Annotated in this window: 48 protein-coding genes, 4 tRNA genes and 2 pseudogenes (1 of these 54 running past the window's edge); 28 read left to right on the plus strand and 26 right to left on the minus strand. The window is 55.9% G+C overall.

Annotated elements, in window-relative coordinates:
* Positions 1-53 precede the first annotated feature (53 nt).
* From HMPREF1628_RS04010 to tig, 5 genes are all read right to left on the minus strand, one after another.
* Positions 54-359, minus strand: a complete 306-nt coding sequence (locus HMPREF1628_RS04010; RefSeq protein ID WP_052038855.1) for a chorismate mutase — start codon at positions 357-359, stop codon at positions 54-56.
* A gap of 23 nt (positions 360-382) precedes the next feature.
* Positions 383-1,642 carry an ATP-dependent Clp protease ATP-binding subunit ClpX gene (gene clpX / locus HMPREF1628_RS04015; protein ID WP_034508242.1) on the minus strand — a complete coding sequence of 420 codons (1,260 nt, stop codon included), beginning with the start codon at positions 1,640-1,642 and terminating at the stop codon, positions 383-385.
* A gap of 99 nt (positions 1,643-1,741) precedes the next feature.
* Complete coding sequence (locus tag HMPREF1628_RS04020) at positions 1,742-2,359, minus strand: ATP-dependent Clp protease proteolytic subunit (protein WP_034508245.1); 618 nt, start codon at positions 2,357-2,359, stop codon at positions 1,742-1,744.
* 32 nt (positions 2,360-2,391) lie between these two features.
* Complete coding sequence (locus HMPREF1628_RS04025) at positions 2,392-2,988, minus strand: ATP-dependent Clp protease proteolytic subunit (RefSeq protein ID WP_034508358.1); 597 nt, start codon at positions 2,986-2,988, stop codon at positions 2,392-2,394.
* A 175-nt stretch (positions 2,989-3,163) separates the two neighbouring features.
* Entirely contained in the window at positions 3,164-4,513 is a 1,350-nt protein-coding gene (gene tig / locus HMPREF1628_RS04030; RefSeq protein WP_034508249.1) for a trigger factor, read from the minus strand.
* Positions 4,514-4,717: 204 nt separating this feature from the next.
* Here tig and HMPREF1628_RS04035 point away from each other — a divergent pair, with 204 nt between their 5' ends.
* The gene (locus HMPREF1628_RS04035; RefSeq protein WP_052038857.1) at positions 4,718-5,131 is read left to right on the plus strand and encodes a hypothetical protein; all 414 of its coding nucleotides are present in this window, start codon (positions 4,718-4,720) and stop codon (positions 5,129-5,131) included.
* A gap of 133 nt (positions 5,132-5,264) precedes the next feature.
* Positions 5,265-6,218, plus strand: coding sequence for a ferrochelatase (hemH, locus tag HMPREF1628_RS04040; RefSeq protein ID WP_198030396.1), 954 nt, complete (start codon positions 5,265-5,267; stop codon positions 6,216-6,218).
* Positions 6,219-6,221: 3 nt separating this feature from the next.
* On the opposite strand, the gene HMPREF1628_RS04045 is transcribed toward hemH, so the two are convergent.
* From HMPREF1628_RS04045 to HMPREF1628_RS04055, 3 genes are all read right to left on the minus strand, one after another.
* Positions 6,222-6,959 (minus strand): trimeric intracellular cation channel family protein, encoded by a 738-nt coding sequence (locus HMPREF1628_RS04045; RefSeq protein WP_034508255.1) that lies wholly within the window; start codon positions 6,957-6,959, stop codon positions 6,222-6,224.
* 214 nt (positions 6,960-7,173) lie between these two features.
* Positions 7,174-8,526 (minus strand): peptidase U32 family protein, encoded by a 1,353-nt coding sequence (locus tag HMPREF1628_RS04050; RefSeq protein ID WP_034508365.1) that lies wholly within the window; start codon positions 8,524-8,526, stop codon positions 7,174-7,176.
* 106 nt (positions 8,527-8,632) lie between these two features.
* Complete coding sequence (locus tag HMPREF1628_RS04055; protein ID WP_198030397.1) at positions 8,633-9,823, minus strand: Fic family protein; 1,191 nt, start codon at positions 9,821-9,823, stop codon at positions 8,633-8,635.
* A 396-nt stretch (positions 9,824-10,219) separates the two neighbouring features.
* On the opposite strand from HMPREF1628_RS04055, the gene HMPREF1628_RS04060 reads away from it, so the two are divergent.
* Positions 10,220-11,599 (plus strand): L,D-transpeptidase family protein, encoded by a 1,380-nt coding sequence (locus HMPREF1628_RS04060; protein ID WP_232219375.1) that lies wholly within the window; start codon positions 10,220-10,222, stop codon positions 11,597-11,599.
* A 162-nt stretch (positions 11,600-11,761) separates the two neighbouring features.
* Here the strand turns inward: HMPREF1628_RS04060 and HMPREF1628_RS04065 are convergent, their stop codons facing one another.
* Positions 11,762-12,376 (minus strand): cation transporter, encoded by a 615-nt coding sequence (locus HMPREF1628_RS04065; protein WP_232219376.1) that lies wholly within the window; start codon positions 12,374-12,376, stop codon positions 11,762-11,764.
* A gap of 65 nt (positions 12,377-12,441) precedes the next feature.
* On the opposite strand from HMPREF1628_RS04065, the pseudogene HMPREF1628_RS04070 reads away from it, so the two are divergent.
* The 7 genes and pseudogenes from HMPREF1628_RS04070 to HMPREF1628_RS04095 all read left to right on the plus strand — a co-directional run.
* Positions 12,442-12,852: pseudogene (locus HMPREF1628_RS04070) on the plus strand (class I SAM-dependent methyltransferase); the annotation flags it as partial.
* A gap of 2 nt (positions 12,853-12,854) precedes the next feature.
* The gene (locus tag HMPREF1628_RS04075) at positions 12,855-13,208 is read left to right on the plus strand and encodes a cupin domain-containing protein (RefSeq protein WP_034508266.1); all 354 of its coding nucleotides are present in this window, start codon (positions 12,855-12,857) and stop codon (positions 13,206-13,208) included.
* 201 nt (positions 13,209-13,409) lie between these two features.
* Entirely contained in the window at positions 13,410-14,966 is a 1,557-nt protein-coding gene (locus tag HMPREF1628_RS04080; RefSeq protein ID WP_034508269.1) for a type I restriction-modification system subunit M, read from the plus strand.
* A complete protein-coding gene (locus tag HMPREF1628_RS04085; protein WP_034508272.1) occupies positions 14,963-16,195 on the plus strand; it encodes a restriction endonuclease subunit S in 1,233 nt (410 codons plus the stop codon). Before HMPREF1628_RS04080 ends, HMPREF1628_RS04085 begins: the two co-directional genes overlap by 4 nt.
* A gap of 2 nt (positions 16,196-16,197) precedes the next feature.
* Positions 16,198-19,227 (plus strand): type I restriction endonuclease subunit R, encoded by a 3,030-nt coding sequence (locus tag HMPREF1628_RS04090; RefSeq protein ID WP_034508274.1) that lies wholly within the window; start codon positions 16,198-16,200, stop codon positions 19,225-19,227.
* A 128-nt stretch (positions 19,228-19,355) separates the two neighbouring features.
* A pseudogene (locus HMPREF1628_RS09285) lies at positions 19,356-19,478 on the plus strand (type I restriction-modification system subunit M N-terminal domain-containing protein); the annotation flags it as partial.
* Positions 19,479-19,609: 131 nt separating this feature from the next.
* Positions 19,610-20,557 (plus strand): Abi family protein, encoded by a 948-nt coding sequence (locus HMPREF1628_RS04095; protein ID WP_034508276.1) that lies wholly within the window; start codon positions 19,610-19,612, stop codon positions 20,555-20,557.
* A 184-nt stretch (positions 20,558-20,741) separates the two neighbouring features.
* Here HMPREF1628_RS04095 and HMPREF1628_RS04100 read toward each other — a convergent pair whose 3' ends face one another.
* Positions 20,742-22,424 (minus strand): dihydroxyacetone kinase family protein, encoded by a 1,683-nt coding sequence (locus HMPREF1628_RS04100; RefSeq protein ID WP_034508278.1) that lies wholly within the window; start codon positions 22,422-22,424, stop codon positions 20,742-20,744.
* A gap of 83 nt (positions 22,425-22,507) precedes the next feature.
* On the opposite strand from HMPREF1628_RS04100, the gene HMPREF1628_RS04105 reads away from it, so the two are divergent.
* Together HMPREF1628_RS04105 and HMPREF1628_RS04110 are read left to right on the plus strand one after the other, a co-directional pair.
* A complete protein-coding gene (locus HMPREF1628_RS04105) occupies positions 22,508-23,551 on the plus strand; it encodes a zinc-binding dehydrogenase (protein WP_034508280.1) in 1,044 nt (347 codons plus the stop codon).
* 163 nt (positions 23,552-23,714) lie between these two features.
* A complete protein-coding gene (locus HMPREF1628_RS04110; RefSeq protein ID WP_034508283.1) occupies positions 23,715-25,244 on the plus strand; it encodes a S8 family peptidase in 1,530 nt (509 codons plus the stop codon).
* Positions 25,245-25,405: 161 nt separating this feature from the next.
* Here the strand turns inward: HMPREF1628_RS04110 and HMPREF1628_RS04115 are convergent, their stop codons facing one another.
* Both HMPREF1628_RS04115 and HMPREF1628_RS04120 read right to left on the minus strand, forming a co-directional pair.
* Positions 25,406-26,161, minus strand: coding sequence for a hypothetical protein (locus HMPREF1628_RS04115; protein ID WP_034508286.1), 756 nt, complete (start codon positions 26,159-26,161; stop codon positions 25,406-25,408).
* A 126-nt stretch (positions 26,162-26,287) separates the two neighbouring features.
* Positions 26,288-26,361: transfer RNA gene (locus HMPREF1628_RS04120), tRNA-Gly, on the minus strand.
* A 102-nt stretch (positions 26,362-26,463) separates the two neighbouring features.
* Between HMPREF1628_RS04120 and HMPREF1628_RS04125 the strand changes: the two genes are divergently transcribed.
* Positions 26,464-26,537, plus strand: a tRNA-Pro gene (locus tag HMPREF1628_RS04125).
* A 67-nt stretch (positions 26,538-26,604) separates the two neighbouring features.
* Here the strand turns inward: HMPREF1628_RS04125 and HMPREF1628_RS04130 are convergent.
* A complete protein-coding gene (locus HMPREF1628_RS04130; protein WP_034508289.1) occupies positions 26,605-27,360 on the minus strand; it encodes an SDR family oxidoreductase in 756 nt (251 codons plus the stop codon).
* 209 nt (positions 27,361-27,569) lie between these two features.
* Between HMPREF1628_RS04130 and HMPREF1628_RS04135 the strand changes: the two genes are divergently transcribed.
* The 4 genes from HMPREF1628_RS04135 (at position 27,570) to HMPREF1628_RS04150 (ending at position 33,144) form a co-directional block, all read left to right on the plus strand.
* Complete coding sequence (locus HMPREF1628_RS04135; RefSeq protein ID WP_034508291.1) at positions 27,570-29,570, plus strand: M13 family metallopeptidase; 2,001 nt, start codon at positions 27,570-27,572, stop codon at positions 29,568-29,570.
* Positions 29,571-29,755: 185 nt separating this feature from the next.
* Positions 29,756-32,305 (plus strand): aminopeptidase N, encoded by a 2,550-nt coding sequence (gene pepN / locus HMPREF1628_RS04140; RefSeq protein ID WP_034508296.1) that lies wholly within the window; start codon positions 29,756-29,758, stop codon positions 32,303-32,305.
* Positions 32,306-32,437: 132 nt separating this feature from the next.
* On the plus strand, positions 32,438-32,683 hold the full coding sequence (locus tag HMPREF1628_RS04145) for a glucose PTS transporter subunit EIIB (RefSeq protein WP_034508301.1): 246 nt from the start codon (positions 32,438-32,440) through the stop codon (positions 32,681-32,683).
* On the plus strand, positions 32,683-33,144 hold the full coding sequence (locus tag HMPREF1628_RS04150) for a PTS sugar transporter subunit IIA (protein WP_034508304.1): 462 nt from the start codon (positions 32,683-32,685) through the stop codon (positions 33,142-33,144). Before HMPREF1628_RS04145 ends, HMPREF1628_RS04150 begins: the two co-directional genes overlap by 1 nt.
* A 106-nt stretch (positions 33,145-33,250) precedes the next feature.
* Here the strand turns inward: HMPREF1628_RS04150 and malQ are convergent, their stop codons facing one another.
* Positions 33,251-35,398 (minus strand): 4-alpha-glucanotransferase, encoded by a 2,148-nt coding sequence (gene malQ / locus HMPREF1628_RS04155; protein WP_052038861.1) that lies wholly within the window; start codon positions 35,396-35,398, stop codon positions 33,251-33,253.
* A gap of 107 nt (positions 35,399-35,505) precedes the next feature.
* A complete protein-coding gene (locus HMPREF1628_RS04160; protein ID WP_052038867.1) occupies positions 35,506-35,754 on the minus strand; it encodes a PTS transporter subunit EIIB in 249 nt (82 codons plus the stop codon).
* Between the two features lie 118 nt (positions 35,755-35,872).
* Here HMPREF1628_RS04160 and HMPREF1628_RS04165 point away from each other — a divergent pair, with 118 nt between their 5' ends.
* Positions 35,873-36,808, plus strand: coding sequence for an acyl-CoA thioesterase (locus tag HMPREF1628_RS04165; RefSeq protein ID WP_034508308.1), 936 nt, complete (start codon positions 35,873-35,875; stop codon positions 36,806-36,808).
* A 129-nt stretch (positions 36,809-36,937) separates the two neighbouring features.
* Positions 36,938-39,424 (plus strand): bifunctional metallophosphatase/5'-nucleotidase, encoded by a 2,487-nt coding sequence (locus HMPREF1628_RS04170; RefSeq protein ID WP_052038862.1) that lies wholly within the window; start codon positions 36,938-36,940, stop codon positions 39,422-39,424.
* A gap of 112 nt (positions 39,425-39,536) precedes the next feature.
* Here the strand turns inward: HMPREF1628_RS04170 and ettA are convergent, their stop codons facing one another.
* The 4 genes from ettA to orn all read right to left on the minus strand — a co-directional run bounded on the left by ettA (position 39,537) and on the right by orn (position 43,675).
* Positions 39,537-41,219, minus strand: coding sequence for an energy-dependent translational throttle protein EttA (ettA, locus tag HMPREF1628_RS04175; protein WP_034508310.1), 1,683 nt, complete (start codon positions 41,217-41,219; stop codon positions 39,537-39,539).
* A 90-nt stretch (positions 41,220-41,309) separates the two neighbouring features.
* On the minus strand, positions 41,310-41,789 hold the full coding sequence (locus HMPREF1628_RS04180; RefSeq protein ID WP_052038863.1) for a single-stranded DNA-binding protein: 480 nt from the start codon (positions 41,787-41,789) through the stop codon (positions 41,310-41,312).
* A gap of 8 nt (positions 41,790-41,797) precedes the next feature.
* Positions 41,798-42,895 carry an LPXTG cell wall anchor domain-containing protein gene (locus tag HMPREF1628_RS04185; RefSeq protein WP_034508312.1) on the minus strand — a complete coding sequence of 366 codons (1,098 nt, stop codon included), beginning with the start codon at positions 42,893-42,895 and terminating at the stop codon, positions 41,798-41,800.
* A gap of 153 nt (positions 42,896-43,048) precedes the next feature.
* Positions 43,049-43,675 (minus strand): oligoribonuclease, encoded by a 627-nt coding sequence (gene orn, locus HMPREF1628_RS04190; protein ID WP_034508314.1) that lies wholly within the window; start codon positions 43,673-43,675, stop codon positions 43,049-43,051.
* A 136-nt stretch (positions 43,676-43,811) separates the two neighbouring features.
* Between orn and ilvA the strand changes: the two genes are divergently transcribed.
* Positions 43,812-45,068: a threonine ammonia-lyase IlvA gene (gene ilvA / locus HMPREF1628_RS04195; protein ID WP_034508384.1), complete on the plus strand. Its 1,257-nt coding sequence runs from the start codon at positions 43,812-43,814 to the stop codon at positions 45,066-45,068.
* Between the two features lie 65 nt (positions 45,069-45,133).
* Positions 45,134-45,206, plus strand: a tRNA-Arg gene (locus tag HMPREF1628_RS04200).
* 64 nt (positions 45,207-45,270) lie between these two features.
* Here the strand turns inward: HMPREF1628_RS04200 and rpmF are convergent.
* Positions 45,271-45,441, minus strand: coding sequence for a 50S ribosomal protein L32 (rpmF, locus tag HMPREF1628_RS04205; RefSeq protein ID WP_016443825.1), 171 nt, complete (start codon positions 45,439-45,441; stop codon positions 45,271-45,273).
* Positions 45,442-45,692: 251 nt separating this feature from the next.
* On the opposite strand from rpmF, the gene HMPREF1628_RS04210 reads away from it, so the two are divergent.
* The 4 genes from HMPREF1628_RS04210 (at position 45,693) to HMPREF1628_RS04225 (ending at position 48,635) form a co-directional block, all read left to right on the plus strand.
* Entirely contained in the window at positions 45,693-46,331 is a 639-nt protein-coding gene (locus HMPREF1628_RS04210; protein ID WP_034508318.1) for a YigZ family protein, read from the plus strand.
* Positions 46,332-46,507: 176 nt separating this feature from the next.
* Entirely contained in the window at positions 46,508-47,440 is a 933-nt protein-coding gene (gene cysK, locus HMPREF1628_RS04215) for a cysteine synthase A (RefSeq protein ID WP_034508320.1), read from the plus strand.
* A gap of 5 nt (positions 47,441-47,445) precedes the next feature.
* Positions 47,446-48,027, plus strand: a complete 582-nt coding sequence (epsC, locus tag HMPREF1628_RS04220; protein ID WP_034508322.1) for a serine O-acetyltransferase EpsC — start codon at positions 47,446-47,448, stop codon at positions 48,025-48,027.
* A 116-nt stretch (positions 48,028-48,143) separates the two neighbouring features.
* The gene (locus HMPREF1628_RS04225) at positions 48,144-48,635 is read left to right on the plus strand and encodes a GNAT family N-acetyltransferase (RefSeq protein WP_034508325.1); all 492 of its coding nucleotides are present in this window, start codon (positions 48,144-48,146) and stop codon (positions 48,633-48,635) included.
* 22 nt (positions 48,636-48,657) lie between these two features.
* Here HMPREF1628_RS04225 and HMPREF1628_RS04230 read toward each other — a convergent pair whose 3' ends face one another.
* The gene (locus HMPREF1628_RS04230) at positions 48,658-49,464 is read right to left on the minus strand and encodes an Fpg/Nei family DNA glycosylase (RefSeq protein WP_034508327.1); all 807 of its coding nucleotides are present in this window, start codon (positions 49,462-49,464) and stop codon (positions 48,658-48,660) included.
* 64 nt (positions 49,465-49,528) lie between these two features.
* Here HMPREF1628_RS04230 and HMPREF1628_RS04235 point away from each other — a divergent pair, with 64 nt between their 5' ends.
* Complete coding sequence (locus HMPREF1628_RS04235) at positions 49,529-50,872, plus strand: alpha-amylase family glycosyl hydrolase (RefSeq protein ID WP_034508330.1); 1,344 nt, start codon at positions 49,529-49,531, stop codon at positions 50,870-50,872.
* On the opposite strand, the gene HMPREF1628_RS04240 is transcribed toward HMPREF1628_RS04235, so the two are convergent.
* Positions 50,832-51,842, minus strand: a complete 1,011-nt coding sequence (locus HMPREF1628_RS04240; protein ID WP_034508333.1) for an aldose 1-epimerase — start codon at positions 51,840-51,842, stop codon at positions 50,832-50,834. The two genes, HMPREF1628_RS04235 and HMPREF1628_RS04240, sit on opposite strands and share 41 nt — an antisense overlap.
* A gap of 66 nt (positions 51,843-51,908) precedes the next feature.
* A complete protein-coding gene (locus tag HMPREF1628_RS04245; protein ID WP_034508335.1) occupies positions 51,909-54,800 on the minus strand; it encodes a leucine--tRNA ligase in 2,892 nt (963 codons plus the stop codon).
* Between the two features lie 114 nt (positions 54,801-54,914).
* Here HMPREF1628_RS04245 and HMPREF1628_RS04250 point away from each other — a divergent pair, with 114 nt between their 5' ends.
* Positions 54,915-55,358 carry an HIT family protein gene (locus tag HMPREF1628_RS04250; RefSeq protein ID WP_084703210.1) on the plus strand — a complete coding sequence of 148 codons (444 nt, stop codon included), beginning with the start codon at positions 54,915-54,917 and terminating at the stop codon, positions 55,356-55,358.
* A gap of 67 nt (positions 55,359-55,425) precedes the next feature.
* On the opposite strand, the gene HMPREF1628_RS04255 is transcribed toward HMPREF1628_RS04250, so the two are convergent.
* Both HMPREF1628_RS04255 and HMPREF1628_RS04260 read right to left on the minus strand, forming a co-directional pair.
* The gene (locus HMPREF1628_RS04255) at positions 55,426-56,112 is read right to left on the minus strand and encodes a metal-dependent transcriptional regulator (protein ID WP_034508341.1); all 687 of its coding nucleotides are present in this window, start codon (positions 56,110-56,112) and stop codon (positions 55,426-55,428) included.
* On the minus strand, positions 56,109-56,708 hold the full coding sequence (locus HMPREF1628_RS04260) for a vitamin K epoxide reductase family protein (protein ID WP_052038864.1): 600 nt from the start codon (positions 56,706-56,708) through the stop codon (positions 56,109-56,111). The genes HMPREF1628_RS04255 and HMPREF1628_RS04260 overlap by 4 nt, the downstream gene beginning before the upstream one ends.
* A gap of 143 nt (positions 56,709-56,851) precedes the next feature.
* Here HMPREF1628_RS04260 and HMPREF1628_RS04265 point away from each other — a divergent pair.
* Positions 56,852-56,927, plus strand: a tRNA-Lys gene (locus HMPREF1628_RS04265).
* Between the two features lie 117 nt (positions 56,928-57,044).
* On the opposite strand, the gene HMPREF1628_RS04270 is transcribed toward HMPREF1628_RS04265, so the two are convergent.
* Positions 57,045-57,671 carry the final stretch of a sugar porter family MFS transporter gene (locus tag HMPREF1628_RS04270; protein WP_034508343.1) on the minus strand. Its footprint extends 774 nt past the window's final position, so only the last 627 of its 1,401 coding nucleotides appear in the window; its start codon lies off the right edge, out of view; the stop codon is at positions 57,045-57,047.

Genomic DNA, 57,671 nt, shown 5'->3' on the forward strand with positions numbered 1-57,671 from the left:
AGCACTTCGGTGCTCGCCACTTCTTTATTTATTTCCCCTATGGGCAATGAGGTCTACTCGTTTCGAGCTTCGTATCCCTGTTTGATGTCCTCGTGGTGACGGATCACTTCGGTGACGATGAATTGCAGGAATTTCTCGGCAAATACGGGGTCTAGTCCCGACTCTTCAGCGAGGGAGCGCAGGCGCCTCACTTGTTCTTGTTCACGCGCGGGATCCGCGGGCGGAAGGTTATGTTGGGCTTTAATGTGTCCAACGACCTGGGTACAACGGAAGCGTTCGGCAAGTATGTGAACGAGGGCGGCATCGATGTTGTCGATAGTAGCGCGGGCTTGCGCGAGTTCTTCAGGGATGTCGCTCATGTTTGTCCTTCGCTGAGGTGCAATTAAGCGCTCTGGCTTTTATCGGAGTATTGGCGGGGCCCGTATTCGGGGTCTGCACCGTCGGTGACAACCGCGGAGGTGACGGTTACCTGGCCAACTTGGGACATGGATGGGACTTCAAACATGATGTCCGAAAGCGTTTTTTCGAGGATTGAGGAAAGCGCGCGAGCCCCTGTCCCCCGCTCGTTAGCTAGCTTCGCGATTTCGTGTAGCGCTTCGTTGGTGAACTCCAGCTTCACGTCGTCCAGGTCAAACAGGTGCTGGTATTGACGAACGAGGGAGTTCTTCGGTTCGGTTAGAACCTTGATGAGGTCAGCTTCATCCAGTTGCTTGGTAGAGGTAACAACGGGCAGGCGGCCAATGAATTCGGGAATCATGCCGAACTTGTGCAGGTCTTCCGGAGTTACTTGCTCGTACAGGTCACCGTATTCCGAAGCCGATTTGAGGTCGGATCCAAACCCCGTGGTGCGCTTGCCCAGGCGGGCTTTGACGATGTCGTCCAGGCCGGCAAAGGCACCCGCTGCGATGAATAGAATGCCGGAGGTGTCGATTTCCAAGAACTGCTGGTGCGGGTGTTTGCGCCCGCCCTGCGGTGGTACAGACGCAACGGTGCCTTCAATGATTTTAAGTAGGGCCTGCTGCACGCCCTCACCGGATACATCCCTGGTGATGGAGGCGTTCTCGGCTTTGCGTCCAATCTTGTCGATCTCATCAATGTAAATGATGCCGCGCTGGGCTTTTTCAACGTCCTCGCCCGCAGCTTGAATGAGCTTCAGAAGGATGTTTTCCACATCCTCGCCAACGTATCCGGCTTCGGTTAGTGCGGTTGCGTCAACAATGACGAACGGCACGGATAGTAGCTTTGCAAGAGATCGCGCCAGGTGGGTTTTACCTGTTCCCGTGGGACCTAACAGGAGGATGTTGGACTTGGTCATTTCCATGTCCAGCGGTTCGCCGGTGCGCATGGAGGCGTGTAGGCGCTTGTAGTGGTTGTACACGGCTACGGCTAGGGCCCGCTTAGCTTTGTCTTGAGAAATGACGTAGTCGTTGAGGAACTCGTAGATTTCCTGGGGGCGCGGCGGCTGGGTTAGTTCAGCCTGTTTGGTTTCTTGAACTTCTTCTTGGATTAGGTCGGCGCATAGGTCTACGCATTCGTTGCAGATGTATACGCCAGGTCCGCCAATGAGTTTGACAACCTGTTTTTGGCTCTTTCCACAGAATGAGCATTTGAGTAGTTCAGTTGAATCCGTGAACCGCGTCAAGGATGATCCCCCTTTTGTTGGCACTGTGTGCCTGAAAAAGCTACGCCCAACAGCTCTACTTTAGAAGAGGTTGGGCGTAGCTGCGAGCAGACGCGCAGGCTAGTTGCCTTTACGCGACGTCAGCACTTGGTCGATTAATCCGTATTCGAGGGCGTCTTGCGCTGTGAGGATCTTGTCGCGGTCAATGTCGCGGCGTACCTGTTCGGGCGTGCGACCAGAGTGCTTGGCCAGCGTGTCTTCCAGCCAGGTGCGCATACGGTCGATTTCTTCTGCCACGATTTCAATATCGGAGGCTTGTCCCTGCATGCCCTGCATTGCGGGCTGGTGGATTAGCACGCGCGCGTTGGGAAGAGCGAGACGCTTGCCGGGTGTTCCTCCGGCAAGGAGGACGGCTGCAGCTGAAGCAGCTTGGCCAAGGCACACGGTTTGAATCTGCGGTTTGATGTACTGCATCGTGTCGTAGATTGCGGTCATGGCCGTGAATGAACCGCCGGGGCTGTTGATGTACATGGTGATCAGCGAGTCCGGATCTTGCGATTCAAGCACCAGTAGCTGGGCCATGACATCGTCAGCGGAGGCATCATCTACCTGCACGCCGAGGAACACAATACGGTCTTCAAACAGTTTGCCGTATGGGTCTTGGCGCTTGAAGCCGTAGGGTGTGCGCTCTTCAAACTGGGGCAGGACGTAGCGGGCGCTAGGCATTTGATTGTTCATGGTTGATTCGAATGGTGTTCTCACGATTCCTCCTAGGCCCCTGCATTCTCAGTGCCGGACACGGTTGACGCGTTGGTGACGATGTGGTCAAAGAACCCGTATTCGCGGGCTTCTTCCGCGGTGTACCAGCGGTCACGGTCTGCGTCGAGGTTGATTTGCTCTACGCTCTTGCCGGTGCGTTCAGCCGTGATTTCGGCTAGTTCACGCTTCATCTTCAAGATGAGGTCGGCATTAATGCGGATGTCCGCTGCCGTACCGCCCACGCCACCGGAGGGCTGGTGCATGAGGATACGCGCGTGCGGGGTTGCAAAGCGTTTGCCAGGGGTGCCCGCGGTGAGGAGGAACTGGCCCATGGAGGCTGCGATGCCCATAGCGACGGTAACAACGTCAGGCTGGATGAACTGCATCGTGTCGTAGATAGCCATACCTGCAGTGACGGAGCCGCCGGGGCTATTGATGTACAGGTAGATGGGCTTTTCGGGGTCTTCAGCTGCTAGCAGCAACATTTGCGCGCAAATCTGGTTGGCGCTCTCGTCGGTGACCGGCCCGCCCAGCCAGATGATGCGTTCTTTTAGCAGCCGCCCGTATACGGCGTCTCCCATCGCGGCGGGCTTGGTGTCTAGGTCCATGCTGACGCCCGTTGAAGTGGTGGTCATTACTTCTCCTACTTCTTGTCTTAAGCTTTCTTCAGCTTAGTAGCACTCGCGCGCATTTTCTTCGCCGGAGCCTGTTTTTCGCTGATGGCGATTAATAAACAGTTTGAGGGCCTGGAACAACTGTTCCAAGCCCTCAAACTATGTGTGATTATTCTGCGGACTCAGCCGAAGCGGAGGAGGCAGAGGATGCCGACTCGTCTGCTTCGTCAGCGCCGGCCTCGGCGAATTCCTCGGCGGATGGGTCGCGCGTGAACTCGGAGAGGTCAACGGCCTCGCCTGCGGTGTCCTTTACAGTGACCTTGCCTAGCGTGAGGGCGAGCGCCTTCGTGCGGGTAAGTTCTGCAACCATGAACTGGATCTGACCCTGGTCAGAGAACATCTGGCTGGGGTCCATGCCGTTCATCTGGGCGGTCTGCATCATGAAGTCAAACAGTTCCTGCTGGCCGATGTTCGGCTTAACCTGAGCTGCGAGTTCTTCAAGCACAACCTGTTCGCTAATGCGGCGAATCGCGTTTTCCTTAGCTCCCTTCTTCTTCTTTGCGGAAGCGCCTTCTTCAAGGCCCTGCTTGGCCTGCTCTTCAACTACCGACTTCGGCAGCTCAAGCTTCACAGCGTCGATGATGTGATCGAGGAGGCGGTCGCGAGCCTGGAGGGCCTGGTCTGCGCGCTTGCGCGTGCTCGCCTGGGTCTTGAGGTCTTCGCGCAGCTCATCGATGGTGTCGAACTCGGAAACCATCTGGGCGAAGTCGTCGTCAGCCTTGGGCAGTTCGCGAGCCTTCATAGCGGTTACGTTAATCGTGACCTCGGCCTCTTCACCGGCGTGCTCACCACCGGCAAGCTTGGTGGTGAAGGTGGTTTCTTCATCAGCCTTCATCCCGGTTAGGGCCTTGTCCATACCATCGAGCATGGACTTGGAGCCGATCTCGTAAGATACGTCCGAGACGGAGTCGATCTCTTCCTCACCGATCTTGGCAACCATGTTGATGGTTGCAAAGTCGCCCTTCTTGGCCTTGCGCTTGATGGGCTTTAGGGTGGCGAAGCGGGTGCGCAGCTCTTCGAGTTCCTTCTCCACGTCCTCTTCGGTGACCTCAAGGGTGTCAACTTCAAGTTCGACGTCGTCAAGCGAGGGCAGTTCAAACGGGGCAATAACCGGAACCTCAGCTACGAACGTGAGCTGGCCTCCGGGGGTACCGGTGGCGTTCGGAATTTCGGTGACTTCAACGTCTGGCTGAGCCATGACGCGAAGCTCATTCTCGGCTACAACCTGGCCGTAGAAGCGGGGCAGGACCTCGTTGATTACCTGCTCGATGACGGCTACGCGTCCAAAACGCTGATCGATGACGCGCGCGGGTACCTTGCCGCGACGGAAGCCGGGGACGTCAACATTCTTCGCGATGTCACGGTAGGCCGCGTCCATATCCTGCTTGAGGTCTTCGTAGGGAACCTCAACGGTAACTTTCACCTTGGTGGGTTCAAGATTTTCGACAGTGCTCTTCACGTAAACGCACTCCAACGTATATCTAGACTCTGACGGCCTACTTGGCCGATTACAACATGTAAATACTACGTCAAGGCAATGGGTTTTGCGGAACCGCAATGAGTAAAAGGTGACTTACTGCATGTCTGGTATAGGTTTGGCCGAACATTTTCAGTTTTCCCATGTAAAGCTTGCAGGCCCAAAGCTTTGAAGTAGCATTTTTGTATGACCGTTGAAGATGATGCCTGCTTCTGCCTGCCTGACGATGAGCGCTTGTACGAGCCGGATTACGACTGGCTGTGGACGTACCCGCCTCACAATGATGGCTCGGAGGCGCGCCTGCGCATAACGTTGTGCCCTGCTGATGACGGAGCCACGAACTCCTCGCTCCCCGATCTGGTTCATAGCTGGCTGGACACGCTCCTAGTTTTTGAAGAATCAACTTGGGGCGCTGGCGGCTGGGCGGTGCGTTTGGTGTGCGAGAAACCAGATCGCGTGTTGTTGGAGCTGTGGTCCGCGGGCGAGGACGTGGCTGACGGGATCCAAGCAGGCACGGAGTCTCTTTTTGAGGGTGTTCTGCAGGATACGGACGTACAGGTAACCTACGAGCAGTTGCCACGCATATCAGAGGAATCTTAGTTCCTCATTAAGCCATACTCCTCCTCAAACTGGGCAATTGTTTCGGCGTGCACGTTAGACGCACTGGCAAAACTCGCACTCCCCCACTCATCCAGAGGCGTTGTAGCGGGAGTTTTCGGGTAGGATGTGGCGTGTGCGCGGACTTTTGATTGTGAATTTAGGCTCGCCGGACAGTCCGGCTCCGAGCGATGTTCGACCTTTCCTGGCGAAGTTTTTAAGCGACCCGCGGGTGGTTGATTTCCCGCGCGGGGTGTGGTTGCCGATTTTGCATGGCATTGTGTTGCGCGTGCGCCCGCGCAGGTCGGGCGCTATTTATGAAACGATTTGGACGCCAGAGGGCTCCCCTCTGGTGGTTTACACAAAGCGTCAACACCAGTTGTTAAAAGAGGCTTTGCCGGACTGGAATGTAAAGTACGCGATGACGTACACCAGGCCCTCGATAGATTCGGCTTTGCGCGCATTTGAAGATGAGGGTGTAGACGACGTTACCGTACTCCCCCTCTACGCGCAGACAACGCCGTCTTCAACGGGCGCTGTAGTGGATCAGGTGCTCGATTTTTATCGTAGCCAGGTCCGCCGCCCACATTTACGGATCGTGGGTAAGTGGCCTACTCAACCCGATTATGTGAACTGGCATGCGAAGCAGATTGCGGATCGGGTGCGCGGAGAAGGTCCTGCCCCGCAGATGATTTTGTTGTCTTATCACGGGGTGCCCCAGCGGGCGGCTCACAAGCCGGAGGGATACAGGCAAGAGTGTTTAGAGACCTCCTCGGCAATTGAGGCGCGGCTACGTCAGTTGGGCGTTGACGTGCCGGTTTTGACAACGTTCCAGTCTAAGTTCGGGCCGGGAAAGTGGCTTAGGCCGGCTACGATCGACACGATGGCCAGCCTGCCGGGCCGCGGAATCACTTCGGTTTTGATTGCGACCCCAGCGTTTATTTCAGACTGTATCGAGACGGTTGACGAGTTGGATGTGTTGAATCAGAACGCGTTTAAGGAAGCGGGCGGCAAGCACTACCAGCGGGTGGCTCCAATAAATGACGATCCGGTGATCGTGGACATTGTGAAGGACCTGCTGGGTGAGTAGCGCCTAGTCTTGCGCGGGTGCAGATCGAGGCGATTCGGGCGTATCCGCTGGCACTTGCGCGTCACGGGGCGCGCCCGCTGGGCGGCGGCGGAACAAGAGGGAGCGGAACCGAACGCTGCGCAGGCCAAGTGTGACCGCGCCGGGCAGGATCCATTTGAAGCGACGCGCTACCAGGCCAAACACGGTTGAGAAGATGATTGCGAGCGCCATCCCCAGGTTGTAGTGGCCGGAGGTCTGCATGATTACCATTAGCAGGCTGGCGACGATTGCCCAGGTGGCGTACAAGGGTGCACCACCGAAAATTAGGGGTTGGCGCCGAGCTAAGAGGTCTCGGATCACTCCCCCACCTGTTGCAGTGGTAACGCCAAGTAGGATTGCGGGCGCCCAATCCAGGCCTGCAAACAGTGCCTTGGACGCGCCGGTTGCAGACCAGCAGCCAAGGGCCAACACGTCAAATACTGCGATCGATGCTACGGCGAAGCGTGATTTGAACGGGAATATGTATGCAGCCACGGCAGCGAGTACAGCGAATGCGAGGTAGTACGGGTCTGTGAGAGCAACAGGGAATCCCTGTTGGAGCAGGACGTCTCGGATCATACCGCCTCCAAGGGCGGAGGATACGGCTAAGAAAAGGAAGCCGATGAGGTCATAATTTTTGGTGCGTGCAAGGACGCCCCCTAGGAGCCCGTTGCCGAGCACCCCAACGAGGTCAACAACGCGAAAAACGAGGTATGGATCCACACGCGCCCCTTAATAATGACAGCCTTGCTAGCCCGCCCAGTTTGTACATGGGCCATCCTAGTGCAAATTTTTCTTGAAGCCGCATGCGTCTATTAGTCGAAATTTGGACCGCTATCTTGAGCCTGCGCGGGCGCCTTAAATCAGGTGTGGCCTTTAATTCGGGGGCCAATCAAGCTTGCGCGCCTCCCGATTGCGGTTGGCGCGCAAGCCGTCCCTATCCCCCGTGGTATAGGCGGGCGTGCACGCGAATCATTGCTCCCTTGGGTATCTCGATGTCGCAGGGCATGGAGAATATGCGCGCCGGGTGGTTGATAGTTTCGACCGCGCGGCCCTTGTCATCTTGCAACCCTTGCGCGGGAACTTCCATGACTACGGGCGCGCGCCCGGGGAATAGAATCTCCATTTCTTTGCCGGGTGCAAGCTTGTTCTTGGAGTGCAGGTAAAGTCTGCGCTCGGCCGCGTCATAGTCGGTGACAATGCCGCCCAGCACCCACTCGTTGATGTAGCCGCCCCGGTTCACATCTTCACTAGCCGGGTTTTCCGGGTAGTAGAAGCCCGTGGAATAGGTGCGGTGAGTAACCTTGTAGGGCTCGTCCGCTAACCAACCCGGGTATTCAACAGGCACCACGGGCCGCGGGTTTTCGGGCAGGTGGATTTGGTCATGGAATGGCGTGAGGATATTACCGGCCAAGTCTTCGAAGCCGCGTTGGATCATGTATTCATTCACCGCTGTCTTATAGGCGTTAGTCATGGCGGCAACGTAGTAGGCGCTTTTGGCTCGCCCCTCGATTTTAAGAGAGGTAATGCCGGCGTCAAGGATGTCGTGCATGTGTTCGATGGTGTTCATGTCGTTAGAGTTGAACAGGAAGGTGCCTTGATCGGTGATTTCGACGGGAATGAAGTCACCGGGCCGACGCTCTTCCACAACGTGGTACTTGTAGCGGCATGATTGCGCGCAGTCACCGTGGTTAGCATCGCGGCCGGTGGTGTGTTGCGAAATGAGGCACCTGCCAGAAAATGCCATGCACATGGATCCGTGTACGAACGCTTCAATTTCGAGTTCATCTGGCGTGTGCTTGCGCAGTTCGCGAATGTCTTCGAGGGATAGTTCGCGAGCGAGCACAACACGGCTTGCGCCTAGCTGAGCAAGAGCGTTGGCAGCCTGGTAGTTGGTGACGCCGGCTTGGGTAGAAATGTGCACTTCGGTGTTGGGAGCAACTTCGCGGGCAGCCATGAGAACGCCTATGTCGGTGACGATGAGGGCGTCCACGCCGATGTCCCCCAGCTGCCCCATGTAGTTGTTCATAGCTTCAACTTCGCCGGAACTGGGCAGGATGTTGCAGGTGACAAACACGCGCCCCCCACGCTCGTGTGCGTAGCTCACGGCCTCTTCGATGTCTTCTAGAGCGAAGTTCTTGGGCGCGGAACGCATGCCGAAGTCCTTGCCGCCCAGGTAGACGGCGTCGGCTCCAAAATCGAACGCAGTTTTAAGGGTGGCGAGGTTTCCGGCTGGCGCGAGGACCTCTGGGCGGGTGCGGCGGCGTACGCCTTCAAACAGTTCAGTCACGTGGCCAAGTGTACCGATATCCGCAAGCGGGCGAAGAACGTAACAAGGCGACCCGTCTTGCGCGCTCCCCAATCCCAAGGCAAACGTGTTTGACAGCCGCATCAGATCAGTCGAGGGAAGGTTTTTCCAGTTCTAAGAACTCCTCACCTTTTGGTGTCAAGGCGAATACTAGCGGACGCCTACTGACTTCTTCGATCAATCCTGCTTCATTCAACTCTTTAAGCATCGGACGCACGGTGCTCTTCGATCTTTTGAGAAACTTGGATATCTCATCGAGGCTTCCACCACTTCTTGGACCGAACAGAAGAATCTGGCCGAGCATAAACAATGTTTGTAGGTGATATGGCGTAAGGCTCTTGAACTCCTTATCAATCACATCGATGCGTTGCGAAAGATTCTCAAGGCTCACCAGCCGTATGCGCAACGATTCCACCAACCGCATTTGAGCAGCTAGCAATATATCCATCATGTCTCTGATAAAGAACGTCACCTCGCCCATATTCATGGGATCTTCGACCTGGAGGAAGGCTTTGTAGTATTTCCTCTTTTGCCGCATGACCTCTGCAGAAAGAGATAAAGCCGTTGGCGCAGACAGGATGCTCCGCAAGTTCAACGCAAGCAAGAAGCGCCCAAACCGCCCGTTGCCGTCGTAAAACGGGTGAGCATGCTCGACCATAAAATGACCGACCAGGGCATTCACGAGCATGGGCTTTTTCTCTGCACTACTGACATCGAGTGCAACGCTTAGCCGACTCTTAATTTCCTCTTCCCCCAACACGCCCTTGTGTATGGATTTCGAACCGTCTGTTACGTGCACTTCGCCGAGACGAAACAGGCTACCATCCAATTTATCTTCGCTGGCAACTTCGGCACCAAGAAGTTGGTCGTAAAGCGCACGTAAATCAGTCAGCGTTTGGGGAAAAGTGATAGTTTCGACGTCGCTATCACCAATGAGTAGCTTGAAAGTACTAGCCATTTCTTGAAAGCGCTTCGGCTGTCCGGGCATATTCGCATCTATTGCCATGTTGAGCGCCTCAGTTACCTCACGCCGAGTTGATTTAACATTCTCAATCTCATTTGTGGATTGTATTTCTTCAACCAAGAGGGTGTTGAAATAGTGATTTTGTGCCACGCCGGGCAACACATGCCATGCTTTCTGAATTTCCTGCTCGGTTTTCCATATGGTTTCCGACAACTCATAGATGTCGCGAGTGAGAACAGCAAATAGGGGGTTATTTCCAACGTGGTACGGGTACTTTACGGTCGCAGGACTATTTAGACGGTTTTCGAGTTCCATACTGACGACGCTGCTAGCGTCCAGATTCGTCTTATGGAACAGAACACGTAGCGACTTGTAGGTTCCCATCATCTTATGCCTAACGCTTCAGTGACCATGTTTTGAAGTTTCAAAAGAACAAGATCTTTAGCAAATAGCATACGCTCAACTAAACCCTATTTTGCAAAATTTGCGTTTTTTGCGAAATAGACCGCGCTTAAGACGCTCTTATTTGCAAAATTCGCCATTTTTGTAAATAAGCCTCCCTTTTTATCGTGGCAAAACGATCATGCGATCACTCTGCCCCATTTATGGCGTGATTTCCCTTGTATTTTGGGGGCTAATCTACAAATAGGTAGTCCCATATCGTAGGATCGCCTTATGCGCACAGTGTCAAAAGTTTTCCTCTCTTTATCCGTGGCGCTTGTTCTTGCTGTGGCGGGAGTTTTCGGGTTTGCACAAACCTATAGCGCGAAGGCGCTCCCTCGCACCACGGTCGCTGGCATGGATGTAAGTGGTAAGACGGCAAAACAGATCGAACAGCAGGTTGAGGCCGCTGCGAGTGAACGCACTCTCGATCTCACTATTGAGGGCAAGGCTGTAAGCACGTCCCTCGCTGATACAGGTTTCAGTGTTGATGCGGCTAAGACAGCGCAGGCCGCCCTTAAGCCTTCCGCTTCGGTTTGGAGCCGCGCTACCGGCCTGCTTTCATCTCGCCACATTCCTGCTTCTGTAGATGTGGATGAGCAGACGTTCACTAAGTTTGTTGAGTCGCTGAATGCGAAGACCTCGTCTCCTACTAAGGAAGCATCGGTGTCTTGGAACGGTGACCATTTTGTGGCCTCCCCTGGTTCTGCGGGCATGGCTGTTGACGCTGATCAGGTGCGTATGATCGTTGAGAATGCCGCGATGGAATTGAACGGCTCAACTTCGGCAGAGATTTCTGTGGCGCAACGCGACCCCGAGATTAGTATGGCGCAAGCTGAAGCTGCGGCCGGCAAGGCAAACGAGTTGATGACTGCGTCCGTGAAACTTGGCGACGGAGTTGAATCGTTTGAGCCTACTCGCGATGACGTTGCGAAGTGGGTTTCTTTTGACGCTGCCAATGACCTAGCTCCTTCGTTTGATGCGGCAGAGATTGAGGGGTGGGTTTCACAGATTGCGGATAAGACGAATGAGGAGCCCACGCCCGGTATTCAAAACGTTGACGAGAACGGCGAGGTTCTAATCAACGCTTTGGAAGGTAAGAAGGGTTGGAAAGCAAATAACCTTGACGCGGTTGCCGGCCAGGTGGTGCAGGCCGTGCAGGAGGGTAAGCCATTCAACGGATCGTTTGATTACGACGAAATCGAACCTACTTACGAGCAGCGCAAAATCGCTCCGGGCGCTGAAAACCTCCCCTATCCGGCCGCTCCGGGTGAGAAGTGGATCGACATTAACCTCACCACGGCGCAAATGACGTGCTACGAGGGTACGGAGGTTGTGCGCGGTCCGATTCCTGTAGTGCCGGGCAAGCCTTCCTCACCAACTGTGGACGGGCATTTCAACGTGTATTTGCAGTATGAGAGCCAAACAATGCGCGGCCTAAATGATGATGGTTCGCGTTATGTGGAACCGGATGTTCCGTGGGTATCTTATTTCCACGAGTCTTATTCGATTCATGCGGCCCCTTGGCAACGCACGTTCGGTTGGACGGGACCGGGCGGTTCACATGGTTGTGTGAATACGCCAACTTCTGACGCGGAGTGGATTTACCATTGGGCAGACCTGGGTACTTCCGTAATGTCCCACTATTAGAAGCAGCCCTCAAATAGAGGTAGACCGCAAACACTTTCAATAACACTCCCCCGGCGCGAATCCGTTTTTGGTTTCGCTTCGGGGGATGCTTTGTGCTGCTAGTAGCCTCGTTTGCACGACGGCTTCACCTGCACAGCAGTGTTATTTGGCTGTCAGCTACGGTTAATCATCATCGTCGTCGAGTTCCAGTTCGGGATTTTCTGCCCGAGCTTGTTCGAACACTTCGGCCGCGGCTGAAAGGTTGATTATGCCGATCACGATGCCAACCGTGATGTCTGGCCAGGGGCTGAACCAGAACAGGGTGACGATGCCCGCGGCAAGAATTAATAGGTTTGCGAGGACGTCGTTGCGTGCCGCAAGCCAAGCTCCTCGAACTAGCGCGGTTTCGTGTTTGCGCAGTTGGAGCAGTAGCAGTGCGCTGGCAAGGTTGATGAGCATCGCGAGGATCGCGGTTACTGACAGGGCGAGGGGTTCTGGTGGCTCTCCGGACACCATTTTCCAAATGGCGGTGCCAAATGCGGCTACAGCGGGGATAAGGATGAGGCCTGCCAGCCCATAGCTGGCTTTTCGTCGGCTCGCTACGGACCATCCAAGGGCGGTGAGTACGAGCATGTTGATCAGGAAGTCTTCGAGGAAGTCAGCTGCGTCAGCAAATAGTGCTGCCGAACCAATAATTGAGGCGATGACCAGCTCGATTATGAAGCCGATGAGATTCAGGATGGCTACCCAGGCAACGATTCGCCGAGCGCGCGTGTCAAGATTTTGAGCGGTATACACGGGCACCGATTCTACCTAACTACTGGTGGCTACTGAGTGGGCCTGCTCACCCCTCTCCAACAACACAAAGAGGAATCGCCTCGTATACGGGCGTGGATCAAGATCCGGATGCTGCCGCACGAGTGCAGACCGCGGTGGGGCCGAGGGGCAGGGTTGTGAACGCTAATGCGCAATCCACTGGCCTTGAGGCTGAATCAGCGCAGGTGGTGGTTGGTGAAGCGATGCTGACCATGCAAGGCGATAAAGGTAAGCAAGAGATAATCGCTGAAGCGTTCCGACTGCTTGAACCGGGCGGTTGCTATGCGATCCACGAGCTTGGCCTCACCCCGGACAGCATTGACGCGGAGCTTGCGGACCTGTTGCGCCGGCGCGTATTGGATATGCGCGCGACATTCAACGAATACCGCGATAATCTGACCGGCATCGCTATCGTAGCGCGAAAACCCACCACCAATCTGGAGGAAAAGGAGATCTGACTATGACTGAGCCCAAACCATCACCTGCCGGCTCGCTGGGGTTTATCGAAAACCTGGCGCAGTGTGTTGAATATTGTGCGAACTCAACGACTTCTACAACGGTAATGCGGGCCGAGGGGGTGAACGTGGTGTTGTTCTCGTTTGATGAGGGAGAAGAACTATACGAGCACACTGCCGCAATGCCTGTGATTGTGCAGGCCCTTGAAGGTGAACTAGAAATCAGTGCGGATGGCAAGACAGTGACGTTGCGTCCGGGCGGAATGGTGCATTTTTCTACGCGCTTACCGCACGCGGTTAAGGCACTAACCAAAGCAAAAATGGTGCTTTACATGATGAGCCGGCCGGCGGCGAATTAAGGTACGCCCCGCAAATTTGCGCAGGAGTGGGCCGGTTCTGTCCGCTCCTGCGCATTGATTTTTAGGACTATTGCAAGAGGGTGTGGCCGGCCAAACCGCTTTGCAGCATGTTGCGCACATTCTTTGTCCTACTCCCCCGTTATCCTTATGAACGTGGCCGGTTGCGGCGTTAAAACGGGTTAGTGGTATTGGGAGTTTGTTGTGGGTAGTGACGCTCAAAGACAAGAGCTACATCGGACTATCTGGCGTATCGCTAATGATTTACGCGGGTCTGTAGATGGTTGGGATTTCAAACAGTACGTGCTTGGCATGCTGTTTTACCGCTTCATTTCTGAGCGTTTTGTTCAGCACGTGAACCGGTTGGAGCGTGAGACGGATCCTGATTTTGACTACGTTCAACTCCCCGACGATCTAGCCGAGTATGGTCGCGATAGTTCGGTTGCAGAGTTGGGCTTTTTCATTCGCCCGTCCGAGCTTTTTGAGAACGTGCGTAAGAACGCGGCTGCTGACCCGGATTTAAACGAGCGGCTTGAGCAGGTTTTTCGCAATATTGAGGGCTCGGCTGTTGGCTCCCAGTCAGAGGGCGACATCAAAGGCTTGTTCGATGATCTGGATGTGAACAGCGCGAAGCTTGGTAATACTGTGGCGGCTCGTAATGCGAAGCTGGTGCGCATTCTGAATGAGATTGGGAATCTGCCCCTCGGTGATTTCAGCTCTCATTCCATTGACATGTTCGGGGACGCTTACGAGTTCTTGATGACGATGTATGCGTCTTCGGCAGGCAAGTCCGGTGGCGAGTTCTTCACCCCGCAAGACGTTTCTGAACTGCTTGCGCGCCTAACTTTGGTGGGTAAAACCAAGGTGAACGGCGTGTATGATCCAGCCTGTGGTTCTGGTTCGCTTCTGCTTCGGTTTGCCAAGATTATTGGGCAAGAAAACATTGATCGCGGCTACTTTGGCCAGGAGATTAACCTGACCACGTACAACCTTGCGCGCATCAACATGTTCTTGCACGGCGTTGGGTTTGAAGATTTCAGTATTGCTCTGGGCGATACTCTGACTGATCCGAAGCATTGGGATGATGAGCCATTTGAAGCGATCGTTTCTAACCCTCCGTATTCCACACGTTGGGAGGGTAAGAATTCTGCGATTTTGGTAAATGATGAGCGTTTCGCTCCGGCGGGCGTGCTGGCTCCCCCGTCAAAGGCGGACCTGGCGTTCACAATGCATATTCTGCATTGGCTTGCAGAGGACGGCGTTGCAGCGATTGTTACGTTCCCAGGTGTTCTGTACCGTGGGGGCGCTGAGGGCAAGATCCGTAAGTACCTGGTGGATAACAACTTTGTTGATGCGATTATTCAGCTGCCTTCGGATTTGTTCTTTGGCACAACGATTTCTACGTGCATCATGGTATTGAAGAAATCTAAGCAGGATCCTTCGATTCTGTTTATTGACGCTTCCGCTGAGTTTGAGCGGCGTAGCACTAAGAATCAGCTTTTGGATGAGCATCGCGAGAGTATCCTGGAGGCGTTCACTGCCCGCAAGGACGTGGATCATTTCGCACGCCTAGTGAAGTATGAGGAGGTTGCGGAGAACGACTACAACCTCTCGGTGTCTTCCTATGTTGAGCCGGAGGACACTCGCGAAATCATCAACATTGAAGAGCTGAACGCCAACCTGGTAAAGATCGTCGCCCGCCAACAAGAACTACGCGCACAAATCGACCAGATCGTAGCCGACCTGGAGGACACCAAATGAGCCACATCGAGAAGCTAATAGAAGAACTATGTCCAGACGGGGTGGAGTTCGTGCCGGTGAGCGATGTGATCGAAAAGGTCAGTAACATCAAGTGGGCAAGCACTGATTCCCCAAGGGAATACATAGACCTTAGCTCGGTGGATATCCGCTCCGGCCGTATCACGGATACACACTTAGTTGATGCTTCGAATGCGCCTTCACGAGCAAGACAACTAGTCAGAGTAAACGATGTTTTGTTCGCTACAACCCGACCAACGCAAATGCGAGTATGCGAAGTTCCACTCGCCTTTGATGATGCCGTTTGTTCCACGGGATACTGCGTTTTGCGCCCAAAGACTACGAAGATAAGCCCCAGATGGCTGTTTCATATTCTTCGCACACAACGCGCATTCCAGTTCCTGAAGAATAATCAGACTGAAGGAAATTACCCCGCTATTTCTGACCGTACTCTCAAGCGTTTCTCGATTCCTCTACCACCGCTCGAGGCACAAATGGAGATTGTTCGGATTCTTGATGCATTTACAGAGCTGGAAGCGGAGCTGGAAGCGGAGCTGGAAGCGGAGCTGGAAGCTAGGAAAAAACAATACGAGTACTACCGCGACCAACTCCTAACCTTCCCTGAGGGGGGGGTAGATTGGAAGAGCATAAGTGAATTCGCGGACATCACACGTGGGAATGGGCCACAGAAGAAGGACTTCCTCGGGGCTGGGTATCCCTGCATTCATTACGGGCAGATATACACGCATTACGGTATCTCCGGAAATGAAACCAAAAGCTTCATTGACGGCGCTGTTTTCGCAAAATCAAAAACCGCCTCACCTGGCGACCTCATCATGACCGATACCTCAGAAAATGATGAAGACCTCGCGAAAGCAGTAGCTTGGATTGGAGCCGGCGAAGTCGCTGTCAGCAACCACACTTTCATTCTGAAACACGACTTGGATCCCGAATATCTTTCGCTATTTTTCAGTTCTGAAGGCTTCCAACGGCAGAAACGGCGCTACATATACGGAACAAAAGTCCGGACTATCTCGCAAAGGTCTCTCGAGAAAATAAAGGTTCCAGTGCCACCAAAACCCAGGCAAGTAGAAATCAGAAAGAAACTTATGACAATGTACGCCCTTGTCAATGATATTTCTTCTGGTTTGCCGACTGAGATTGAGGCTCGACGCAAACAGTATGAGTACTATCGAGATAAGTTGCTGACGTTTAAAGAGAAAGCTTCCTAACTGTGGAGACGCGCAAGTTTGACCCCGTAGCCCTATCATCCCAATCAACCGTCGTGGCCGAGTACGTGCCTGACAACAATGATGCCAGCGGCTACCAGTCCGAAGCTCAACTAGAAGCCGAATTCATCCGCCAACTCCAAGCACAAGGCTACGAATACGCTGATATTCGAGACGAACAACACCTCGAAACTAACCTGCGCGTCCAACTCTCAAAACTCAACGAAGTCGAGTTCACAGACGCCGAGTGGAACCGCTTCTACAAAACCAACATTGCTAACACCAGCGACACCGTAGAAGACAAAACCACGCGCATCCAAGAAGACCACATTCAACTACTCGAGCGCGAAGACGGCACCACTAAAAACATTCGCCTAATCGACAAAGACAACATTCACAACAACCACCTGCAAGTCATCAACCAATACGCCGTAAACAAAACAGACGGAGCGAAACACTCCAACCGGTACGACGTCACCATCCTCGTAAACGGACTCCCCCTGGCACACATCGAACTCAAACGACGCGGCGTACCCCTACGCGAAGCCTTCAACCAAATCAACCGCTACCGCGACGAAAGCTTCAGCACCGGCGCAGCCCTATTCGACTACGCCCAAATCTTCGTTATCTCCAACGGCACCAGCACCAAGTACTACTCCAACACCACGCGCCTTGCCCACGTCAACGAAACCAACAAAAAAGACAAAAAATCATTCGTCTTCACCTCATATTGGGCCGACGCGCAAAACCAACCCATCGAAGACCTCATCGCATTCGCAAAAACATTCTTCGCCAAACGCACAATCCTCAATATCCTCACCAAATACTGCGTCTACACCGAAAACCGACAGCTGCTAGTAATGCGGCCCTACCAAATCGTGGCCACCGAAAGAATCCTCACCCGCATACTCACCTCCACCAATGCGGGCACACTCGGCACCACAGCCGCCGGAGGCTACATCTGGCACACCACCGGATCCGGCAAAACCCTCACCTCGTTCAAAACCGCTCAACTAGCCACCAAAGTTGAAGGCGTTGAAAAAGTACTCTTCGTAGTAGACCGCAAAGACCTCGACTACCAAACCAAACTCGAATACGACCGCTTCCAAAAAGGCGCAGCCAACGGCAACACGTCAACCGCGCAGCTCAAACGACAACTCGAAAGCGCGGATCCGGCCAAAAAAATCATCGTCACCACCATCCAAAAACTTGCAACATTCATCAAAGCCAACCAGGGCCACACCGTTTACAACGGGCACGTAGTCCTCATCTTCGACGAATGCCACCGCTCCCAATTCGGCGACATGCACATAGCCATCAAACGAGCGTTCAAAAAATACAACCTCTTCGGATTCACCGGAACCCCCATATTCGCGGAAAATGCGGGCTCTGGAAAACACGTGAACCTCAAAACCACGGCGCAAGCATTCGGCGAAAAACTCCACACCTACACGATCGTGGACGCCATCACCGACAAAAACGTGCTGCCCTTCCGCATCGACTACATCAACACAATCGAAGAAGGCAGCTTCAAAGACAAAGATGTGCGTGCCATCGACGTGGAAAGCGCCATGATGCACCCCGAACGCATCCGGCAAGTAGCGCAATACATCCTCGACCACTTCGACCAGAAAACAAAACGCAACTCCGTTTACATGGTGGGTGGCAAACGCAAACAAGGATTCAATGCCCTCTTCGCCACGTCCTCCATCGAAGCAGCCCGTGCCTACTACGGCATGTTCAGCAAACTACAGTTGAACGTGCCCGACGCACAAAAGCTCAAGATCGGCATGATCTACTCCTACGGAGCTAACGACCAGCCAGAAGACGGGATCATCGAAGACGAAAGCTTCGATGCTGAGAAACTATCCGAATCAGACCGCGGATACCTTGAGGACGTAATCAACGATTACAACGACATGTTCTCAACCAACTTCAACACCTCCGGTTCCAGCTTCCAGGACTACTACGAACACCTATCGAAACAGCTCAAAGACCGCGAACTTGACCTCGTGATCGTTGTCAACATGTTCCTAACCGGCTTCGACGCGCCAACACTAAACACGCTGTTCGTAGACAAAAACCTGCGCTCACACGGCCTCATTCAGGCCTACTCGCGTACAAACCGCATCCTCAACACCGTCAAAACATACGGGAACATCGTTTCGTTTAGAAACCTTGAGCAACAAACGCAAGACGCCATCGCACTATTTGGCAACAAAGACGCATCCGGCATCGTCATGCTCCGCCCCTACCAGGAATATCTGGACGAGTACAAAGCCCAGCTAAAGGAGCTTCGGGCCGTTTACGCCGACCCCACAAACCCCATACCCGCGAGCGAAACAGCGCAAAAAGAATTCATCAACATATTCGGCGCAGTACTACGACTGCAAAACATTCTGTCCTCATTCGATGACTTTAAAAGTGACAACCAGTTCAGCGAGCGCGAACTCCAAGACTACAAGTCCCGCTACATGGACCTGTACGACCAGTGGAAACCGCGCACGGATAACGATCGTGAAGACATTCGCCAAGACGTTCTGTTTGAAATCGAACTCGTCAAACAGGTTGAAATCAACGTGGATTACATCCTCATGCTCGTTGAGCAACGCCACGAAGCCGGCACAGACAGCGAAGACAAAGAGATTCGCGCAAAGATTGACAGGGCGCTCTCTTCCTCACCCTCGTTGCGTCCAAAGCGCAAGCTCATTGAAGAGTTCGTAGACACCGTGTCTATCAACACCAGCGTGCAAGATGAGTGGCGTGAGTACGTAAACGGCAAGCGTGAAGAAGAGCTAACCGCAATCATCAACGAGGAGCGGCTCAACCGAGACAAGGCCGAACAGTTGATTTCAAACGCCCTGCGCTCGGGTCACGTGCCCACCGCGGGACAATCCGTGGCACGTGTTCTACCGCCCATCTCCCGGTTCCGCCCAGACAACGCGCGCGGAGAAACCATGCAACGCGTCTATGCCAAACTGCAAGAGTTTGTGGACCGCTTCCGCCCGCTCCTGCGTAGCGACTTTGAGGACTGATTAAAAGGTGTGTCCGGCCAAACTGCATTGCAGCATGTTGTGCACAATCTTTGTCCTACTCCCCCGTTATCCTAATGAAAGTGGTCGGTTGCGGCGTTAAAACTGGTTAGTGGTATTGGAAGTTTGTTGTGGGTAGTGATGCTCAAAGACAAGAGCTGCATCGGACTATCTGGCGTATTGCTAATGATCTACGCGGGTCTGTAGATGGTTGGGATTTCAAACAGTACGTGCTTGGCATACGATTTTGTCGCATAAGCTAGCACCGTTACGAAAAGACTGGCTTCAGAACTGGCGTGGATATATACTCTAGGTAATAGTTCAGCCCACCTCGACTTCAGTCGAGAGTGGGCTGGATCTCTATCTCAGGGTCGGAGCAGACATCTTGGGTAAGCAAATAAAGAAACCAGAGACCATTGCCCAGCACATTGAGTTGTTGCGCTCACGCGGCATGGAGGTAGAGGCCGACATTGCAAGTCAATGGCTAAGCTACGTGAGCTACTACCGGCTATCAGCCTACTGGTATCCTGCCCGAGAGCTGAGTTCTCGTGGTAGCCGGAAAGACACGTTTCTTCCTGGTACCAGATTCACTGATGCGATAGCTTTATATGAGTCCGACAGGAAATTGCGGGCACTTGTCCACGACGGTATGGAACGCATCGAAATTGCTATGCGAACGCGCTTAGGAGAAGCTCTGATAGCTGCCGATCCTCTCGCCTACGCTAATCCGGAACGGTTCCGACCTACGTTCAACCATAAAAGCTGGATGACAATACTGCAGAAGCGTATGCAGCGTGCTGGTCGAAATAATGAAGCGATAAAACACTACCGCGATAATTATGACAGCCAATACCCGTTCTGGGTGCTAGCCGAAGTACTCGATTTTGCAGATATATCCCGCCTCTATGAGGGCCTGCCGTCCTCTGATCAATGCAGTATCGCCGAGCAACTAGGCATAGTCATAGATCTGGGCTCTTTATCCAAAAACCAGCAACGCAAAGCTAAACTTCAGTCGCCACTAGCACGCTGGATGGAACAGCTCACTATCGTTCGAAATTTCTGTGCACACCATGCGCGGTTGTGGAATAAATCCTTCGCACCAGCCCCCACATCGGCGATGCGAACACAATCAAAGTTTAACGAACTTCCCACCGGACAAAGTGAGCAGATTTTTGGCGTTCTCGTTGTCATGTCCGGTCTCATTCGAGTTACATCTCCGGGAACAAGCTGGCCTGAAAAGGTAACACGCCTAATCCGAAACGATTTCTTAACTAACCCACTTGTAAACCCCACTAGCCTCGGACTACCCGACAACTGGAGTGGAAGGTTTTGAGATTATCCCCTGATTCGTCAATAGATACTAACAGCAATCGCCCAACACGCACTGTTACCGTTTACGGTCTAAACGTCTACCAAACCTCTGCTATTTCCGAACCGATTCTTATCGAGCGTTTTGAAATAATAAAGGAACGGTCTGCCACCCAGGCTGGCGTGGCAGACCGTTCATCCTCAAGGGCTTAACCTTCCAAGTATTCGGTGATTACCTCGAAGATCATTGCCAGCGAGGTTGCGCCAGCATCTGGCGTTCCCAGGCTCTTCTCCCCCAGCGGGCGAGCCCGACCAACCTTCGCCACCAAATCCTTAGTGGACTCAGCGCCCTTACAGGCAGCATCCGTAGCCGCGCGCCAATCGCCCTGGTTCTGCAGTGCCTCAACGGCAGGAACAAACGCATCAACCATCGTCTTATCCCCCACGTGAGCGCCACCCAAACGAGTCACCGCTTCAAGGCCGGCAGCCGTTGCGTCCACCAGATTCGCGTCTCCAGCCTCGTCGCCAAGTACGCGGCCAAACGCCGTCAGCAACGCGCCCCACAGGGCACCCGACGTGCCGCCCGCAGAAGCGGACCAAGAATCACCCGCACCCGCAAGCACAGTGGCCGCGCCACCGCCTTCACTAGCCAAACGGCGTGCCGTCTCCACAGCTGCCTTCGACCCGCGAGCCATGCCAATACCGTGGTCACCATCGCCCGCAACCGCGTCGATCTTTCCCAGCTCCGGCTCCTTCTCATGAAGCAGATCAGCGATCCGCTCCAAAACGCTTACAACCTCGCCAGCCAGCTTCTGCGACTCCTCACTGCCAGGTTGCTCAACGCGAACCTCCTCCGCAGTCACATTCAGCTCACGGTCATCAACCTCCGCCGGAGCCATATTGCCCACCCGGAAAGCAGGCGTATCCGCAGGCGCCTGCCAGAACTTGAGCAGTTCGTCATCAACCCACACCAGCGTTAGCGACACGCCAGCCATATCGAGAGAGGTCACGAACTCGCCAACTTCCTTACCAACCAGTTCAAGACCGGCCGCGCGAAGACGCTTGGCGATGTCCCTCCACAGGACGAACATCTCCTCATACTTGGTATCGCCCAGGCCGTTCACAATCGCTACAACGCGGTTATCCGAGCCCTCCGGACGCTCCTTAATCAAGCCGTCAACGAGTAGCTGTGCGATCTCATCCGACGTGCCAATCTCGTCCTCACGCACACCCGGCTCGCCGTGAATACCCATGCCAACGCCCATACGGCCCGGCTCCAGGTGGAACAACGGCTCCTTCGCGCCCGGCAACGTGCAGCCACTAAACGCCACGCCAAACGAGCGCGTGCGATCATTTGCCTTATCAAAAACGCGCACAACCTCATCAATATCCAAGCCGGCCTCCGCCGCTGCGCCCGCGATCTTGAACGTGGGCAGGTCGCCAGCAATACCGCGACGCTTCAGATGGTCCTCTTCACTAGCCGAAGCCACATCATCTGTAACTACCAGGGTGCGAGCATCAATGCCCTCACTACGCAAACGCTCAACTGCTTGACCGAAATGCAGGACGTCACCCGCATAGTTGCCAAACCCGATCAGTACGCCGCCGCCACGCTCGGCAGCCTTCGCCACCGAATACGCTTGGGCTCCCGAAGGGGACGAGAAAATATTGCCCGCCACAGCGCCATCAGCCATGCCCGGCCCAACCCAACCAGCAAACGCGGGATAGTGGCCGCTACCTCCACCAACTACGATGGCAACCTTGCGATCCGGGGTTTTAGTACTGCGCACCACGCCACCATAGACGGGTTTAACCCAGTTGCTGAACGCGTCAGCAAAGCCCTCAATAGATTCGGCTGGGAACTCCTCGGGGTTATTAACTAGACGTGTCATCTGTATTCCTCCTCGAATGACTACTGACGCCCCTTATACTAAACTGTGTTGTAAGTAACACGCCAGACGTTAGGAAGAGATCAATGCGAGCTGCCGTTCTCAACGCCCCTCAAGACCTACAACTAACCGAAAAAGACGTTCCCGTGGCCGGCCCCGGCGAGGTAGTTCTCAAGATTGAAGCGAACACCCTTTGTGGTACTGACTACCGGCTCTACACCGGTGCAAAAACCGCGGGAGTTCGCCCCGGCGTTGTTCCAGGCCACGAAATCGCCGGCCGCGTACACCAAATCGGCGAAGGCGTAGACGCCTACTACCCGCACCTTAAAGTAGGACAACAAGCCACAGTCTCGATCGTCGTTTCCTGCGGGGCCTGCCGCAACTGTTTGCACGACCGCGAGCATCTTTGCGAAAACCTCGAACTGTTTGGCTACGGCTACGACGGCGGCCTGCAAGAATACATGCTCGTTCCCGCCAACGTAGTTGCATGCGGCAACCTCTTCCCCGTTACAAAAGAGCTCTCCCCTAAGGCTCTGTGTCTGGCCGAGCCGGTTTCCTGCTGCCTCAACGGCATTGCTAACTTCGGCATCAACCAGGCCGACACCGTGGTCATCATGGGCGCTGGCCCCATTGGCCTGCTGCACGCGCAACTAGCTAAGCACGCGGGTGCGGCAAACGTGATTGTTTCTAACCGGGGTGCGGGACGTCGCGAGATTGCCACCAAGCTGGGCGTCACTGCGGTTCATTCTGATGACCTCGTTGAAACCGTTAATGACGTGACGGCAGGGCGCGGCGCTGACGTAGTCATCGTTTGTATTGGCGTGCCAGAACTTGCCAACCAGGCGCTCGAAATTGCTGCTGACGGGGGCCGCGTGAACTACTTCGCGGGCTTCCCGAAGGGCTCTACCTCCACGATGGAGCCAAACCTCATTCACTACAAGGAGCTGCAAGTCACGGGCGGTTCGAATGCTCGCCGCCGCGACGTAGCCAAAGCCATTGAGCTACTTCAAGACGGCGTGATCGACGTGGACGCGATTGTGACCCACGAGTTCGCACTCAGTGACATCCACTCCGCCTACGACGCGCTTCGCGACCGCATCGGCGTAAAAGTAGTGGTAATCCCGGACTGATCTTTGTAATCGCATCGCTTCCACCCTAAGGCCGGCCTGATAATCGGGCTGGCCTTACCTGTGCCTACATAGAAAGGCAGGTCTCAAAACCCAGCTTAAATATTGCGCGATTCCTGTGCTTCGCAGAAAATCACTCACAGAAAACTAAGCGAGAGGAACTAGCGTGAACCTCAAACACCTCAAGCCCTCAAGAACCACCAGGCCTGCACACACGGAACGCGGCGAACATAGCCGCTCCAAATGGTTAGCAGGCGTTGCCCTCGCCGCGCTTGCAACCACGACGCTCCTCCCGGCAGCTGCAACTGCCGATGAGGCCTCCTGGTATTACCAAGAGCTTGGCTACAACCAGCTACACGAACAAGGCGTAGACGGAAAAGGCGTCACCATCGCAATCTTCGAAACCGGAGTTGACCTCAACGCTCCAGACCTGCAAGGCGCCAACGTCGAACTGGTCCCCCTACCAGACGTGTGCCTACCCATACGCGAACATGCCGCACAAAATAACCTCGTAGACCTTGACGGTGGAACCTACCAAGACTCCATAGCACACGGCACGCAGGTAGCAACGATGATCGTGGGGCAAGGCGGCACGGGGCGCATCCAAGGCGTAGCACCTCAGGCGAAGCTACTGGTAATGGAAGTACCTTTTTCTGCCATAACGCCCTCTTCCTCATCATGGCCCGAAGCATGTGACGCTTCCAAAGTGCTGTCAGGTGGCCGCTTCAAAGACGCTGAAGACCGCGGAGCTGACATCTTCTCCCTATCCATTCTGGGTCCTATACAGCCCGGCCCCTACCTCTCCGCCTACCTGCAAATGAGAGGGAAAGCCCTCATCACCGGCGCCGGAAACGACAAGACAGTGACCGCCGAATCAGCAGGCGCACCCGGCGTAGTCACCGTCACCGCGGTAGCACCCGGAAACACCGTCACCGACTGGGCGGCGTCCGGTAGCGAAAACACCGTAGCAGCGCCCGGCCAAAACTTAATCCTGCGCGAACACGACGGTTCAATCACACAAAACGGGGCCGGCACCAGCTACGCTGCCCCCATCGTTGCGGGAACGCTTGCTCTTGGCCACCAAAAATGGCCGGATGCATCCTACAAGCAGCTCGTTCACTCACTAACTCAAACAGCTAGCAATAAAGGCACACATTCCAACGACCTCGGCTACGGCACCATAGACCCGGTAGCATTCATCAACAACGACCCCGCGCAGTATCCAGACGAGCCCATCCTCTACCCCGAATCTGAACTCGCAGACCCTGAATGGGATGTTGTGCGCGACCTTTGCACTGGATTCCCACTCGATGAAACCATGGGCTACATTTCGCACTATCGCGCCGACTACGGCATTGATCCAAACTACGTGGAATGGCTCCCCCAAAAAGCTAAAGATGAAGGCTGGCTAGGAACCGGCGACGACCCTGATCACTGGCAGAAGATCGGTGCGAAAGACTCTGAAAGCACAAACGACGCAGTTCGTAACAGCCCCAGCGCAAGCGGCGTGAACCCCGCGGAAACACTCCTGCGGACGGTCGTACTAATCGCGATTCTTGCAGCCATTGGCCTGGGCATCTGGAAACTGTTCGGATCCCGCAAGAAAACCCGCTCCAACCCTGCGGATAACAATCCGGGAGGCCACCCGGGCAACCCTACTTCGCCGGGGCAAAACTCGCCCGGCTCGAACCTCTAGAAACGATACGGGATTATTCGTGACGTAACCGTGCAATAGGTATTGGGATCTTAAATCTTCTACTCATTGTGATAAGGTAGGGGGCGCAGAAGGTGGGAACAAGGTCTCCCATCATGTCTTAGAGGGGGTCTAGCGGACGTAAGCGCCGCTAGGCTCTCTTTTCATTTCATTGCCGGCCTACGGGCTATTACGGCGCTAACTTGGGATATACCTGTAAGCCAATCTGCCACCACAGGATTTATAGAAGCAACAAGATCAAAAGCTTCTTGAATCTGGGTATTCACGTCCACGTTTAGCAATGGTTCTACATGGGATACCCGGTTTCGTAGTCGATGCAAATGAGCTACCCGCCAAAATGTTATTTCTCCGTTTACATCGTCTACGTGCGGAAACGCGCAACACAATGCCTCGTTCCATATACGTGCCCGATTGATATTAGCTCGAAGCTCAGGATTAGCCCCCGGTAAATGATTAGGAAGCAGGTCTCGCCACATACCAAACATGATCTGAGCTAGCACATCGTCGTGCGTAACTTCTTGACAATAACGGTGATGCTCTACTGGCCTGCTCGCTGCTTGGGCCTTAGCTCTTCGCAAGGCATCTTTACGCTTAGCAGCGCTCAAGGATCGCAACGGCGCGGCAGGTTCTTGTAGCAGCCAACTGTCTGTTCCTGGGATTTGCGCCTGGTTCCAGGCTTGTAACTCCTGGTCAATAGCGTTACGCAAAACCACTTCAGTGTTTCCGAGGACGGTTTGCACAGCGGCAGTTAATTCTCCATGCCATCGGTAAAGGTTAAGGGCCGCCTTGCGGTTACCGCTACAGCGCTCCATGTAAGGGTACATGCGGGCAACGGAAAGCCCCTCAATAACCACTTGGCGCCAATCATTCACGCCCCCGATTATTACATGAGCCGGCATACGTTTAAATGTGGTGAGCCTACTATGGCTGATTCGTCTTTTGATTTAAACATCAGTCACGCCCACACGCTTCTAGGCGCAGGTCAATGCAACCGAAATGACTTGTACGAAACAGTCCGTCAAAAATGGAGCGAGTGACGGGAATCGAACCCGCACTATCTGCTTGGAAGGCAGAGGCTCTACCATTGAGCTACACTCGCGCGGCGAAGTCGGCATGCACCGCTTCGACAAATGGAAATGTTACCGGAAAACCTCCGAGTTGTGAAATGCAGGCCGTTACCCGCTATGATTGTCTCTTGGCACGGGGTGTGGCGCAGCTTGGTAGCGCGTCCGCTTTGGGAGCGGAAGGTCGTGGGTTCAAATCCCGCCACCCCGACAGTTAGGTCCTCAGCGTTTTGCTGAGGACCTATTAGTTTGCCCATCGGCCTTAAAGACGACGGCGATCACTCGCTACCGCTACCCATGCGGCGAGTTAGGGTGTTAGTCCCCTGCTCTACCGGGCGGATAATCATGGAATCGATGTTCACGTGCTCCGGCAGGTTCATAGTCCAGGCGATCGCCTCCGCCACGTCTTCGCCAACCAGCGGCTTCTCCACGCCCGCGTAAACCGCATCCGCAGCCTCTTGACTGCCCAGCCGGTTCAGCGAAAATTCCTCCGTACGCACCATTCCAGGAGCAATCTCGATCACCCGCACCGGCTCTCCAACCAGCTCCTGACGTAGCGTAAGCGGGATCATGCGCTCCGCGTGCTTAGCGGCAACATATCCTCCTCCGCCCGGATACGTGTCATGCGCAGCCGTCGATGTCACAAACACGAGCGTTCCCCCACTCTTACGCATCTGCGGTAAAAACGCCCGCGTCATACGAAGCGCAGTAACCACGTTGATCTCATACATCGCTTTCCAACGGTCAATCTGGGCATCTGCCACAGCGTCCACACCGCGAGCGCCACCCGCAACGTTTACAAGAGCGTCTACATGCCCGATTGTTGCAGCGTACTTAACGAGTTCTTGAATGCGTTTTTCACTCGTTAGGTCTGCGGTGAACGTGTAGCACCCGGTCTGTTCGGCGAGTTCACGGAGCCTTTCTTCACGTCGAGCCACCGCAATGACTTTCCAACCTTGGCCGGCCAATTTCACTGCCGTTGCGCGCCCAATGCCGGTTGACGCGCCCGTAACGATCGCAAGTTTGCTACCCATCGTGGCCTCCTCAAAGACGTGTGCTCTTTTCCGGTTTCAAATTTAGTCACTGGCTTCGAACATCGCTTTATTTATCTGATTACTCAACCGCGAGCCTGAGTTTGGATTCATGTGCTGATGCGTCGAATCCTCGCCAGTTCAACACGGGCAGGCAAAGGGGATGGCAGAGCCAGAATTCATGAGCCGCCCACTTTCGTTACAGTTGAGGCATGGCAAATTCTTATTCAGACTCACTGACTGATCCGAAGATCATGGATCAGTCCGTTAAACCGACCGAAGACTTCTACCGTCACGCAAATGGAACGTGGCTGAAGGAACATGAGATTCCTTCCGACCGTCCCAGCGATGGCGCGTTTTACAAGCTGCGTGACGAAGCTGAGGAGCATATTCACACCATCGTCGAGGCCCTAGACCCGGCCAGTGCGGACGTGGAAGAGCAAAAGCTCGCCATCCTCTACAGCCAGTTCATGGATGAGGAGGCCGTTGAGGCACTCGGCGCAAAGCCGCTTGCCCGCGACTTTGCCCTCATTGATCAGGCAGAAACTCACGCGGAGCTTGCCGTCGCGATGGGCAAGCTTGCTACCACGGGCGTTGGAGGAATCCTCGAGGCCATCATCGACGCGGATATGAATGATCCGGCCCGCTACACGGTGTTCACTTACCAGGCCGGCATCTCGCTACCCGACGAGGCATACTACCGCGAAGATCAGTATGAAACCGTTCGCCAAGGTTTGGTCACCTACCTGAATAAGGCCCGTGAAATCATCGCCGCCGACGCACAGTTTGACGGCTGGGCGGGCGCTGTGGGCGAAACGTTTGGCGCAGACGTGCTGGCGTTCGAAACCGAAGTGGCATCCCACCACTGGGACAATGTGAAGACTCGCGACGCCGTGGCGTCCAACAACCCCACCACTTTCAGTAAGTTCGCTGAAAGTTCGGGCAACTACCCCTGGGCCACCTGGTGGGAAGCCACCGGCCTGCCCACCGCCGGTGACACGCCCGTTAACGTGCGCCAGCCCTCCTACGTTGAGGCGATCCCCTCCCTCTGGAATGACACCGACTTGGAAACGCTGAAGAAGTGGGCCTACGCGAAGGTCATCCAGGCGCGTTCGGCCTACCTTGCTAAGGCGTTTGTTGATAACGGGTTCGAGTTTAACCGCCTCCTCACCGGCGCCACCGAGCAGCGCCCCCGTTGGAAGCGCGGCGTTTCATTTGTTGAAGGAGCCATGGGTGAGGCGCTCGGCAAGAAGTACGTTGCCAAACACTTCCCACCCGAATACAAGCAGCAGATGAACAAGCTGGTAGAGCACCTGCTTGAGGCCTACCGTCGCTCCATTACGCAACTGGAGTGGATGGGCGAAGAAACCCGCGAGCGCGCTCTGGATAAGCTGGCTGGATTCACCCCCAAGGTTGGCTACCCGGACGAGTGGAAGGACTACTCAAAGCTCACGCCTGGCGCCACCCTGGTTGAGTCCGTGCGCGCGGTTGCGCAGTTCCACGTTGACGAGGAGGCCGGCAAGCTGTCTGGCCCGGTCAACAAGAAGGAATGGTTCATGACCCCGCAAACGGTCAACGCCTACTACCACCCCACGATGAACGAGATCGTGTTCCCCGCTGCCATTTTGCAAAACCCGTTCTTTGATCCAAGCGAGACTGACGCGGTTAACTTCGCAGCGATCGGCGCCGTTATTGGCCACGAGATCGGCCACGGTTTTGACGATCAAGGCTCGCACTATGACGGTGAAGGAAAACTCAACAATTGGTGGACAGAGCAAGACCGCAAGGCTTTCGAAGAGCGCACGTCTAGCCTCATCGCCCAATACGACGCGTTCTCCCCCGAGCAGCTTGACGACTCACACAAGGTGAACGGCAAGCTCACAATCGGTGAGAACATCGGTGACCTTGGCGGCCTTGGCATCGCGTGGAAGGCCTACCACATTGCCCTCGAAGAATCCGGACGTACCGAAGCCGATGAGGAGCGCGGCGGCCTGACCGCCGCCCAGCAGTTCTTCTACTCCTGGGCCCGCATTTGGCGTTCCAAGTCACGTGACGAGTGGGCGTTGCAACTGCTGGCCATCGACCCGCACTCCCCCTCGGAATTCCGCTGCAACGGCGTGCTGCGTAACGTGGATGCCTTCCACGAAACGTTCCACACCCAGCCTGGCGACGGCATGTGGCTCGACCCCAGCGAACGCGTGGAAATCTGGTAACAGACTCGCGCCCGCTCTTTCTACTTACACGGATAGAGCGCTCGAGACTCACGAGATTTTGCCCCGTTGAACATATACCCCTGTTCAGCGGGGCAAATTTTGTAAAAAAGTGTAAGAATTGTGTAGAACACGTGATAAATATCCATCACGCAGATTTTGCAAACCAACAGGACACAGGAGGCAACATGCCAGGGCAAAACCTGACGCGCGCTGAAGCTGAAGAAAGATCAAAAATTGCAACCGTCTACCACTACGACGTGGAACTTAACCTGGCTGAAAACGACGAGACTTTCACCTCCAAAACGGTGGTGGACTTCGACGCGCGCGAAGGCGCCGAAACGTTCCTGGACCTCATTGCCGAGGAGGTCTACTCGCTGGAAGTAAATGGCGAGCAAAGAGACACCGCCGCCTTCCAAGACTCGCGCATCCACCTGGACGGCCTAAAAGACCGCAACCGCGTGACCGTGGTAGCCAAATGCCGCTACATGCACACCGGCGAGGGCTTACACCGCTTTACCGACCCGGCCGACGGCAAGTCCTACTGCTACTCCCAGTTCGAAGTACCGGACTCGCGCCGCGTTTTTGCCGTATTTGAACAACCCGATATGAAGGCGCAGTTCACCTTCCACGTGATCGCTCCCGCCGATTGGGTAGTGTTCTCCAACTCACCCACGCCTACGCCCAGCGACGTGGACGGACTGAAGAGGTGGGACTTCACCCCCACGGAACAAATCTCCTCCTACATCACCGCGATCATTGCCGGCCCGTACATTGGCAAAACCGGATCGCTTGTATCTACCGACGGGCGGGAAATCCCCCTCGGCGTGTATTGCCGTCAGTCCCTCGAGTCCTACCTTGACGCCGACTGGGTGATGGACGTAACCCGTAAGGGCTTTGCCTTCTTCGAAAAGGAATATGGCCGCCCCTACCCGTTCCGCAAGTACGACCAGATCTTCGTACCCGAATACAACGCGGGCGCCATGGAGAACGCCGGCTGCGTGACCTTCCGCGACCAGTACATCTTCCGCGCTAAGCCCACCGCAGCCGAGCTCGAGGGCCTAGCCAACACGATCCTGCACGAGCTTGCCCACATGTGGTTTGGCGACCTGGTAACCATGCGCTGGTGGAACGACCTGTGGCTCAACGAGTCCTTCGCCGAGTTCATGTCCCACCTGTGCCTAGCCGAAGGCACCGAGGAATGGAAGAACGCGTGGATCGGCTTCATGGCCCGCAAAGACTGGGGCATGAGACAAGACCAAATGCCCACCACGCACCCCATCGTCGCTCCCATCCGCGACCTTGCAGATGTGGAAGTAAACTTCGACGGCATCACCTATGCCAAGGGTGCGGCCGTACTTCGCCAGCTGGTGTCATATGTTGGCCGCGACAACTTCTTTGCCGCTCTCGGCAAATACTTTGAGAAGCACGCGTGGCAAAACACCACCCTGCCCGACCTCATGGGTGAGCTTGAAGCCGCTTCGGGGCGCGACCTTGACGCCTGGTCTAAAGTCTGGCTGGAAGAAGCCGGCGTCACCCTACTTCGCCCTGACTTCAACTTGAACGATGACGGCACCTTGGGCGAACTTGCCGTTGTGCAAGAAACCTTCACCCCCGGCTCCTCCCTGCGCCCACACCGTCTGGCAGTTGCCGGCTACGACCTCGTGGATGGCCGTATTGAACGCACGTTCCACGAAGAACTCGACGTTGCAGGCGAACGCACCATCGTCGAAAGTGCTCGCGGAATCAAGCGCCCGGCGCTGATCCTGGTGAATGATGGCGACCTCGCTTACGCAAAGATTCGCATGGATGAAGATTCCCTGCAGTTCGCAACCGCGAACATCGACAAGTTTGAAGATTCCCTGACGAGATCGATCATTATCGCCTCCGCTTGGGACATGGTTCGCGACGCACAAATGCCGGCCCGCACGTTTATTGACCTGGTAATGGCTGCCCTACCCGTTGAACAAGACATCACCGTTATGGGCCTATGGCTTCGCCAACTGGACACCGCAGCCGCCTACTACACGTCAAACAAGGAGCGCCGCGAGGTTTTGGAACGCGTCGCAGACAGGCTGCTGTTGCTTCTGCGCGCCGCCTCGTCTGGCTCGGACCAGCAGAGGCTCCTTGCCTTCGCCGCTGCCCGGCGCGCAACAACCCAAGAGCAGAGCGAAGCAATCGAGCGCCTGCGGGCCAGCGAAGACACTCTAGTAGGACTCGACCTAGACGTTGAGCTACGTTGGGCATTCCTCACCGCCTCCGTTACTGCCGGTATTGCTGGGGACGCCCAGATTGACCAAATGCTGGCCGAAGACGCCACCATGACCGGCGAGCAAAAGGCCACCCAAGCCCGCGCCGCCAAAACGGACCAGGCCGTCAAGGACGCCGCGTTTGAAAACTTCATGTACAACCCCGACCTCTCCAACGACATGCGCATCGCCGCAGGCCGCGGATACTGGGCCGGAGCTTCCACAAAGCCTGAGCTGTTCGCAGCGGGAGCCAAGAAGTTCTTCGACACCGCCCTGGACGTGTGGAACACCAACACGCCGCACACCGCGCAGTCCATCATGGCACTGGGCTTCCCCACGCCGCTTGCTGGCCGCCTCGACGATGTAGATGTCGTAGCCATTGGCCAACAGTGGCTTGAAGAGCACAAGGACGCGCCCGCCGGCCTCGTCCGCCTACTCTCCGAAAGCATTTCGGAGGCGCAACGAGCCGTCGCCATCCAAGAACTGTGACACCAGGTAAACACTGACAACCGCGGGCCCGCTCAATCAAGCGGGCCCGCTTTGTACCGCGCCCGTCAATCAAGCGATCCATCAAGGTGACGCGTAGTATCCTAAATAGAGACCCAAAGCATAGGAGTGGAAATGAGCGACCAACACGCGACTCAGGCTGAAGCCATCGTTGCCGGTCTTGGCGGGAAAGAAAACATCGAATTTTTCGAAGCCTGCATCACGCGCCTACGCGTACAGGTTCGCGACCGCGCCCTGGTAAACGATGACGCCCTCAAATCTGCGGGCGCTTTCGGAGTGGTCAAAGTTGGAACCGTCGTACAGGTAGTAGTGGGTCCAGAAGCCGACGAGATCGCCGACGAAATCGAACGCCTGCAGTAATGCTGGAAGTCTGCTCGCCCCTAAGCGGAACCATAATCGCACTCGAGGACGTCGATGACCCCGTCCTCGCCCAGGGTATCGTTGGATCAGGCATAGCCGTAGCCCCTGTGGAGGAACGCTGGCACGACGTGGTGTGCCCCACTGATGGCAAGCTCCTCAAAGTCCACCCGCACGCCTTCATCGTGTTTTGCCCCTCCGGCATTGGAATCCTCGTGCACCTTGGCATCGACACCGTCAAGTTGCGCGGCAAAGGCTTCGAAGTTCTAAAAGCCGAAGGCGATACCGTTCACAAGGGCGAAGCCATTGTCAGGTGGGACTCCGCCGTTACAAAAGAAGCCGGCCTGTCCACTTCCGTATCCGTCATTGCATGCGACCTGCCCGCAGAAATGCTGACCATGCACACCTCACCCGGCAACAGTATCGCCCGGGAGGATCACCTTTACACCGTCAAGAGCGGATAGCGGCAACTAACCGCGCCTAAAGCGACCCAAGACCCGCTTTAGGCTCTGGCAAATTGTTTGATCCCACGCACTGCGTGGGATCAAACAATTCAGAAACTAATCAAACTCAGCTATGGACAGCCTCATTCATTACATCCGCGAACCGAACCAGCGCGGCGGGCGTTAGCTGCTCCACCAGGATCTCCCGGCCGCTCTCATCCCCCAACGGAATCTGCCAGTTCGGATACTGCGTGCTCGTGCCCGGGAAGTTCTGCGGGCGGCGCTCGCGCACAATATCAACTAACGACACCACCAGCAGGCGCGATGGCGTCATAGCAATATAGCGATGCAACGCATCGATCAGGGGCTGCTCCTCGTAGCGATGCTCCTCATCTAGCAGGCCGTACTCGATCATGCGCGAGGTGAACATTTCCAGCTCCGCACTATCAGCTGCACGCACCACTTCCACCGGCTCCACAAGAAGCCCAAGCTCCTCGCGGATCGATGTTTGGATACCCTCCAAATATCCCGCGGTTGGCGGCAAATCATGCGTATTTACCGCAGCGAGAACGTCACGGCGATAGTTCTCCGGACGACGCGGCGAACCGTCATCCTCACGCTCAAACCACAGGATTGAGGTGCCGAGCACTCCGCGATCATTCAAGTACCCACGAACCCACGGTTCGACCGTGCCCAGGTCCTCTCCAATCACGATCGAGTTATTCCGGTAGGCCTCCAGCAGGAGGACGCCAACCATCGCCTCATGATCGTAATTCACGTACGTGCCAAAATTCGCGGTCTTACCGTTAGGAATCCACCACAGGCGGAACAGGCCCAAAATGTGATCGATACGGATCGCGCCAGAGAACCGTGCGGCCGCGCGAATCATCAGGCGCAACGGCTCATATCCAGCCTGCGCAAGCGAGCGCGGATTCCACGGTGGCTGCGACCAATCCTGGCCAAGCTGGGAATACATGTCCGGCGGCGCACCAACCGTCATGCCGCGCGCAAACAATTCGGGTTGCGACCATGTTTCCGAACCATACGGGTGCACGCCAACCGCGAGGTCCGACATGATGCCCACACTCATGCCATCACCAAGAGCGACCTCCTGCGCATTATCCAGCTGATTTCGAGCAATCCACTGCATCCACATGTGGAAGCGCACCTGCTTGTTGTTCGCCTCCGCATACGCGGCAACCGCAAGAGAATCTGAATCCGCGTACTTCTCGGGCAAATGCAACCCGTAACGCTCCACCAGCGCACACCACACGGCAAACTTGTACAGCGCCGGACCGCCCTCAGCAATGAAATTGTTGAACTCAGCCTCACGCTGCGCGCTGCGCCCAATTGTGAAGATCTCCCACAGCGCCCGCACCTTTGCCGACCACGACGAGTCCCGATCAATCAGACCAATGTGGTCCGAATCTTCCGTGCGCGAGGCCTCGTTGAGCTCCTCCACATACGCCTTCGCGGTATCGGTAAGATCCGCATACTCAGCAACCAGGCGCGGTGCAATGTAAAGAGGGGAAATGAACTGGCGAGTAACCGGCAGATACGGGGAGGCCTCAATCGGCACCACCGGAGCCGACGCGTGTAACGGGTTAATCAAGTGGAAGTCCGCGCCAATCTGCGCAAACGTGCGGTTCATGGCCGCCAAAACCCGAGCATCACCCATGCCCCAACTATCGTTAGCTCGAACCGAGTACAGCTGGCTGGAAATGCCCCACTTCTTACCCGCGAGCTTCTCATCCAGATTGAGCGCGCTCGGAACCACAATGAGGTGAGATTCGGCCTCTTCACCACTACCTAGATGCGCGTAAAGCTTGTGATAGCCCAGCGGGAAATCCGTCTCCAGAGCAAACGCCGCCCGGCCCCGCATAGCTCCATTCACTTCACGAGGAGGATCCCAGTTGTCCACCTGGCGAAGCTCGCACACCGAGCCGTCCTCAAATGCCACCGAAACACTTACGCTCTCCCCATCGGGAACGTGCACCAGTAGCTCGCCATAATTTCCGCCGCGCAGCACGGTGGTGGGCGGCAAAACCGTCAGCCACTTGTCGTCTTCAAAACCCGCAATGCAGCGATCCAACTCAGCCGCATCCGGAGCGTCCGATATGCCCACGCCCAGCACCTGCAACGTTGTAATCAACGTTTCTGCACTCACGTCCAGCAAGTTGCCGTGCCAATCCCAAAAACTAGTAGATACGCCATTTAGCTGAGCAAGGTGTTGCAAACGGCCCATATTGGCTACATCGAATGAAAGCTGCGTCATTGAAAACTCCCGGTGCGGTGGGTATCACACCAATTTTAGTCTGATAACGCTCAGGTCCAAAATTATTGCACACCTACTCCCCTCGAGAAGGTAAGTGCGCGAAACGTCTAACAAATCGCTGTTGCTTTAATGGCCTCGTTCATTTCAGCCACGAGACCATCAGAAGACGGTCCCACAATAATCTGTACGTAGCGGCCCGACGACACAACGCCTATCGGACTGGTCTCACGAATGATGGCTTCACTAACAAGTGCCGGCTCCGAAACGATGGCGCGGATACGCACGATGCAAGACTCAAGGTCCTCAATATTTTGAGCGCCCCCGAGCCCTTCAACGAGTTTCTCTGCAATCGTCACTTTCATTCCTCCACACATGTAACCCGACTCACATAATAGTGTCTCAGATTACAAATTGGAAGTGGCAAAAGTACCAGCCGACGTGCAGACCGCGTCGATTCACGGAAGAATAAGGGCTATGACTGCTCCGATTGGCGTTCCCACTATCACCAGCGAACCCCTCGCCTCCGTTCTGCGAGTTCTACAGCTACGCGGCGGCGATAAAGATCGCTTCGAAGCTGATTCACTGCCGCAGATGAATCGAGTGTACGGCGGGCAAGTGCTCTCCCAGGCCCTGTTGGCCGCGGCCGCAACAATCGAAGATAACAACGAGCGACCACCCCACTCACTACACGCGTACTTCCTGCGCGGCGGCGATCCAGCCCGCCCGATCAGTTTCGATGTGGCGCGCACCCATGACGGGCGCTCATTCACCTCCAGGCAGGTGAGCGCCACGCAAGACGGGCGCGACCTACTCACCCTCATGGTCAGTTTTCAGCTACGCCAATCCGGCGTTGAACACTCCTCGCAAATCCCGGATGTTCCCGGCCCGGAAGAGCTCATCTCCGCTCTCGAATACTTCCGCTCCCTCAACCACCCCGTAGGCAAGTTCCTGGGTAAAACCGCCGCGTTTGACGTGCGTCATGTGCAAGAAAACCTGTACATTAATGCCTCACCAAACAAGAGCCGCTGTCAGCAGCTATGGATGAAACCGCGCGCTGAAATAACTGGTGCCACTCCCCTGACCTCGCGTGCTCTGCTGGCATACGTCATCGACCAAGTCATGATGGAACCCGCGCTGCGCACCCACGGCCTATCGTGGCTCACGCCCGGTCTTGCCCTGGCCAGCCTCGACCACGCCATGTGGTTCCACCAAGATTTCGACATCAACCAGTGGCTGCTTTACGACCAAGAATCCCCGTCCGCAAACGGTGCGCGCGCCACCGGACACGTGCGCGTGTTTACCGAGAGCGGCGAGCTCGTTGCTGAGGCCATGCAAGAGGCAATGCTCCGCATTCCCGAAGAAGGCAGCGCGCCCTCGAGCTGGGGGTTTGAAGTCCCACCCGTTTCGTAAGCGTTTCCCTACAGTAAACGAGCAACGAAGTTTGCGCGTCCAAACTTCTATTTTCTGTACGCCGGTTTCCTCTGCCCCTTAGAATGAAGTGCAAGAATTTTGCGTTTCATCCCAAAAGGAGAAGTTTTAATGAGGAGATCTGCGAAGACCCTAGTCGCAGGCGCAATCGCCACCGCCGCGCTAGTTGTCTCTCCACTCGCCGCATTTGCTGAGGATCCCGTAAGCGAATCTGGAGGCGGCGCGGAAGGTGACGTTGTCACCATGAACCTTTTCAATATGACCGACATTCACGGCCATATTGAAAAGTCCGAATACAAGGGCAAGGTGACCGAGGCCGGTCTGGCTTCCACCGCTTGCTACGTGAAGAACGCATGGGAGGCAAACAATAATTCCGTGTTTACGCTTCTTGGCGACAACATCGGGGCTTCCCCGTTCACTTCGGGCTCACAAGATGACAATCCAACCATTGAAGCCCTGAACCATTCGATTGTTTTCGCTTCAGCCATTGGCAACCACGAGTTTGATAAGGGCCTCGACGTGCTCATGAAGCGCGTGGAAGGCAAGGACGGCTACACCCAGATCGGGTTCCCCTACCTAGCCGCCAACATTGTTTCCAAGGCCACCGGTGAAACCCTGTTTGATCCGTTTAAGATCTGGGAGTCCCCCTCTGGAGTTAAGGTAGGCTTCATCGCCGCCATTGAAGAGGATGCGCCCACTAAGGTAGCTCCCGGCACTTTTGACGAAGTTAACTTCCTGCCAGCAGCTGAGACGGTAAACAAGTACGCTGCAATCCTCAAGGACGGTCAAGAGGGGAACGGTGAGGCCGACATCGTCGTTGCACTGTACGACAACGACGTTCTGATCTCCGCCCCGCGCCTCTCCAGTGATGTTGACATCCTCATGGGTGGCGATACGCACAAGCCGTACTACTTCTCTGGCGATAAGGCTCTTACGAACAAGGACGGTAAGCCGATCGTTGCTACCACCGCGTCGGGTAGCTTCACGGATAACCTCGCAAACGTTGAGGTGAAGTACGACAAGGTTGAGAAGAAGATCGTAGAAGCCGAGGCTGTCCAGATCCCCGCATCTGACCTTGTAGCTTGTGGTGAAGACGCCGACGTGAAGGGCGTTGTGGACGAGGCCGTAACCAAGGCTAAGGAAGCCAAGGAGAAGGTCGTTTTGGAAACCGACAGCGCGTTCTACCGCGGCAAGCAGGGATCCGGTGAAAACCGTGGTACCGAATCCACCCTGGGTAGCATTGTTGCTGACGCGATGAAGGGTTCCTTCACCAAGCTTGATGGCAAGCCGATCGACATTGGCATCATCAACGCTGGTGGCCTGCGCGCAGACCTCGTTCCAAAGGACGGCAAGCTCACCGTTGGCGACGTTTTTGCGGTAGCGCCGTTCTCCAACGAAGTTGGCTACGTTGAGATGACCGGAGCACAGTTCAAGACGCTGCTTGAACAGCAGTGGAAAGAAATTGGCGAAAACTCCACGCGTCCCATGCTGAAGCTCGGCCTGTCTGAAAACGTGAAGTACACGTACGATCCAGCTCGCCCGATGGGCGATCGTATTACTTCGATCCTGCTCGATGGCCAGCCGATTGATCCGCAGGCTACCTACTCGGTAGGTTCGGTAACCTTCCTCCTCGCAGGTGGCGACTCGTTTGACGTCCTTAAAGAAGACTCGATCAAGGCAACGCTGACCACCATCCCGGATGGTTTGGACCGCGAGTGGATCCAAAAGTACCTAGAAGATAACCCGAAGGTTGCTCCTCGCGCAGCAGTTTCCTCCGTTGGCGCCACGCTAACTCAGAGTGAAGAGAGTGTAGACGGCAAGCCGGTTGTCTCCGGCACGCTGGCACTACGCGGTCTCTCGTTCTCCGGACCGGGCGAAGCAGCGCCGAAGAACGTCACGCTTTATGTTGATGGCAAGAACGTGGCAACCGGCGCGGTCAACAACACGCTGGAAGACGCAAATGCAGCGAACGCGAACGCAATCGTAACTGCTGACGGCGTTGGCTACACGGACGCTCCGATTGAGTTCAGCGTCACGGGGGTTTGCGAGGACCGCTCGGGAACCGTAAACCTGCCGCTAACGGTTAAGGCCGGCACCGCCGATGAACAGAGCGCTGATACTCCAGAGCTCATCTCGGAAGCCTCAGGCCTGACCCTAACGGTAGACTGTGGTCCGGCTGCTGAAGAGCCCGGTGAGGGCATGGTTTTGACCCCGGCTGCGCCGGAGTTCATCAATCCGTCTGCCTCCGATCCGGCCTCATGCACGGTAAAGCCGTACGCAACGGTTAAGGACATGGAGGGCGTGAAATACACGGTTACCGTGGACGGCAAGGAACTCAAGGCTAACGCCGAGGGCAAGTTCGTCTACCCCTACGGCAAGACGATCATCGTCAAGGCTGAGCCGGTAGGTGGCTTCACGTTCGCACCAAACGCTAAGACCGAATGGTCTTGGACCGCAATGATGAACGACAAGTGCAACACGGGTGTAAACAAACCACTGGCTAAGACAGGTGTATCTATGTTTGGTACGGCTGCTGGCGCACTTGCCCTTCTGCTCGCAGGTGGCACGATGCTAGCGCTTCGCCGCAAGCAGGCGTAGGCTCATCTAGCTGAACTAGCTACAGATAAGGTTTTGGCCCGGATGTTTGAAACATCCGGGCCAAAACTATATCTACTTGATGTAGGTTAGCGCCGCGCGGGGGCGAAACCGTTTAGTCGCGGGTTAGGCGACGGTGCGTTACGCAGTGTGGGCGCGCGGCTTCTGGGCCGAGGCGCTCAATCTTGTTCTTCTCGTAAGCTTCGAAGTTACCTTCAAACCAGTACCAGTTTGCGGGGTTCTCTTCGGTGCCTTCCCAGGCAAGAATGTGGCTGGCCACGCGGTCAAGGAACCAACGGTCGTGAGTGACCACAACAGCACAGCCGGGGAACTCCAGGAGAGCGTTTTCTAGGGACGCCAAGGTTTCAACGTCAAGGTCGTTAGTTGGCTCGTCCAATAGAAGCAAGTTGCCGCCCTGTTTGAGCGTTAGCGCCAGGTTCAGACGGTTGCGCTCACCACCGGAAAGCACGCCCGCGAGCTTTTGCTGGTCGGCGCCCTTGAATCCGAACGCGGACACGTATGCGCGTGAGGGAACCTCAACGTTGCCAACCTCCAAGTAGTCGAGGCCATCAGACACGACTTCCCACAGCGTCTTGTTCGGGTCAATGCCTGCGCGGGTTTGATCCACGTAAGAAATCTTGACCGTCTCGCCGATCTTCAGATCGCCACCATCGAGTGGTTCAAGACCAACGATCGTCTTGAACAGCGTGGTCTTACCAACACCGTTGGGGCCAATCACACCAACGATGCCATTACGCGGTAGCGAGAATGACAGGCCGTCAATAAGCTTGCGATCCCCGAAGCCCTTTTGCAGGTTCGAAGCGTCGATAACGACGTTACCGAGGCGCGGGCCCGGCGGAATCTGGATCTCTTCAAAGTCCAGTTTGCGGGTGCGCTCGGCCTCTTCAGCCATCTCTTCATAGCGAGCCAAACGGGCCTTTTGCTTAGCCTGCCTCCCCTTTGCAGAAGTGCGAACCCACTCGAGCTCGTCCTTCAAACGCTTCGCAAGCTTGGCGTCCTTCTTACCCTGAATCTGAAGACGTTCCTTCTTCGTTTCGAGGTAGGTGGTGTAGTTACCCTCGTACGGGTACAAACGCCCACGGTCAACCTCAGCAATCCACTGGGCCACATGATCTAGGAAGTAGCGGTCGTGAGTCACTGCAATAACCGCACCCTGATAGGACGCCAGGTGCTGTTCCAACCACAGTACGGACTCAGCGTCAAGGTGGTTAGTAGGCTCGTCCAGCAGGAGCAGGTCCGGCGCCTCGAGAAGTAGACGGCACAGCGCCACGCGGCGACGCTCACCACCGGACAGTACATTCACGGGCGTGTCTGGCGGCGGGCAACGGAGCGCATCCATTGCCTGGTTGAGCTGCGATTCAAGATCCCAACCATTCACCGCGTCGATCTCGGTTTGTAGCTTGCCCATCTCTTCCATGAGGGCATCAAAATCCGCATCCGGATTAGCCATCTCTTCCGAGACCTCGTTGTAGCGCTTCAGTTTCGCTACCGTATCGCCAACACCAAGCTCCACGTTTTCAAGAACAGTTTTGTCCTCATCCAGCGGGGGCTCCTGCTGTAAGATACCAACCGTGTATCCGGGTGAAAGACGGGCTTCACCGTTTGACGGCTCGTCCAGGCCCGCCATGATTTTCAAAATCGAGGATTTGCCGGCACCGTTGGGGCCAACCATGCCGATCTTAGCGCCCGGGAAGAACGCCATCGTCACGTCGTCAAGAATTACTTTGTCTCCGTGCGTCTTGCGCGCACGAATCATTTGGTAGATGTATTCAGCCATGCCATACCTTCACGTTTAACTAGGCTTAGTCGAGCCTAGTGTACGTGAACCGCCGGCCCGATCCAACGCGGGCCGGCGGATTTTCACGGTTTAGCGGGTAGCTAGTTCCTTCACGGGACGGCTGTATGCGGCGGTACCATACCCGAGGTCGTGTCCGATAGTCGTAGCGGTTATGACCAGCTCTGTCCCTCTGCTCCTACTCTGTGGGTTGGTCCACTCGTTGACTTCGAGCCGGCCAGTTACAATCACCGGCTGTCCCTTTTGTAAAGACTGGGCCGCGTTCTCGGCCAGCTGGCCCCACATTTTGACCGTGTACCAGGCCGTAGACGCATCGTGCCAGTTGCCGGCATCATCACGCCCGCGTCTGGTTACGGCCATACGCGCCCTCGCCAGCTTTGATCCTGACGGCAGGGTTTTCAGATCAATGTGCGATCCGAGGCGGCCACGAACAGTAATAGTCACTGCGTCTGCCGAGAACGTCTTCAACCTCGACGAGGTTGGCACTGCAACAGTTGCAGTTGTGGTGTTGCTATCTGCAACCACGGTATCGGTGTTCCAAGTTTCTTCCATGATCCCTCCTATGCTTCGCCACCGCTGCGCCTAAACAGCAGGAATCCGCTGCCTAGGGATGCAAGGCCAAACGCAGGCAAGAACAAGCTGGCTGCACCAGTTTTTGCAAGTGTTGGCGGCTGGTCGATAGTGACTGTAGTTGGTGTAGTAGTTGGTTCAGTTTCGGGCTGGGTAGTGGGTTCAGTTTCCGGCTGTGACGGTTCGGTAGTCGGCTGAGTTGTGGGCTCGGTTTCTGGCTCTGTTGGCTGCGTGGTTGGCGGCGTGGGAGGAGGCGGGACGGCCACGCTCCCGCTCGCCTCAAGTGAGCTTTTATCCCACTGCACTACCACCAGATCCTGGTGTTTAGGGTGTTCCCAAATGTTGATTTTGTCCGCGGGCAAGCCACTGACCTTAACGCGAACTGACACCTCGCCGGGATCCGAATATTCTGCCTGTGCGCTGATGGGTTCTTTTCCACTTGTGAGGGTCTTTGTCACCTCGCCGGAATTGGCATGCGTGAAAGTTACTTCCATGGGTAGTCCCTTGATCCACCCAGCTTTGCCCTTGACCCCTAGGTTTTCGATAGTAACCACGCCGTCCTTGTATGAAACCCACGGTTTTAGCGTGTATGGGCCAGCAATCTGTTCGGCCTCGGCAACCATCTGGCGAGCAAGCGCGCCACCGTCGTCAAGGTTCTCCATGGGAAACCTGCCATAGGTTGAAAGCTGGCTCTGCACCGCAAAGCTAAACGACTTCGCGTGATGCCCGCTCTTGGTAACGTCCTTTGCATAAAGGTGGTAGAGCGCGGCAACTACCCAAGTCTTATCCGCGCTCATCACCGTCTTAATATCGGTATTGCCAATGGATGTTGCGATATTTCGCGGGGTTGCTTGACCAACCTGATAGGTCTTGAACGCAGCGTCTTTTGGCGCTACCGGAGCGCCTTTACGAAGCTGATCATCACCGGCGCACACCCCGTAATAATCTCCTGATTTAGCAACGAATAGCTGGCCCTGTCCAAGTAGCTGCCACGGTTCTTCCGCCGCGAGCGCCGCCGGTGCACTTAGGGTTAGTGTCGCAAACAGAGTCGTTGACGCCGCTAGGATTCGGCGCGTTCCAGTTTTCATATGAAGTCCTCTCAACTAGGTGGGTGACTTCATGATGCGAAGCGCAAACCACGCTGGAAACACCGTGAGTGTTTGGCTGTGGATACAGCTTTGCGCGGCCTCCTTGTGGAAACCGCGCAAAGTAGGCGTTAAGAGCTACGTCTCGAGGTTGCCTTACTCGATGTTTGGAATGCCAAGGGCTACAACCTCGGCGGCAATCTGCCTGGCCTCTTGTCTGCTGGGCCCCTCCCCCTGCGGGAAGAGAACACGCCGGTAGTAGACGAGTTCTTGGATGGATTCGAGGATGTCCGCAAGAGCGCGATGGCCACCGTGCTTAGCCGGGGCTTCCTCAAACGTGCGGTGATACCAGCGTTTGGCGAGCTCCTTGATGGAAGACACGTCAACTACCCGGTAGTGCAAGTAGTTGATCAGCTCGGGCATGTCGCGCTCTAAGAACGCCTTGTCCGTCCCAATCGAGTTACCTGCAAGGAGTGCTTGGCCCGACTGCGGTACAAACTTTTTTACGTAGTCCAAAACCTCGCGCTGGGCTTCCTCAAGTGAAACACCGGTTTCAAACTCGTCAATCAGGCCGGATTCGGTGTGCATGTTGCGCACAAAATCCCCCATGTTGTCCAGCGCTTCTTTCGAAGGCTTGATGACGATGTCGATTCCGGGGTCTACAACGTTTAGCTGCTCGTCAGTGATCACGACAGCTACTTCAACAAGCCCATCTTTGTCAAGATCGAGGCCGGTCATTTCGCAGTCAATCCATACGAGCGGACGGCGTGGTTTTTTACTCATGCCTTCTACTCTAGTGATTTTTAGGCAAACTTTTTACCGGCGTTACTACCGTGGGAGATACGCGCCTGGTTATTGCCGGCGTTCACATGTGGGACGGCAAGACTACGTATTCGTATATTTCAATAAAATGTGGGCCATGGAATCCGATTTTCAACTCAGTGCAAAAGATATTGACGAGGCCGCGCAGCGCCTGGCCAAAGTGGCAAAGAAAACACCTTTGGAATACTCCCCCAGGCTCAGCGAGGAAGTGGGCGTACCGGTTTATTTGAAGCGCGAAGACATTCAGCTGTGCCGCTCGTTCAAGGTTCGCGGGGCATACAACAAGATTGCGTCGCTAAGCGATAGCGAGGCGGCACGAGGTGTTGCGGCCGCGTCCGCAGGAAACCATGCGCAAGGCGTGGCTTATGCGTGTGCGACGTTGAAAATCCGTGGCAAAATCTTCCTGCCTTCCAACACTCCTAGGCAAAAGCGCGATCGCATTGCCACCATCGGTGACGGATGGGTTGAGCAGATCATAGTTGACGGCACATTTGACGCGGCAAACGCACAGGCTATGGAAGTGTCCAAGCGAGAAAATCTGGTGTATGTTCCCGCATACGATGACCCGATGGTTATAGCTGGCCAGGGCACCATCGCCGTGGAGCTAGCAGAGCAAATTCCGGCAGATACTGACTGTGTTCTGCTTCCAATGGGTGGCGGCGGCCTTGCTGCCGGAATCGCGCTATGGCTTAAAACCATGCACCCCTCCATCAAAGTGATCGGCGTTGAGCCCGAAGGAGCTGCCTCCATCAAAGCCGCACTGCGCGCGGGCAAACCCGTATCTCTAGACCAGGTGGATAACTTCGTAGACGGCACGGCCGTGGGACGCGTTGGTGACGTTACATTCCCGATCCTGCGCGAATGCCTTGACGATGTAATCGTCATTCCCGAGGGCGCAGTGTGCTCTGAAATGCTTGACCTGTACCACTCCGAAGGCATTATCGCCGAGCCGGCTGGCGCTCTCGCCTCCGCCGCTGCACGCAGACACCTCCCCCACATTCCTAACGGACCTGTTGTAGCCATGGTTTCCGGCGGCAACAATGACCTGTCTCGCTACGCTGAAGTGCAGGAACGCTCCCTGCGTCATGAGGGGTTGCGTCACTACTTCCTGGTGACCTTCCCCCAAGAGCCGGGCGCCCTCCTCGGATTCGTTCGCGATGTACTCGCTGAAGATCAAGACATCATCCACTTCGAGTACACCAAGAAAAACAATCGTGACACGGGCCCAGCACTCGTAGGCATCGACCTTGGTCGCGCCGCAGACATTCATCAGCTACGACGCCGGATGGCATCCTCGCCACTGCACGTTGAGCCGGTGCCTCTAGATTCAGAAATATTCCGACTACTCATTTAACGCATTTGGCTCACTTCGGTGAAGCACCTAGAATAGGCGTGCAAACAGGCGCGAAAGCGCCGTGAGCCTCCGTAGCTCAGTGGATAGAGCAGTTGCCTTCTAAGCAATTGGTCGCAGGTTCGAATCCTGTCGGGGGTGCGTAGAAAATGGGAATACAAAACGAGCCTGGGAAAACCCAGGCTCGTTCTTTAACTATCTAAGACTAGTCCTCAATCTCGATGGCACCAGCCTTGTAAGCCTTTACAAGGTGACGAGGCACTCGGACTTCGCGGCCCTGCACACGGATAGTCTGAAGCTCAGGGAGCTTAGCCTTCCACGACGACCGGCGAGTGCGAGTGTTCGACCGGGACATCTTGCGCTTAGGTACTGCCATAGCCCGCCCGCTCCTTCACAATCAAAAAGAATCGATCAATTACCAAGGTACACTTTGCCACGAATCGCGCCTAAAACACCACTGTAAACAGTGTGATTCGCGTGATAGGCGCGTTGGCAACTGTTCTAGCTTAGCAAATTCGCCCCCAGCCACCAAAGAACGTGCGCAATCTCGCGCATTTCGAGTTGGGGCAGCCCTGCCGTGCCAGATACCTGCAACGCCCTGCATACAATAGGCGGTAGGGAGGGCATATGCGCGGCGTTAAAACGGGAACCTGGGTTCGCAACCGGCTAGAAATCCAGCGGTCTGAGTTCATCACCACTTTGGCACAGACAGCTACCGAAGACGATGCACGCGCTTTCATTGCCACCATCCGTGAGGAGTTCCCTGACGCTACGCACAACTGCTCTGCTTTTGTAGTTAAGCCTGAAGGCTCAAACGAAATCGGGCACTCGAATGACGACGGCGAACCCTCTGGAACGGCTGGCGCTCCCATGCTCGAGGTGTTTCTACGCGAAAACCTGGTGGGCGTAACCGCGGTTGTAACCCGCTACTTTGGCGGCGTGCTACTGGGCGCGGGCGGCTTGATTCGGGCGTACTCATCCTCCGTCTCCGAAGCGTTAAAACTTGCCCAAATTGTTGAGTTTAAGGACGTACTCCGCTTTGAACTGGACGCTCCGCACGCCTACGCTGGGCGAATCGAAGCGGACCTTCGCGCCCGCGGGTTCAACATCACAGATGTGGCATACGGACAGTTCGCGACGATCACCGCCGCCCTAGAACCCGCGCGGGAAGGTGAGTTTGCGAGCCTGGTTGCCGAGCTGTCGGGTGGAGAAATAACCCCGCGTGCGATCGAGTCAACAACCGTTGAAGTCGACGCGTTGCGATAGCACCACTATTATGGTCACGTGACCATTATGAAAATTGTTTTTACGCGACTTTCTAGCACCTTTGTGTGCACGCAGTGTCTTTAGGGTGCCCGCCTGCCCGGAAATCGACGGCGCCGGCACCCAGCTTAAGTTCACGAATTTGAAACTTTAGAAGACAGACACACAGGAGATTTCACATGGCTAACATTGCCAACAATGTCACTGAAACCGTAGGACGCACTCCGCTCGTTCGCATTAACCGTATGGCCGGGGAAGGCACGAACGTCCTGGCAAAACTGGAATACTTCAACCCGGGATCGTCAGTTAAAGACCGCATCGGCGTAGCAATCGTAGATGCTGCCGAGAAGTCGGGAGAACTTACCCCCTGCGGCACAATCGTTGAGGCAACCTCGGGAAACACTGGTATCGCACTTGCCATGGTTGGCGCGGCCCGCGGCTACAAGGTAGTCATCGCAATGCCCTCCTCAATGAGCGACGAGCGCAAGAAGCTGATGCGCGCATTTGGCGCTGAGCTCGTACTCACTGACCCGAAGGCCGGCATGGCAGGCGCGGTAGAGGCTGCGAAGAAGATCGTTGCGGAGCGCCCCGGCTCGATCCTCGCCTCCCAGTTCTCCAACCCCGCTAACGTGCAGATGCACGAAGAGACCACCGGGCCCGAGATTTGGGCCGACACCGACGGAAACGTTGACGTGGTAGTAGCCGGCGTGGGAACGGGCGGCACGATCTCTGGCATTACGCGCGCCCTTAAGAAGCTGAACCCGAACCTCAAGGCCATTGCGGTTGAGCCAGCTGAGTCTCCCCTACTTACCGAGGGCACTGCTGGACCGCACGGCATTCAGGGCATCGGCGCGAACTTCGTACCGGACAACCTTGACCGCAGCGTGGTTGACGAGGTCGTAGCGGTGAAAACCGAGGACGCCCTGAAGACCGCCCGCCGCGCAGCCAGCGAGGAAGGTCTGTTTGTAGGAATCTCCGCTGGCGCTGCCCTCTGGGCGGCCCTAGAGGTGGCAAAGCGCCCCGAGTTTGCAGGCAAGACTATTGTCACGGTTCTGCCTGACACGGGCGAGCGCTACCTCTCCACTCCCCTGTGGGCGGACATTAAGAAGTAGGAGCCATGTCTAAGAAAGCGTCCCTGCCCTCCCTCTTGCGCGAAGACCTCGAAACGGCGCGCCAGCGCGATCCGGCCGCGCGGTCCAACCTTGAGGTTGCACTGGCCTACCCCGGTGTCCACGCCATGTGGTCACACCGAGTAGCGCACAAGATGTGGAGGTCGGGAGCGCGCCTTCCTGCTCGCGTACTCTCATCGATCACCAGGTCCTTCACCGGCATTGATATTCACCCCGGTGCACGTATTGGTCGCCGTGTATTCATTGACCACGGCACGGGCGTAGTGATTGGCGAGACCACGAGCGTTGGTGAGAACGTGGTGATCTTCCACGGCGTCACCCTGGGGGGCGTCGCCATGGTGAAGGGCAAGCGACACCCAACCGTGGGGTCGAACGTAATGATTGGCGCGGGCGCAAAAGTGCTTGGCCCCATCAAGATTGGTGATCACAGCAAGATCGGCGCGAATGCGGTAGTGGTGCGCGAGGTTCCCACCGAACACGTAGCGGTTGGCATCCCGGCTCATAACCAGCCGCTTTGCGACCAATCGCGCGAAGCTGACCTGATTGTGGATCCCACACTATACATCTGAGCGGCTACGCTTTTACGCCGCTTATCAAACGCGCATCCATAACTTTTTGGGTGCGCGTTTGTGTTGCCCGGGTGGTTTTAACCCACAAATCACGCGAACGGAACTAAAGTATAGATATGTCACAGCTCACACTTAATGCCAGACTGAAGTCGCTAACCGACTTTGCACGCCCGGCCGGAATTGAGCTAGCGACCATCACCCGCTATGACATTCCGGCCCTCGCAGCCCTCAACGTGGTTGCATATGACCTGCCGGAGACCGCGGAAAGCCTGTACGAGTCAATCGACCAGATGCGCATGTGCTTTGGCGGAGAGTTCGGCACTCCCCTCGACAATTCATTCATCGGCGCTTGGGCCGATGGTGACCTCATTGGCGCGATCTTCGTGACCATCGGGACGCCTTGGGACGATGCCGATAAGAGTCCATACATCCTTGACCTGATGGTCCACCCCGACTATCGCGGACGAGGCATCGCAACCGCCCTTATCGGTGAGGCCGCCGGACGCGTGGCCGCTGCCGGATACGAAGACATGTGCCTGCAACTAGACATGCGCGAGGCCGCGAGCGCTGCCCGGCTCTACGACTACTTGGGGTTCCAAGAGGCCTAAACGCTGGGCGTGGCTCACGCTCCTACCGCTGGCAGGAGGGGCACCAGAACAGGCGCCTGGTGGCAACGCGCTTTTCTTGCACGGGCGCCCCGCAGTGCAAGCAAGGCCTGCCCGTGCGGTGATACACGTAGAAGCGCGAGGCCTCTAGATCCGCTTCCAAGGGCGGGTTTGGCGCATCGCTGGGATCGACCGTGGTGATAATGCCCGTGTCCGCGCCATCTTCCATGAGGATCACAAGGTCATCCCACAGCTGACCGATTCGTTTTATCGAGGTGTTTACGCCCTTGCGAAACGGAGATATGCCCACGCGAAACAGCGACTCGGCGCGATAAATATTGCCTGGCCCGGCGATTACCGACTGGTCCATCACCAGCTCCCCTATGTCTCGCTTGCGCCCGCGCACGTTAGCGATGAACTGGCTACGCGCATTTGGCGTGGGATCTAACGGGTCTGGCCCCAGGCGGGCAATCACGTCCTCGACCTCGCCCGCTGATACAAGTGCGCAGCGGTTCGGTCCGGCCAGATCCGCAACCTCACCGGCAGATGCAATGCGCAACCGCACCTGACCAATAGGCGCAGGCAGATTCCCGTGTACCTCGCGAAAACGCCACTTGCCGTAAAGCCCCAGGTGGATATGGACAAAGCGCTCCCCCTCGAACTCTAAGAACAGGTGCTTGCCATGTGCGTGCGCACCAACCAGTTCGCTCCCATTCACCAGGTTTGCGCCGGCCTCGAAACGCCCCTGCGGTGACTCCACCACCAAGCTTTGGCCCGCAAAATCGTGGGAAAAGCGGCGGGCAAGACGATGCAAAACGTGTCCTTCAGGCATGACACATTGATATCAAGGGGATCAGCCCGGCTCAAACGGGAGCATAAAATGAGATGATTAAAACATGAGTAGTTTTAGTGGTAGCGCAATTTTGTGGCAGGTATTTCCCCTCGGCGCTCTTGGCGCACCGGCTACAAATCCGGAAGTTGAGGGGCGGGATTACCAGCCGCCGCGCACACTACGCGACCTTGAGCCCTGGCTGGATCACGCGGTTAGAATCGGCGCGAATGTGCTGTCTTTGGGGCCCATCTTCCACTCTTACTCGCACGGATACGACACCATTGATTACTACCGCATTGATCCGCGCCTGGGCACGCTTGCGGACTTCAAATCACTCGTCGAGGCCGCTCATGCGCGCGGGGTGAAAATCGTGCTGGACGGGGTATTCAACCACGTAGGCTCGCGCCATCCTCTGGTGGAAGGGTTGCGCCATGGCCCATCTGAGAACGCGCAAATGCTTCTGCCCAACTGGGATGGGTGGACTGAGGGAGAACTGCCCTCCTACCACTGTTTTGAGGGCCATACCGGCCTCGCCACACTAAATCACGCCAATGCGACGGTGCGCGAAGCCATTACGAGCGTGATGAACCACTGGCTAGACCTTGGCGCCGACGGGTGGAGGCTGGACGCCGCATACGCCATGGCTCCAAGTGTTTGGACCGACATTTTGCCAAAAGTGCGAAGCCGCCATGCAGACGCCTGGATCGTGGCCGAAGTTATTCACGGCGAATACGCGGACATGGTCAGCGAATCAGGATGGGATTCACTTACCGAATATGAGCTGTGGAAAGCTACGTGGTCGGCACTAAACGACGCGAACTTCTACGAACTTGACTGGACGCTCGGGCGCCACAATGACCTGCTCGATACGTTCGTTCCCCAAACCTTCATTGGAAATCACGACGTCACGCGCATTGCTACCCAACTTGAAAACGAGGAGCAGGTTGGCGTGGCGGCTGCCATCTTGTTCAGTGTGGGCGGGGTACCCTCCATCTACTACGGGGACGAAATGGGCTTTACTGGCCTTAAAGAGGAGCGCCTGGGCGGCGATGATGCGATCCGTCAGCCACTGCCCGACTCCCCCGAGCAGGCCATGCAAGCCCCGCGAGCGCAACGCTTCTTCCACTGGTACGCCTCACTATGTGCGATGCGGCGTCAACGCCCCTGGCTGTGGCACGCGAAAACCAAGGTAGTTCACCTCGAGAACGAGGTGATGCGTTTTGTCAGCTACAACGGTGACCAGGCGATCACGGTTGTGCTGAACATTTCTGACGCTTCGCTACCTCGCGGCAGTGAAGTATTACAGGGGTGCGGCGAGCCCATTGCCGGCCAGTTCGACAACAACGCGCTACGCCCAAACGCCTACGTTATTTTTGATGGGGCGTGTGGATCAGACTTACATTCATGACCGCGGACTTATTCGGCTCGACAAGTAGCTCTTTAGCAAACTCGGGCCGGTTGTACGCGTTGGTCATGAACTGGCAGTACTCCAAGGCAAGAGCCTCACACTGACGATGCTTTAGCGCCTCACCAGTAAACAAATGGAAGATACCAAAACCGCGCGCACCTGATCCTGAAACCGCCGCTTTCAGTTGCGTAGTTGCGCCGCTCGGGTGATGCAAGGTGGCCACCGATGTAGCTTCACCACCCGTGCTAACGGTTAGGTCAGTAAACGCCTTGTCCATACCGCTCAGATCATCAAGCACCAACACTCCCTTGTTCGGGTCGAATGTTGGCGCCGGAGCGAATGCCTCGTCTCCCTCGAACGGAATCAGAGCATCATTGGTCATGATCTCCGTGCGCGCCTGCATGGTGAGGTAAGCGCCCTCACGCCCACCGTCGTAGCGCACGTACGGGTGCCAGCCGAGTCCAATCGGAGCGGGAGTGGTTCCACGGTTAGTTGCCGCAAGACGCATATTCAGCTGCCAACCAGCAGGCGTTTGCGCGATCTCGTAGCGCACCTGCAAGCTCACCGGGCAGGGGTAGGCCACGCCATCTTCAAACGAGTTCGCAAGCTCGTCCTGCCGGACTTCGGCTGACATCGTGATCCAGCCCGGGCCCGTGCCAGTCACCTCAAAAGTGCGATCCAGGAACAGCCCGTGCAAGCCTTCACGTATCCCATCCTTATCGGGGCCGAGGTCATAGTTTTCTCCCTGCCAGGAATACTTCGCGTCTCTAATACGGTTAGACCACGGGGCCAGTAGCGCCGAGCGAGCACCGTTTCTTTCCTCAACCTCTTCGGCGTTTTGATATCCGTCAATCACGTCGAAACGCCGCTCACCCGCGGGCACCACCCACGAGGTGATAAGCCCCCCGCGCGTGCAAAATGTTGCGGTAGATTCCCCGGCCTGGATTTCAACGAACTCGATATTACTCACGGCTCCCCTAACTGGTTTCTTATAAGATATCGCGCCCCGGGCAACATGGCACCGGGACGCGGATCTTTACTTCGGAAGTACGATACTTACTAGCTTTGGAGCCCGCACAATCACCTTCAGCGGATCGCGCCCATCCAGGGCCTTAACCGCGGCTTCAGTTTGCAAAGCCAACTTCTCGAGATCTTCGGCACTGATAGACGGCGCCACCTCAAGACGCGCCCTCACCTTGCCGGCAATCTGGACAACGCAAGTGACCTTCTCTTCTTCAAGTAGCGACTCATCCTCTACAACCGGGAACGGCTCGCGCGCAAGCGTGCCCTCATGCCCCAGCTTGTTCCACAGTTCCTCCGCGATGTGCGGAGCGAGCGGCGCAACCATCAGCACCAGCGGTTCAATGGCTTCTCGCGGCACGCGGTCAATACCCGTCAGGTGATTATTGAGGACGATCATGCGAGCAGCCGCGGTGTTCATCCGCATGTTCTCGTACTCTTCGGTAACGTCCGCAATGGTGCGGGCAACCAGCTTCTTCGTTTCGAGGTCAGCGGGATCATCCGTCACGGTAACCGCACCGGTTTCCTCATCAACCACGTTGCGCCATAGGCGCTGCAAGAAGCGGTAGGAGCCCACCACCGCGCGCGTATCCCACGGGCGCGACACCTCGAGGGGGCCCATAGACATTTCGTACATGCGGAACGTGTCCGCACCGTACTCTTCACACATGTCATCGGGCGTCACGATGTTCTTAAGCGACTTGCCCATCTTGCCGTACTCGCGGAACACCTCGCGACCCTTATAGGTCCAACCGGTTTCCTCATCGCCCTCAACCTCATCAGCCGGCACGTACTCGCCGCGGGCATCCTTGAAGGCGTAAGCCTGGATGTAGCCCTGGTTAAACAACTTGTGGAACGGTTCCGACGAGGACACGTGGCCCAGATCGAACAGCACCTTGTGCCAAAAACGCGCGTACAGCAAGTGAAGCACCGCGTGCTCCACGCCACCGATGTAGAGGTCAGCGCCTCCCGACTCGCCCTTGCCCTTCGGGCCCATCCAGTAGGCCTCGTTGGCCTCAGACGAAGCATACTCAGTGTTATTTGGATCCGTATAGCGAAGCTCATACCAAGACGAACCCGCCCAGTTTGGCATCGTGTTCGTATCACGGTGGTACTTCTTCAAACCGTCGCCGAGGTCCAGCTCCACCTCAATCCAATCCGTTGCGCGCGAAAGCGCTGCCTCCGGCGTGGTATCCGCATCATCAGGATCGAAAGTGCGGGGCTGGAAGTTATCCAACTCCGGTAGCTGCACCGGCAGCATCGACTCTGGAAGAGCGTGAACGCGCCCCTCCTCGTCATACACAACTGGGAAGGGTTCACCCCAGTAGCGCTGGCGAGAGAACAACCAGTCACGCAGGCGATACGTAACCGTCGAGTGACCAACGCCCTTTTCTTCCAACCACTTCGTAATCCGAGCGATCGCGTCAGCCTTGTTCAGGCCGTTGAGCGAGATTTCATCGTTTTGCGAGTTCACAATCAGACCGTCGCCAGTCCAAGCGCCCTCACCGTCAAAATCCTCATCCGGCTGGATAGTGGTCACCACGTCAATGTTGAAACGCTGCGCGAACGCAAAGTCACGATCATCGTGGGCCGGCACAGCCATAATCGCGCCCGTGCCGTAACCCATCAGCACGTAGTCCGCAACGAACACCGGGATCTTGTTTCCATTAACCGGGTTGGTACCAAAAATACCGGTGAACACACCCGTCTTTTCAGTACCTTCCGCGAGGCGCTCATCATCGGTGCGGGACTTCGCCCACGAACGATACGCCGCCACGGCCTCGCGCGGGGAGGCATAGCCGCCCGTCCACTCTTCGCGCGTGCCTGCCGGCCACTGGCTTGGAACCGAAAGTTCTTGTGCCGGTGCGTCTTCGCCGCCCACCAGCTCATGCTCGGGAGCAACCACCATGAAAGTTGCGCCAAACAAGGTATCGGGGCGCGTGGTGAACACCGTCAGCTGGGTGGATTCAGTGACCTGGCCTTCCTCAATCTCAAAATGCACGGTTGCGCCAGTGGAGCGACCAATCCAGTTGCGCTGCTGCGCCACCACCTTGTGGGGCCAATCAACCGTATCCAAATCCTCGGCCAAGCGATCAGCATAAGCGGTGATACGCATCATCCACTGACGCAGACGCGACTTGAAAACCGGGTAGTTGCCGCGCTCGGAGCGACCATCGGCAGTTACCTCTTCATCTGCCAAAACAGTTCCGAGGCCCGGGCACCAGTTAACCGGGGAGTACGCCACGTATGCCAGGCGGTACTCGTCCAGAAGGTCGCTACGCTCCCCCTCGCTCATCTGCGCCCACGGCTTGTGCGGCGTTTCGCGTTTGCCCGATTCGAACTCTGCAACGAGCTCGCTAATGGGGCGAGCCGAACCTACCTTGCCATCACGACGCTTAGCCTGCGGGTCATACCACGAGTTGTAAATCTGCAAGAAGATCCACTGCGTCCAGCGCACAAACTCGTCATCGGTTGTTGAAATCGAACGACGCTTGTCATGAGACAGACCAATGCGGGCGAGCTGGCGGCGCATGTTCGCAATATTGTTCTCGGTAGTGATACGTGGATGCTGGCCCGTCTGCACGGCGTACTGCTCAGCCGGCAAACCAAACGAGTCAAAGCCAAGCGTGTACAACACGTTCTTATCCTGCATGCGCTTGTAGCGCGCAACCGTGTCCGTGGCGATGTAGCCGAGGGGGTGGCCCACATGCAGACCTGCACCCGACGGGTACGGGAACATGTCTAGCAGATAGAACTTTTCCTTCTGGGCTAGCGGACCTTCAAGATCGCCTTCTGGGTTATCAGCCGCGAACGTCTGATTTTCCTGCCAGTATTCCTGCCAGCGGGCCTCAATTTGGGCCGCGAGCGCCGCGTCGTAGCGGTAAGGATTATCCCCTGCGGTTTGCATGCTCAATTTGACCTCGTTTCATCTGTCAATCCGACATTTACACTACCCCACTAATGGGGGTTCTTTAGAATCGGGTGGGGCGAAAAATGGGCAAGCATGTACCACAATGGAAGTATGACAATTTTTGAAAAAATTATTTCCGGTAACATTCCCGGCAAGTTCATCTACTCCGACGAAACTTGCGTAGTTTTTGCTGACATCTCCCCGGTTCGCCCCGGCCACGCCCTCGTGGTTCCACGTGAGGTGATCAGTGAGTGGACTTCCCTTTCCGACGAGGTAGCCGCGCACCTGTTCAACGTGGCCAAGCGCATTGGAGAAGCGCAAAAGAAGGCCTTTGGTGTGCAGCGGGCCGGCCTGTCCATCCTCGGCTTCGAAGTTCCCCACACGCACCTGCACGTCGTTCCCCTGCGAAGCGAGGCGGATATGAACCCGGCAAACGCGAAGCAGGCGACGAATGAGGAACTGACCGAGAGCACCGAAGCTCTGCGCGAGGCTCTTCGCGCCCTCGGGTATGGAAGCAATGTTCCCCCGCGCATCGATAGCGCAGAACTTGCCTAAGCCTTAGCCATTTCAAACGATTCGGCTGGTCGGGATGTTCCCGACCGGCCGAACTGTTTCAAAATCGTTAGGCCGATTCAGCGTTTTCTGGCGTCACTTTGATGCGCGCGGCCAGTGACGTGGAAATATCGAGCCGGGTGCTCTCCAGTTCCACAGTTACCTGGCCAGCAATATCCGCGCGCTCGACTACGCGTAGCTTCGCTCCGGGCAAGATGTCGCGCTGCTCAAAGTAGCGCAGTACTTCGGGCTCCCCGTCACGAATACGCACAATCTGCACGACCTCATCCAACGGTGCTGCAGGCAATGTGAAGCACGAACACCTGTGTACAGAGCCGTCCTTACCGGGAATCGGATCCCCGTGCGGGTCAAAACGGGGGAAGCCCAGAGCCTCATCAAGCTTGTCTATGAACCGGTCAGAAACCGCGTGTTCAAGCTCGTGTGCCTCAAAATGTAACTCGTCCCAGGAATAGCCGAGGGACTTGTACAAGAAAGTTTCTAAAATACGGTGGCGGCGCACCATCTCAATGGCTTCTTTGCGACCTGCTTCGGTGAGCCTGACCTTTTGATACGGCTGGTGATCCAACAGGCCTGCGTCCCTCAGCTTGCGCACATTTTCTGAGGCTGTGGAAGGAACAACCTCCATAATCGCAGCCAGTTCAGTTACGCTAACGCCCTCATCGTCCCACTCCTCTACCGAATAAACGGCCCGCAGGTAGTCTTCCCTAACGGTTGACAGCTCACGTTTGCCGGTCACAGGAGGCCTCCTATCTGTTCAGTCATTGTAAACAGCACGACGATAAACACCACTAGATGCAAGCATACGATTGTTGCCCACGAGTAGCGCAGCATCGTTTTGCCCGCTGCGCGTGTACCCTCGAATGCGGTCAGAGCTGCGGGGATGAGTATCGCGCTCACGATAATCGTTGCCGACCACACCACCATGCAGTACGGGCAAAGCGCAAAAAAGTTTGTTGCCGACTGGTACAGGAAGTAGCCCACAAAAACAAGGCCGCAGGCCGATCCCAGACCCAGCAGCATTGCTGCCGGTTTGCTCAGGCGAGTGCCGAGTAGCATCACCGCGCCGATTGCAACCAGCGCACCAAAAGCCGCGATTCCGAGCGCAGAATTGGGCACAGTGAGCAGGTGCGCCTGCGGCGACATCAGGGAACTGCCACAGCTGATCAGTGAATTAAGGTCACACCCGAGCGCGCCGTCAGGGTCTCGCAAGTGACCCAGCTCCGTTTCAAGTAGCCCAAGGGAAGCGAGCAATCCCATTGCCGCGCCCAAAATAACTACAGCAGTATTTATGAAGCCAACCGGAACGGAATCTTTAACAACCGCTTTATCCACGTGATTTCCTTACCTCGACTACCAAATACTACGAGATAGGGCGCTCCCCTCGCTTCTTTTGTACCAAAACGGCTGATGTGTCTAAGACCGCATTGGATGATTTTGCAGTCTTATTAAGAAACGCGTAAGGTTTTTATCTGCAGGCGCCGTTAGCTCAATTGGCAGAGCAGCTGGCTCTTAACCAGCGGGTTGGGGGTTCGATTCCCTCACGGCGCACCAAATTTCCCCGACTCCGGTCGGGGTTTTTTACTGCCCGCTGTGGAAACTTATCTGGGCCGGTCTTCGTAAAACGCCAAGACCGGCCCAGATAGTAGCTCAACACTCGAGAGCCATTAGCTACTTCAAGTTGTAGGTCATGTCTTCGAGTTCGACACCCTTCGTTTCTGGAATATGTTTAACAACCAGCCAGATCAAGATCGCGCCCACGACCGCATACGAGAAGTAGGTACCAGATAGGCCGATGTATTCCTTGGTGACCGGGAACAGGAAGGTGATTAGTGTCCCACCAATCCAGTTTCCTGCGGTTGCCAGTCCCAAGCCAGCGGTTCGGATCTGGTTCGGGAAGATCTCTCCCAGGAACACCCAGAGGACCACGCCCCAGGTACCACAGAAAATGATGTAAACGAGATGAACACTAACAAGGGCAACGAATGCCCAAGCTCCCGTCAGGTTGAGTGCGCCCGTGTCGGTGGTGGTTCCCTGAGTGAAGGTGATAGCAGCTACGAGCATGGAAACGAACATGCCAACCGCTCCCCAGAGCAAAAGCGGACGACGTCCGATCCTGTCAATCACCGCCATGCCAATCAAGGTCATAATGATGCCAATGACTGAGGTCAGGACAGGAATAAAGACAGATAGATTTCCAGTGAACCCTACAGTCGTCCACAGGTCTGTTGCATAGAGCAAAACGTTATTGATTCCAGCCATCTGAATTAGGAACGCAAAAGCGAGTGCGATCCAAAC

This window comes from Actinomyces sp. S4-C9, assembly GCF_000758775.1.
Taxonomy (GTDB): domain Bacteria; phylum Actinomycetota; class Actinomycetes; order Actinomycetales; family Actinomycetaceae; genus Gleimia; species Gleimia europaea.

Bases quoted from the DNA above. Each gene is read 5' to 3' on its own strand.
- HMPREF1628_RS04010 (WP_052038855.1), bottom strand. From the start codon at position 359: ATGAGCGACATCCCTGAAGAACTCGCGCAAGCCCGCGCTACTATCGAC.
- HMPREF1628_RS04020 (WP_034508245.1), bottom strand. From the start codon at position 2,359: ATGAACAATCAAATGCCTAGCGCCCGCTACGTCCTGCCCCAGTTTGAA.
- HMPREF1628_RS04025 (WP_034508358.1), bottom strand. From the start codon at position 2,988: ATGGACCTAGACACCAAGCCCGCCGCGATGGGAGACGCCGTATACGGG.
- HMPREF1628_RS04035 (WP_052038857.1), top strand. From the start codon at position 4,718: ATGACCGTTGAAGATGATGCCTGCTTCTGCCTGCCTGACGATGAGCGC.
- HMPREF1628_RS04055 (WP_198030397.1), bottom strand. From the start codon at position 9,823: ATGGAACTCGAAAACCGTCTAAATAGTCCTGCGACCGTAAAGTACCCG.
- HMPREF1628_RS04075 (WP_034508266.1), top strand. From the start codon at position 12,855: ATGACTGAGCCCAAACCATCACCTGCCGGCTCGCTGGGGTTTATCGAA.
- HMPREF1628_RS04085 (WP_034508272.1), top strand. From the start codon at position 14,963: ATGAGCCACATCGAGAAGCTAATAGAAGAACTATGTCCAGACGGGGTG.
- HMPREF1628_RS04100 (WP_034508278.1), bottom strand. From the start codon at position 22,424: ATGACACGTCTAGTTAATAACCCCGAGGAGTTCCCAGCCGAATCTATT.
- HMPREF1628_RS04105 (WP_034508280.1), top strand. From the start codon at position 22,508: ATGCGAGCTGCCGTTCTCAACGCCCCTCAAGACCTACAACTAACCGAA.
- HMPREF1628_RS04115 (WP_034508286.1), bottom strand. From the start codon at position 26,161: ATGCCGGCTCATGTAATAATCGGGGGCGTGAATGATTGGCGCCAAGTG.
- HMPREF1628_RS04130 (WP_034508289.1), bottom strand. From the start codon at position 27,360: ATGGGTAGCAAACTTGCGATCGTTACGGGCGCGTCAACCGGCATTGGG.
- HMPREF1628_RS04135 (WP_034508291.1), top strand. From the start codon at position 27,570: ATGGCAAATTCTTATTCAGACTCACTGACTGATCCGAAGATCATGGAT.
- pepN (WP_034508296.1), top strand. From the start codon at position 29,756: ATGCCAGGGCAAAACCTGACGCGCGCTGAAGCTGAAGAAAGATCAAAA.
- HMPREF1628_RS04145 (WP_034508301.1), top strand. From the start codon at position 32,438: ATGAGCGACCAACACGCGACTCAGGCTGAAGCCATCGTTGCCGGTCTT.
- HMPREF1628_RS04150 (WP_034508304.1), top strand. From the start codon at position 32,683: ATGCTGGAAGTCTGCTCGCCCCTAAGCGGAACCATAATCGCACTCGAG.
- malQ (WP_052038861.1), bottom strand. From the start codon at position 35,398: ATGACGCAGCTTTCATTCGATGTAGCCAATATGGGCCGTTTGCAACAC.
- HMPREF1628_RS04165 (WP_034508308.1), top strand. From the start codon at position 35,873: ATGACTGCTCCGATTGGCGTTCCCACTATCACCAGCGAACCCCTCGCC.
- HMPREF1628_RS04170 (WP_052038862.1), top strand. From the start codon at position 36,938: ATGAGGAGATCTGCGAAGACCCTAGTCGCAGGCGCAATCGCCACCGCC.
- ettA (WP_034508310.1), bottom strand. From the start codon at position 41,219: ATGGCTGAATACATCTACCAAATGATTCGTGCGCGCAAGACGCACGGA.
- HMPREF1628_RS04180 (WP_052038863.1), bottom strand. From the start codon at position 41,789: ATGGAAGAAACTTGGAACACCGATACCGTGGTTGCAGATAGCAACACC.
- HMPREF1628_RS04185 (WP_034508312.1), bottom strand. From the start codon at position 42,895: ATGAAAACTGGAACGCGCCGAATCCTAGCGGCGTCAACGACTCTGTTT.
- orn (WP_034508314.1), bottom strand. From the start codon at position 43,675: ATGAGTAAAAAACCACGCCGTCCGCTCGTATGGATTGACTGCGAAATG.
- ilvA (WP_034508384.1), top strand. From the start codon at position 43,812: ATGGAATCCGATTTTCAACTCAGTGCAAAAGATATTGACGAGGCCGCG.
- rpmF (WP_016443825.1), bottom strand. From the start codon at position 45,441: ATGGCAGTACCTAAGCGCAAGATGTCCCGGTCGAACACTCGCACTCGC.
- HMPREF1628_RS04210 (WP_034508318.1), top strand. From the start codon at position 45,693: ATGCGCGGCGTTAAAACGGGAACCTGGGTTCGCAACCGGCTAGAAATC.
- cysK (WP_034508320.1), top strand. From the start codon at position 46,508: ATGGCTAACATTGCCAACAATGTCACTGAAACCGTAGGACGCACTCCG.
- epsC (WP_034508322.1), top strand. From the start codon at position 47,446: ATGTCTAAGAAAGCGTCCCTGCCCTCCCTCTTGCGCGAAGACCTCGAA.
- HMPREF1628_RS04225 (WP_034508325.1), top strand. From the start codon at position 48,144: ATGTCACAGCTCACACTTAATGCCAGACTGAAGTCGCTAACCGACTTT.
- HMPREF1628_RS04230 (WP_034508327.1), bottom strand. From the start codon at position 49,464: ATGCCTGAAGGACACGTTTTGCATCGTCTTGCCCGCCGCTTTTCCCAC.
- HMPREF1628_RS04235 (WP_034508330.1), top strand. From the start codon at position 49,529: ATGAGTAGTTTTAGTGGTAGCGCAATTTTGTGGCAGGTATTTCCCCTC.
- HMPREF1628_RS04245 (WP_034508335.1), bottom strand. From the start codon at position 54,800: ATGCAAACCGCAGGGGATAATCCTTACCGCTACGACGCGGCGCTCGCG.
- HMPREF1628_RS04250 (WP_084703210.1), top strand. From the start codon at position 54,915: ATGACAATTTTTGAAAAAATTATTTCCGGTAACATTCCCGGCAAGTTC.